Annotated in this window: 53 protein-coding genes, 1 other RNA gene and 2 pseudogenes (2 of these 56 cut by a window edge); 39 read left to right on the forward strand and 17 right to left on the reverse strand. The window is 40.8% G+C overall.

Annotated elements, in window-relative coordinates:
- Positions 1 to 700: the 5' portion of an acyltransferase gene (locus FTU64_RS07185; protein WP_168379082.1), read on the reverse strand. It extends 224 nt beyond the left edge of the window; only the first 700 of its 924 coding nucleotides appear in the window; the start codon lies at positions 698 to 700; its stop codon lies off the left edge, out of view.
- Between the two features lie 247 nt (positions 701 to 947).
- On the opposite strand from FTU64_RS07185, the gene FTU64_RS07190 reads away from it, so the two are divergent.
- From FTU64_RS07190 to FTU64_RS07230, 9 genes are all read left to right on the forward strand, one after another.
- Positions 948 to 1,580 (forward strand): OmpA family protein, encoded by a 633-nt coding sequence (locus FTU64_RS07190; RefSeq protein WP_168379081.1) that lies wholly within the window; start codon positions 948 to 950, stop codon positions 1,578 to 1,580.
- A 137-nt stretch (positions 1,581 to 1,717) separates the two neighbouring features.
- On the forward strand, positions 1,718 to 3,757 hold the full coding sequence (locus FTU64_RS07195) for a UvrD-helicase domain-containing protein (protein ID WP_078193107.1): 2,040 nt from the start codon (positions 1,718 to 1,720) through the stop codon (positions 3,755 to 3,757).
- Between the two features lie 64 nt (positions 3,758 to 3,821).
- The gene (gene dut, locus FTU64_RS07200) at positions 3,822 to 4,274 is read left to right on the forward strand and encodes a dUTP diphosphatase (protein ID WP_111885270.1); all 453 of its coding nucleotides are present in this window, start codon (positions 3,822 to 3,824) and stop codon (positions 4,272 to 4,274) included.
- A gap of 578 nt (positions 4,275 to 4,852) precedes the next feature.
- Positions 4,853 to 6,277, forward strand: a complete 1,425-nt coding sequence (locus FTU64_RS07205; RefSeq protein ID WP_180059483.1) for a phosphomannomutase/phosphoglucomutase — start codon at positions 4,853 to 4,855, stop codon at positions 6,275 to 6,277.
- A gap of 10 nt (positions 6,278 to 6,287) precedes the next feature.
- On the forward strand, positions 6,288 to 7,196 hold the full coding sequence (argB, locus tag FTU64_RS07210) for an acetylglutamate kinase (RefSeq protein WP_078190033.1): 909 nt from the start codon (positions 6,288 to 6,290) through the stop codon (positions 7,194 to 7,196).
- Positions 7,197 to 7,405: 209 nt separating this feature from the next.
- Positions 7,406 to 8,254: a class II glutamine amidotransferase gene (locus tag FTU64_RS07215; RefSeq protein ID WP_111885279.1), complete on the forward strand. Its 849-nt coding sequence runs from the start codon at positions 7,406 to 7,408 to the stop codon at positions 8,252 to 8,254.
- A 263-nt stretch (positions 8,255 to 8,517) separates the two neighbouring features.
- The gene (locus FTU64_RS07220) at positions 8,518 to 8,973 is read left to right on the forward strand and encodes a bacteriohemerythrin (RefSeq protein ID WP_078190032.1); all 456 of its coding nucleotides are present in this window, start codon (positions 8,518 to 8,520) and stop codon (positions 8,971 to 8,973) included.
- A gap of 142 nt (positions 8,974 to 9,115) precedes the next feature.
- Positions 9,116 to 10,198, forward strand: a complete 1,083-nt coding sequence (locus FTU64_RS07225) for a hypothetical protein (RefSeq protein WP_180004250.1) — start codon at positions 9,116 to 9,118, stop codon at positions 10,196 to 10,198.
- Positions 10,198 to 10,524 (forward strand): RnfH family protein, encoded by a 327-nt coding sequence (locus FTU64_RS07230; protein ID WP_180004252.1) that lies wholly within the window; start codon positions 10,198 to 10,200, stop codon positions 10,522 to 10,524. Before FTU64_RS07225 ends, FTU64_RS07230 begins: the two co-directional genes overlap by 1 nt.
- 43 nt (positions 10,525 to 10,567) lie before the next feature.
- Here FTU64_RS07230 and FTU64_RS07235 read toward each other — a convergent pair whose 3' ends face one another.
- A complete protein-coding gene (locus tag FTU64_RS07235) occupies positions 10,568 to 10,966 on the reverse strand; it encodes an outer membrane protein assembly factor BamE (RefSeq protein WP_078193102.1) in 399 nt (132 codons plus the stop codon).
- 112 nt (positions 10,967 to 11,078) lie between these two features.
- Between FTU64_RS07235 and fur the strand changes: the two genes are divergently transcribed.
- Positions 11,079 to 11,516, forward strand: a complete 438-nt coding sequence (gene fur, locus FTU64_RS07240; RefSeq protein WP_078193101.1) for a ferric iron uptake transcriptional regulator — start codon at positions 11,079 to 11,081, stop codon at positions 11,514 to 11,516.
- A gap of 78 nt (positions 11,517 to 11,594) precedes the next feature.
- Here fur and FTU64_RS07245 read toward each other — a convergent pair whose 3' ends face one another.
- Both FTU64_RS07245 and FTU64_RS07250 read right to left on the reverse strand, forming a co-directional pair.
- The gene (locus FTU64_RS07245) at positions 11,595 to 12,716 is read right to left on the reverse strand and encodes a PilT/PilU family type 4a pilus ATPase (protein ID WP_078193100.1); all 1,122 of its coding nucleotides are present in this window, start codon (positions 12,714 to 12,716) and stop codon (positions 11,595 to 11,597) included.
- A 27-nt stretch (positions 12,717 to 12,743) separates the two neighbouring features.
- Entirely contained in the window at positions 12,744 to 13,781 is a 1,038-nt protein-coding gene (locus FTU64_RS07250; RefSeq protein WP_078190026.1) for a type IV pilus twitching motility protein PilT, read from the reverse strand.
- A gap of 125 nt (positions 13,782 to 13,906) precedes the next feature.
- Here FTU64_RS07250 and FTU64_RS07255 point away from each other — a divergent pair, with 125 nt between their 5' ends.
- Both FTU64_RS07255 and FTU64_RS07260 read left to right on the forward strand, forming a co-directional pair.
- A complete protein-coding gene (locus FTU64_RS07255) occupies positions 13,907 to 14,593 on the forward strand; it encodes a YggS family pyridoxal phosphate-dependent enzyme (RefSeq protein WP_180059484.1) in 687 nt (228 codons plus the stop codon).
- A 193-nt stretch (positions 14,594 to 14,786) separates the two neighbouring features.
- Positions 14,787 to 15,587, forward strand: a complete 801-nt coding sequence (locus FTU64_RS07260; RefSeq protein WP_078193098.1) for a thioesterase family protein — start codon at positions 14,787 to 14,789, stop codon at positions 15,585 to 15,587.
- Between the two features lie 48 nt (positions 15,588 to 15,635).
- Here the strand turns inward: FTU64_RS07260 and FTU64_RS07265 are convergent, their stop codons facing one another.
- The 3 genes from FTU64_RS07265 to FTU64_RS07275 form a co-directional block, all read right to left on the reverse strand.
- The gene (locus FTU64_RS07265; RefSeq protein WP_180059485.1) at positions 15,636 to 19,229 is read right to left on the reverse strand and encodes an AAA family ATPase; all 3,594 of its coding nucleotides are present in this window, start codon (positions 19,227 to 19,229) and stop codon (positions 15,636 to 15,638) included.
- Between the two features lie 9 nt (positions 19,230 to 19,238).
- On the reverse strand, positions 19,239 to 20,492 hold the full coding sequence (locus tag FTU64_RS07270) for an exonuclease SbcCD subunit D C-terminal domain-containing protein (protein WP_373683884.1): 1,254 nt from the start codon (positions 20,490 to 20,492) through the stop codon (positions 19,239 to 19,241).
- Positions 20,493 to 20,625: 133 nt separating this feature from the next.
- Positions 20,626 to 21,003, reverse strand: a complete 378-nt coding sequence (locus FTU64_RS07275) for a VOC family protein (RefSeq protein WP_180004259.1) — start codon at positions 21,001 to 21,003, stop codon at positions 20,626 to 20,628.
- A gap of 169 nt (positions 21,004 to 21,172) precedes the next feature.
- On the opposite strand from FTU64_RS07275, the gene FTU64_RS07280 reads away from it, so the two are divergent.
- The 3 genes from FTU64_RS07280 (at position 21,173) to FTU64_RS07290 (ending at position 23,963) form a co-directional block, all read left to right on the forward strand.
- Positions 21,173 to 22,117: a GGDEF domain-containing protein gene (locus FTU64_RS07280; protein ID WP_180004261.1), complete on the forward strand. Its 945-nt coding sequence runs from the start codon at positions 21,173 to 21,175 to the stop codon at positions 22,115 to 22,117.
- A gap of 394 nt (positions 22,118 to 22,511) precedes the next feature.
- Positions 22,512 to 22,961 (forward strand): ABZJ_00895 family protein, encoded by a 450-nt coding sequence (locus tag FTU64_RS07285; RefSeq protein WP_168379056.1) that lies wholly within the window; start codon positions 22,512 to 22,514, stop codon positions 22,959 to 22,961.
- 66 nt (positions 22,962 to 23,027) lie between these two features.
- The gene (locus FTU64_RS07290; protein WP_180055316.1) at positions 23,028 to 23,963 is read left to right on the forward strand and encodes a TIGR01777 family oxidoreductase; all 936 of its coding nucleotides are present in this window, start codon (positions 23,028 to 23,030) and stop codon (positions 23,961 to 23,963) included.
- A gap of 21 nt (positions 23,964 to 23,984) precedes the next feature.
- Here FTU64_RS07290 and thiO read toward each other — a convergent pair whose 3' ends face one another.
- Positions 23,985 to 25,109, reverse strand: a complete 1,125-nt coding sequence (thiO, locus tag FTU64_RS07295) for a glycine oxidase ThiO (RefSeq protein ID WP_180055318.1) — start codon at positions 25,107 to 25,109, stop codon at positions 23,985 to 23,987.
- Positions 25,110 to 25,247: 138 nt separating this feature from the next.
- Positions 25,248 to 26,261, reverse strand: a complete 1,014-nt coding sequence (gene hemB / locus FTU64_RS07300) for a porphobilinogen synthase (protein WP_180059487.1) — start codon at positions 26,259 to 26,261, stop codon at positions 25,248 to 25,250.
- 107 nt (positions 26,262 to 26,368) lie between these two features.
- On the opposite strand from hemB, the gene FTU64_RS07305 reads away from it, so the two are divergent.
- The 3 genes from FTU64_RS07305 to FTU64_RS07315 all read left to right on the forward strand — a co-directional run bounded on the left by FTU64_RS07305 (position 26,369) and on the right by FTU64_RS07315 (position 29,813).
- Positions 26,369 to 26,866, forward strand: a complete 498-nt coding sequence (locus FTU64_RS07305; RefSeq protein WP_180059488.1) for a thioesterase family protein — start codon at positions 26,369 to 26,371, stop codon at positions 26,864 to 26,866.
- A gap of 262 nt (positions 26,867 to 27,128) precedes the next feature.
- Entirely contained in the window at positions 27,129 to 28,280 is a 1,152-nt protein-coding gene (locus tag FTU64_RS07310) for an efflux RND transporter periplasmic adaptor subunit (RefSeq protein ID WP_180059489.1), read from the forward strand.
- A gap of 6 nt (positions 28,281 to 28,286) precedes the next feature.
- Complete coding sequence (locus FTU64_RS07315) at positions 28,287 to 29,813, forward strand: DHA2 family efflux MFS transporter permease subunit (RefSeq protein ID WP_180059490.1); 1,527 nt, start codon at positions 28,287 to 28,289, stop codon at positions 29,811 to 29,813.
- Positions 29,814 to 29,882: 69 nt separating this feature from the next.
- On the opposite strand, the gene glpK is transcribed toward FTU64_RS07315, so the two are convergent.
- Entirely contained in the window at positions 29,883 to 31,367 is a 1,485-nt protein-coding gene (gene glpK, locus FTU64_RS07320) for a glycerol kinase GlpK (protein WP_180022282.1), read from the reverse strand.
- A 128-nt stretch (positions 31,368 to 31,495) separates the two neighbouring features.
- Between glpK and ssrA the strand changes: the two genes are divergently transcribed.
- The 9 genes from ssrA to FTU64_RS07365 all read left to right on the forward strand — a co-directional run bounded on the left by ssrA (position 31,496) and on the right by FTU64_RS07365 (position 41,858).
- Positions 31,496 to 31,855, forward strand: a transfer-messenger RNA (tmRNA) gene (gene ssrA, locus FTU64_RS07325).
- 174 nt (positions 31,856 to 32,029) lie between these two features.
- Positions 32,030 to 33,229, forward strand: a complete 1,200-nt coding sequence (locus tag FTU64_RS07330) for a tyrosine-type recombinase/integrase (protein ID WP_180052720.1) — start codon at positions 32,030 to 32,032, stop codon at positions 33,227 to 33,229.
- Positions 33,230 to 33,303: 74 nt separating this feature from the next.
- A complete protein-coding gene (locus tag FTU64_RS07335; RefSeq protein WP_180052719.1) occupies positions 33,304 to 34,104 on the forward strand; it encodes a hypothetical protein in 801 nt (266 codons plus the stop codon).
- A 122-nt stretch (positions 34,105 to 34,226) separates the two neighbouring features.
- On the forward strand, positions 34,227 to 34,472 hold the full coding sequence (locus tag FTU64_RS07340) for a transcriptional regulator (protein ID WP_180052718.1): 246 nt from the start codon (positions 34,227 to 34,229) through the stop codon (positions 34,470 to 34,472).
- 218 nt (positions 34,473 to 34,690) lie between these two features.
- Positions 34,691 to 35,203: a hypothetical protein gene (locus FTU64_RS07345; RefSeq protein ID WP_180052717.1), complete on the forward strand. Its 513-nt coding sequence runs from the start codon at positions 34,691 to 34,693 to the stop codon at positions 35,201 to 35,203.
- A 23-nt stretch (positions 35,204 to 35,226) separates the two neighbouring features.
- Complete coding sequence (locus FTU64_RS07350; RefSeq protein ID WP_180059491.1) at positions 35,227 to 37,521, forward strand: hypothetical protein; 2,295 nt, start codon at positions 35,227 to 35,229, stop codon at positions 37,519 to 37,521.
- Positions 37,518 to 40,907 carry a tyrosine-type recombinase/integrase gene (locus FTU64_RS07355; RefSeq protein ID WP_180059492.1) on the forward strand — a complete coding sequence of 1,130 codons (3,390 nt, stop codon included), beginning with the start codon at positions 37,518 to 37,520 and terminating at the stop codon, positions 40,905 to 40,907. Before FTU64_RS07350 ends, FTU64_RS07355 begins: the two co-directional genes overlap by 4 nt.
- Positions 40,908 to 41,374: 467 nt before the next feature.
- A complete protein-coding gene (locus FTU64_RS07360; protein WP_180052885.1) occupies positions 41,375 to 41,668 on the forward strand; it encodes a hypothetical protein in 294 nt (97 codons plus the stop codon).
- 10 nt (positions 41,669 to 41,678) lie between these two features.
- Positions 41,679 to 41,858, forward strand: a complete 180-nt coding sequence (locus tag FTU64_RS07365) for a hypothetical protein (protein WP_029574381.1) — start codon at positions 41,679 to 41,681, stop codon at positions 41,856 to 41,858.
- A 49-nt stretch (positions 41,859 to 41,907) separates the two neighbouring features.
- Here FTU64_RS07365 and FTU64_RS07370 read toward each other — a convergent pair.
- Positions 41,908 to 42,168: pseudogene (locus FTU64_RS07370) on the reverse strand (integrase core domain-containing protein); the annotation flags it as partial.
- A gap of 3 nt (positions 42,169 to 42,171) precedes the next feature.
- Here FTU64_RS07370 and FTU64_RS07375 point away from each other — a divergent pair.
- Both FTU64_RS07375 and FTU64_RS07380 read left to right on the forward strand, forming a co-directional pair.
- Positions 42,172 to 42,310, forward strand: a pseudogene (locus FTU64_RS07375) (hydroxyisourate hydrolase); the annotation flags it as partial.
- A gap of 182 nt (positions 42,311 to 42,492) precedes the next feature.
- Positions 42,493 to 42,747 carry a TIGR03643 family protein gene (locus tag FTU64_RS07380; RefSeq protein WP_130114021.1) on the forward strand — a complete coding sequence of 85 codons (255 nt, stop codon included), beginning with the start codon at positions 42,493 to 42,495 and terminating at the stop codon, positions 42,745 to 42,747.
- A gap of 5 nt (positions 42,748 to 42,752) precedes the next feature.
- On the opposite strand, the gene FTU64_RS07385 is transcribed toward FTU64_RS07380, so the two are convergent.
- Positions 42,753 to 42,896, reverse strand: a complete 144-nt coding sequence (locus FTU64_RS07385; RefSeq protein WP_180052886.1) for a DUF2256 domain-containing protein — start codon at positions 42,894 to 42,896, stop codon at positions 42,753 to 42,755.
- A 3-nt stretch (positions 42,897 to 42,899) separates the two neighbouring features.
- Complete coding sequence (locus FTU64_RS07390; RefSeq protein ID WP_180059496.1) at positions 42,900 to 44,423, reverse strand: cryptochrome/photolyase family protein; 1,524 nt, start codon at positions 44,421 to 44,423, stop codon at positions 42,900 to 42,902.
- Positions 44,424 to 44,798: 375 nt separating this feature from the next.
- Between FTU64_RS07390 and nudC the strand changes: the two genes are divergently transcribed.
- The 9 genes from nudC (at position 44,799) to FTU64_RS07435 (ending at position 53,916) form a co-directional block, all read left to right on the forward strand.
- The gene (gene nudC, locus FTU64_RS07395; protein ID WP_180052887.1) at positions 44,799 to 45,572 is read left to right on the forward strand and encodes an NAD(+) diphosphatase; all 774 of its coding nucleotides are present in this window, start codon (positions 44,799 to 44,801) and stop codon (positions 45,570 to 45,572) included.
- 169 nt (positions 45,573 to 45,741) lie between these two features.
- Positions 45,742 to 46,290, forward strand: coding sequence for a lipocalin family protein (locus FTU64_RS07400; RefSeq protein ID WP_180052888.1), 549 nt, complete (start codon positions 45,742 to 45,744; stop codon positions 46,288 to 46,290).
- A gap of 137 nt (positions 46,291 to 46,427) precedes the next feature.
- Positions 46,428 to 47,414, forward strand: a complete 987-nt coding sequence (locus FTU64_RS07405) for an acyl-CoA desaturase (protein WP_180059493.1) — start codon at positions 46,428 to 46,430, stop codon at positions 47,412 to 47,414.
- Positions 47,411 to 48,694, forward strand: coding sequence for an NAD(P)/FAD-dependent oxidoreductase (locus FTU64_RS07410; protein WP_180052890.1), 1,284 nt, complete (start codon positions 47,411 to 47,413; stop codon positions 48,692 to 48,694). The genes FTU64_RS07405 and FTU64_RS07410 overlap by 4 nt, the downstream gene beginning before the upstream one ends.
- A gap of 9 nt (positions 48,695 to 48,703) precedes the next feature.
- Positions 48,704 to 49,498 carry a DUF1365 domain-containing protein gene (locus FTU64_RS07415; RefSeq protein ID WP_180052891.1) on the forward strand — a complete coding sequence of 265 codons (795 nt, stop codon included), beginning with the start codon at positions 48,704 to 48,706 and terminating at the stop codon, positions 49,496 to 49,498.
- Positions 49,495 to 50,691 carry a cyclopropane-fatty-acyl-phospholipid synthase family protein gene (locus FTU64_RS07420; protein WP_180052892.1) on the forward strand — a complete coding sequence of 399 codons (1,197 nt, stop codon included), beginning with the start codon at positions 49,495 to 49,497 and terminating at the stop codon, positions 50,689 to 50,691. Before FTU64_RS07415 ends, FTU64_RS07420 begins: the two co-directional genes overlap by 4 nt.
- A 25-nt stretch (positions 50,692 to 50,716) precedes the next feature.
- Complete coding sequence (locus FTU64_RS07425; protein WP_180052893.1) at positions 50,717 to 51,496, forward strand: DUF1295 domain-containing protein; 780 nt, start codon at positions 50,717 to 50,719, stop codon at positions 51,494 to 51,496.
- 8 nt (positions 51,497 to 51,504) lie between these two features.
- Entirely contained in the window at positions 51,505 to 52,554 is a 1,050-nt protein-coding gene (locus FTU64_RS07430; RefSeq protein WP_180052894.1) for a cyclopropane-fatty-acyl-phospholipid synthase family protein, read from the forward strand.
- Positions 52,555 to 52,593: 39 nt separating this feature from the next.
- Positions 52,594 to 53,916, forward strand: coding sequence for a HAMP domain-containing sensor histidine kinase (locus tag FTU64_RS07435; RefSeq protein WP_180052895.1), 1,323 nt, complete (start codon positions 52,594 to 52,596; stop codon positions 53,914 to 53,916).
- A 21-nt stretch (positions 53,917 to 53,937) separates the two neighbouring features.
- Here FTU64_RS07435 and FTU64_RS07440 read toward each other — a convergent pair whose 3' ends face one another.
- The 4 genes from FTU64_RS07440 to FTU64_RS07455 form a co-directional block, all read right to left on the reverse strand.
- Positions 53,938 to 54,624, reverse strand: a complete 687-nt coding sequence (locus tag FTU64_RS07440) for a response regulator transcription factor (protein ID WP_086209427.1) — start codon at positions 54,622 to 54,624, stop codon at positions 53,938 to 53,940.
- A gap of 11 nt (positions 54,625 to 54,635) precedes the next feature.
- Complete coding sequence (locus FTU64_RS07445) at positions 54,636 to 55,136, reverse strand: chalcone isomerase family protein (protein WP_180052896.1); 501 nt, start codon at positions 55,134 to 55,136, stop codon at positions 54,636 to 54,638.
- The gene (locus FTU64_RS07450) at positions 55,112 to 55,684 is read right to left on the reverse strand and encodes a nuclear transport factor 2 family protein (protein ID WP_180052897.1); all 573 of its coding nucleotides are present in this window, start codon (positions 55,682 to 55,684) and stop codon (positions 55,112 to 55,114) included. Before FTU64_RS07450 ends, FTU64_RS07445 begins: the two co-directional genes overlap by 25 nt.
- Positions 55,685 to 55,797: 113 nt before the next feature.
- On the reverse strand, positions 55,798 to 56,691 hold the full coding sequence (locus FTU64_RS07455; RefSeq protein ID WP_180052898.1) for a LysR substrate-binding domain-containing protein: 894 nt from the start codon (positions 56,689 to 56,691) through the stop codon (positions 55,798 to 55,800).
- A gap of 102 nt (positions 56,692 to 56,793) precedes the next feature.
- Between FTU64_RS07455 and trpB the strand changes: the two genes are divergently transcribed.
- Positions 56,794 to 57,671, forward strand: the 5' portion of a protein-coding gene (trpB, locus tag FTU64_RS07460; RefSeq protein ID WP_180052899.1) for a tryptophan synthase subunit beta. Its footprint extends 334 nt past the window's final position; 878 of the gene's 1,212 nt are visible here — the first part of the coding sequence; the start codon lies at positions 56,794 to 56,796; its stop codon lies beyond the right edge, outside the window.

The raw sequence follows: 57,671 nt of genomic DNA on the forward strand, positions 1-57,671 counted from the left end.
CGATGGTCATATCTACGAGAGCATCAACTTGATCCCCTAAAATATTGAGTGCCAGTGCTAAACCACCCGCTTTCGGCTTAAGAAGGTTTTGATACGGTGATTGCTGCTGCACATGTTTTTCAGGGGTAAAGCGAGTGCCTTCCAAATAGTTCAGCAGGGTAAAAGGCTGGCTCAATAACTGTTCACAAGATTTACGCGCTTCTTCCATATCTCGATATTTAAGTTCAGGATTTTTCGCGATTTGTTCTTTGCTGTGTCGTTTCATCATTGGAAAGCCTAAAATTTTAAAAGCTTGTCCAACAAATGGAATGAAAATGAGTTCCCATTTGGTGAAGAAACGCGTCAGTGGCATACGGGTTAAACCAAAATATTGGTTAACTGTTGTATCGACCCAACTCTGATGGTTACAGGTCATGAGATAGCGACCATGCAAATTTAAGTCGAGGCCTTCATCGATGGTGATATCCCATTTTGTGTTGGGTAAAACGTGATCAATTAACCAGTTATTGACCGTGAGCCAACTGTTGGTAATTTTTATGTTGGTTTCATCAACCTTTTTTGATTTTTTAAAGAGTTTGGTTAGACCCAGTGCTAAAACAGGAGGGCCATGGAAAAAAGTACTGCCTGTCATAATAGAACCGACGGTAAGTCCTTTGCTAATTTTTTTTAGTGTCGGTTGCTTATTTGTTTGAGATGACATATAAAAAGTCCTAGCGGAAATTGTCCAAATAATGATTTATTCTAATAAATATAGTTCGAGTTGATTAAATAAAAAAGGGCATCTGCAGAACTGTGAAGAAATTGTGATGGAATTAACAAATAAATCTCGTATTCATATTACAAATTGTAACTAAACGTTTTATTATTAACAAAAAATCAATGGTTCAGCCATTTGTTTTACTTCATCATTTCAACCATACAACAAAACACAAAGAAGGAGGCATGCAATGCGTGCACTAGTAATTTCGGCAGTAGTTGGGGCAATGGCACTTACTGGTTGTCAAAACATGGAATATGACAAAGCAGCAATCGGTACTGGTCTAGGTGCTCTTTTAGGCGCTGGTATTGCTTATTCTAATGCTGATAAAGACAAAATGGGTCAAGCAGCTGCAATTGGTGCTGTAGTTGGTGGTGGTGCAGGTCTTCTTCTTGATAAGAAAGAAAAACGTCTTAAACAAGAATTGGCTGGTACTGGTGTTGACGTAGGTCGTAATCCAGATGGTTCGATCAACCTTGTTATGCCATCAGTAACTTTCGCAACTAACTCTTCAACTATTCAATCTCAGTTCCAATCTGCGTTGAATGACGTTGCTAAAGTATTGCGTGAAGACGGTACTGCAAACAAACTTGCAATCGTTGTACACGGTCACACAGATAACACAGGTTCTGATGCGATCAACAACCCACTTTCTCAAAACCGTGCAAACTCAGTGAAAAACTACCTAGCGTCTCAAGGTATTTCTTCAACTCGTATTACTGCACGTGGTTACGGTTCAACTTCTCCAGTAGCGGATAACTCAACTGCTGCAGGTCGTGAACAAAACCGTCGCGTAGAAATCTCAGTTTACGAAACTAAATAAGTTTTAGTTCGAAACGAAAGGCCACCCTCGGGTGGCTTTTTTTATGGCATTTTTAATGACCGATAAAATACATTTTGCATTAGGCAAGATCGTTTCAGATGACTATAATCATCCTCGAATTAATAAGAGGAAAGACTATGTCACTGGCAAGTCAGTTGAACGACAAGCAACTTGAAGCAATGAAATACACTCAAGGACCCTTGTTAGTACTTGCAGGGGCAGGTTCAGGCAAAACATCGGTGATTACCCGTAAAATTGCCTATTTGGTGAAGCATTGTGGTATTCCTGCGCACCGTATCACCGCGATGACCTTTACCAACAAAGCTGCGCGTGAAATGAAAGAGCGTGTGACGAAGCTGATGAGCCGTGAAGAGGCAAAAGGGCTGTCGGTTTCTACATTCCATAACTTCGGGCTAAACATGCTCCGTTTGGAATTAAAAAATACACCACTGAAAAATAACTTTTCAATTTTAGATGCAGATGACTGCAAACGCATTTTGATGGACTTAATGCATCGCGACAATTTATCCGGTGCAGAAAGTAAAGAGCTGATTGCCAAAGCCATGAAAATGATTTCAGATTGGAAAAACGATCTGATTCCACCTGAGCAAGCGCATACCACCTGTGAAACAGCAGAAGACGTTCAGTTTGCACATCTGTATCAACTGTATGAGCGTAATTTACGTGCCTACAATGCTGTGGATTTTGATGATTTGATTGTCATGCCGACGCGCTTATTACAAGAAAATGCAGAAGTGCGTGATCGTTGGCAAAATCGAATCCGCTATTTATTGGTCGACGAATATCAAGATACCAACACCGCGCAATATATTTTGGTGAAATTACTCGTGGGTGTCATGGGACAGTTCACCGCAGTAGGTGATGATGACCAATCGATTTATGCATGGCGTGGTGCTAAGCCTGAGAATATGGCTTTATTGAAGGAAGATTTCCGTAATCTGAAAGTGATTAAGCTTGAGCAAAACTATCGCTCGACCAGTCGTATTTTAAAAGCTGCCAATACAGTTATTGGCAATAACCCACATATTTTCGATAAAAAGCTTTGGTCAGATAAAGGCCATGGTGAAGTGATCCGCGTGATTACTTGTCGTAATGACGATGATGAATCAGAACGCGTCGTAAAAGACTTGATTACGCACAAGCTGATGAACGGTAAAAATTGGAAAGACTATGCCATTTTATACCGTGGTAATTTCCAAGCGCGTGCTCTAGAGACACAGCTACGCCAAATGCAGATCCCGTATAAATTATCGGGTGGTCAGTCTTTCTTCGCTCGTGCTGAAATTAAGGACCTGATGAGCTACTTACGTTTGATCATCAACCCTGAAGATGACAGTGCATTCTTACGAATTATCAATACACCAAAACGTGCGATTGGCCCTGTGACTTTGGAAAAGCTTGGTCTATTTGCGCAGGAAAGTAATTTATCCTTACTCAGTGCAGCAGGCGACCAGCGCTTAAGTATGGCGATTCCGAAAAAAGCCACAACCCAATTGGCCGAATTTGCGGACTTTATTTCGACCTTTACTCGTGAATTATTAGAAGATGATGAACCTGTTCCGATCATTCGTCGCATGATGATTGAAGCAGGTTATATCGACTATGTTAAAGAATCTGCAGCTACTCCTGCGCAGGAAAAAACCAAACTGGATAATATTGAAGTGCTATATAGCAGTATTCAAAGTTTGATAAACCGCGCTGAAGATGTAGATGAAAAGAACATTGAAAGTGTGATTCGTAAAATGGTGCTGCTCGATATGTTAGAACAGCAACAAGAAGAAGAAGACACCGATAAAGTCAATTTGTTAACACTTCATGCGTCGAAAGGTCTGGAATTTCCATTCGTTTATTTGATTGGTCTGGAAGAAGAAATTCTACCGCATAAAAACTCCATTGCTGCTGACACGGTCGAGGAAGAACGACGTTTGATGTACGTGGGGATTACTCGTGCACGTCAAGGCTTAACTATGACTCTAGCAGAGCAACGTAAAGCCGGTGGTCAAATGCGACAAATGACACCAAGCCGTTTCTTGGACGAACTGCCACAAGATGAATTGGAGTGGTTAGGCCGCAAGAAAAAGCTGGCAGGGGATATCGATCCTAAACAGCAAGCACAGCATTATTTAGAAAATTTACGCGCGCTGATTAAGCGTTAAAGCTTAAAGCGTAGAATATTTTATTTATTTTTTGAAATTCGTTTTATTGAAACAGGAATGAACCATGAAAGTTCAAGTTAAAGTTCTCGACACACGTTTAGGTACGGAATGGCCAATGCCAACTTATGCCACAGCAGGTTCGGCAGGTCTTGATCTCCGTGCATGTGTAGAAGAAACCACCGTAATTGAACCGGGTCAAACTGTTCTGGTAAAAACAGGCCTATCGATTTATATCGAAGATACTAACTTTGCAGGTTTAATTCTGCCACGTTCAGGCTTAGGTCATAAACACGGAATCGTGTTGGGTAACTTGGTCGGTTTGATTGACTCAGACTACCAAGGTGAATTGATGGTATCTGTTTGGAACCGTAGCCAAACGGCATTTAGCCTAGAGCCGGGTGAGCGTTTAGCACAATATGTTTTAGTGCCAGTTGTACAAGCTCAGTTTGATATTGTGGATGAGTTTGAAGCCACTGAACGAGGAGCAGGCGGTTTTGGTCATACAGGTAAAAACTAATCAGCGCAAGACTTTTGATCCAGTGTGTTGACAAGTAAATGCCTACAATCAAGTAGCTAATAAAAACCATCCTCGTGATGGTTTTTATTTATATCATTTTAATTTATTAAAAATCAAACCTATATTTAGAGTGTTTAGGCTTTTATCAATATCGTTTATAGGCTTATCTCGAAAAATTTAATTCTGATGAAATTACTCGGTTTATATTTTAATAGAGAAGAATAAATTGAGCCTTGTTTGTTGATTTAAATTTAATCAATTTACTATATTTGTACAGAGTGGAAGAGGGGTTTAAAAATGTTTGAAAAGTAAAATAAATATAGATGAACGCGTGGTTTGATATTTTATAAATTGTAAAGTCTTGATTTATTTAAAAAAATAATTTAGAGATAATAGGTGTTTTTGGATTGATTTTAAGTTTTTGATCAGTGTTTAAATATTATTAATTGATTATTAACTAAAATTGTTATAAAAAAGCTACACTTTTTTTCAGGATTTTATCCTTTAATTAAAAGCTTAAATTCTAAATAGAATTTAAGATTTTTTAATTAATAAAGATGTAATTAGAAGAACATAGTATGGGTTCACTGTTTAGTCACTTTCCGCAACATATTTTTCGTGCATATGACATTCGCGGGAAAATATCGCTCTTAAATGCTGATTTAGTTCAGTCAATTGCTTGTGGCTTAGTCAAACAATATTTAGATGTAGGGCAAAAGAGACTTGCCATTGGCTATGATGCGCGTTTAACCAGTCCAACCTATGCAAAAATAATTCAAAAAGTCTGCCATGAGGCTGGCCTTGAAGCGGAAATTATTGGCTGCTGCTCAAGCCCGATGTTGTATTTTATTGCGGGACAATTTCAAGGCAATGGCATTATGGTGACGGCGAGCCATAATCCTAAATCAGATAATGGTATCAAGTGGATTATCAAAGGTGAGCCACCTTGTCCGGAGATGATTCAACACGTTGCAGTCGAAGCACGAAATTGTTTTTCTTCGGAACGTGTGCATTTGATGACTGAACTTGAGCCACACGAAATCAAGCCTGAATATTGTTTGGCCTATCAGAAATTTATTTTAGATGACATTCATTTACAGCAACCGCTTAAAGTTGTGATCGATGGCATGCATGGTTCAGCTGGGCATTGTGCAGCCTTATTATTAAACAAATTAGGCTGTGAAGTTTTGGCATTACGTTGCCAAGCTGATGGACATTTCCCTGATCATGCTCCAGATCCATCACAGCTCAAACATTTAACTCACCTTCGCCAAGCCATACAGTTGCAAAAGGCCGATATTGGCATTGCTTTAGATGGTGATGGTGATCGTTTAGTGTTAATTGATGAAACTGGCAAAGTGGTTTCTGCAGATCGATTATTATGTTTATTTGCTGAAATTTGTTTGACTCAAAAACCACATGCAGAAGTGGTATTTGATGTGAAATGTTCAACGATGATTCGCGATACTGTGAGTGATCTAGATGCGCAGCCTGTCATGATTCGAACAGGCAGTAGTTTCTTGCGAAAATATATTTCCCAATCTAAAGGCAAAGCGGTTTTTGGTGGTGAATACGCAGGACATTATGTTTTTAATGATGGTCGTGGTGGCGGCTATGACGATGGTCTATATGCTGCCTTAAGGGTCTTAGAATATATTCAAGCTCAGGGACTGACATTGTCACAAGCTTTGGCGAAATATCCAGAGCGCTTTAGTACCGAAGATTTATATGTCAGTACGCATCAGCATGATCCAGCGGAAGTTTTAAAGCAGGTTGAAGCCAATTCTGCGCGAATTCCAGCACAAATCAGTAAAATTGATGGAATACGCCTTGATTTTGATGATGGATTTGGCATCATTCGAGCATCGAATACAGGTGAGTATTTCACTTTACGCTTTGATGCCAACTCATCAGCACGCTTAAAAGAAATACGAGATCTGTTTGTTTCCATGTTAGTTGAGCACTATCCAGACATTGCTCATGACATTCCAGATGCTCAATAAGGAGAGGCAAATGCCACATCAACATACTGGCATCGACAAAGCACAAATACTGACGGAAGCTTTGCCGTATATTCAACGTTTTGCGGGTAAGACGCTGGTAGTGAAGTATGGTGGTAATGCCATGACCGATCCTGAGCTTGAGAGCTCATTTGCACGTGATATCGTATTGCTGAAAACGGTTGGTCTAAACCCGATTGTGGTACATGGCGGTGGTCCACAAGTGGATTCATTCCTCAAACAATTAGGCCGTGAGTCTGATCGTATCGACGGTATGCGCGTGACTGATCCTGCAACGATGGAAGTTGTCGAGATGGTCTTGGGCGGCAGCGTGAACAAATCGATTGTGAACTTAATCAATAAACACGGTGGCCGTGCAATTGGTTTAACGGGTAAAGATGGTAATTTGATCCGTGCGCAAAAATTATTGATGGAAAAAACAGCCGAAGATGGTTCAGTAAAACAGATTGATTTAGGTCTAGTTGGCGAAGTGGTTGGTGTGAAAACTGACGTACTTGAAATGTTTACCCAAAGCGATTTTATTCCTGTGATTGCACCATTAGGTGTAGACGAAGACGGCAACACCTATAACATCAATGCTGACTTGGTTGCAGGTAAAGTGGCTGAAGCATTGGGTGCGGAAAAGCTAATTTTATTGACCAATATCACGGGTGTTTTAGACGAAAATAAAAATCTGCTGACTGGGTTAACCACCCAAGAAGTCGATCGTTTGATTGAAACTGGCGTGATCTATGGCGGCATGATTCCGAAAGTTGGCTGTGCATTAGATGCAGTCAAAGGCGGCGTAATCAGCGCACATATTGTTGATGGTCGTGTACCTCATGCAACATTACTTGAAATCTTTACGGATCATGGTGTGGGTACATTAATCACCAATCGAACCAATGTGAAAAAAGCTTAAGATACTTAGCATTTTTTGATATAAAAAAGCCTCTTTTGAGGCTTTTTTATTATTTATCAGTTGGCTAAGTAACTTTTGAAAAGATCAAATAATGTATTTGCCCTGTTGGATTATAAAAACTCTTACAATGGCGCCGATTTTAGATTTACAACAACTAAAACTGTCATGCACAATAGAGAAATCATAGATTTACTGCTGAAATGATCGATATGTGCCAGCTGCTCGGAATGAATTGTGCGACTCCTACCGATATAACTTTTTCGTTTCGGGGATTTTCGCAGCGAGCAGGAATTACCTCAGATCATTGTGATGGCTTTGGTATCGCTTTTTTTGAAGATAAAGCATGTCGTTTATTTGTCGACAATCAATCTGCTGTAGAGTCTCCGATTGCTGAGCTGATCCGAAACTACCCGATTAAATCTCGCAATGTGATTGCACACATTCGTAAAGCGACACAAGGCAAAATTAATCTTGAAAACTCACATCCATTTAGTCGTGAATTGTGGGGCAGACAGTGGATTTTTGCACATAATGGCGACCTACATGGCTTTCAGCCTGAGCTCACAGGGCGCTTCAGCCCCGTCGGCAATACCGACAGTGAATTGGCCTTTTGCTATTTGCTCGAGCAAATGGTGAAACGTTTTGGTTATACCGAACCTACACTCGATCAGGTGTTTGATCTGTTATTAGAAATTTCTCCTAAAATTGCAGAACATGGCACCTTTAATTTTTGTTTGTCGAATGGGCAGGCGCTATTTAGTTATGCGATTACCAAGCTGCATTGGCTGGTTCGAGAGTTTCCATTTCAGCCTGCACAGTTGATTGATATTGATGTTGAAGTCGATTTTAGTGAAGTCACTACGCCTGAAGACCGTGTTGCCGTGATTACCACTGAACCCCTAACGCAAAACGAAGTTTGGACAGCATTTGAGCCGGGTGAAATGATTTTATTTCAACATGGTCGTCCAATTCGTGCTGCAAAGACGGTTGTTGAACGTTTAGAACGTGAGCGGCTGGACCCATCTTTAAAACGTGTCACACGTGCAGATCAGTATTAATTTTGAATGAAAGATATTCATTATAAAAATGAATATCTTACACTTTATTGAATTAAGGGTGTTTTCTAAGATATTGAATTGATTAAAAAATATCTTAGCTTTATACTCGGGATTAAATAAATTAACATAATAAAAACAATTGATTGCAATATAAATGGCAGTATTTCAATTAAAACCAACCTTTTTACTTCATTTTTATTTAAGTTCTTTAATTATATGATGAAATTTACGTGATAAGTCCTTCATATTTATAGGTGGTCGTAATGAAAATGAAATGGGTTCCAGAATACAATACTGGTATCGATGTGATTGACGATCAACACAAACGGATTCTTGACTACATCAATGAAATTGATGGCATTGACGCAAATACAGATCGTGATCGTGTAAAACAAATTCTGGAAAACATTATTGATTACACGCAATCACATTTTACCTTCGAAGAATCTTTACAAGAAGAAGCGGGTTATAAATATCGTGTGCCACATAAACGCGTACATGATTTATTTATTAAAAAAATTGAATCTTACCGTGACCGTTTTGAAATGGGGCATGCGATTGAAAATGAATTACATGAAGTGCTTTCAAAATGGCTGATTAACCATATTCAGCACGATGATGCTGATTATGTCGGTGCGGTTAAAGAAAATATGATGGGTATCATCAAAGAAAAAGAAAAGAAAAAAGGCAAAAATTGGTTTGCACGTTTCTTTTCATAACCTCAAAAAATGAAATAAAAACAATTAAATTCTAATAATATCATTTGCGCAGCAAATCATCTTTAAGGTGATTTGCTTTTTGTTTTTGATTTTCAAGGCACAGCAAGGCAAAATAGCGCTAGAATTTTCAAAGGAATTTGTCATGCAGGACAATGCGATGTCGAAATGGTTATCGCCACTGATGGCGTTCTGTTTATCTTTTATCATTATTGCAACTTTAGCACCGGTAACAGGTATTCAAATTGAACGTCAGCTAGATTTCTGGCTGTTGTGGCTAGGTACAATGCTTATTTTAGCTTTACCGCTATGTTATTTGGAAATTGCTTTAGCAAAACGTTCAAAAATTACAGCAGTTCAAGCACTGTCTTCGCTAACACGTGATGCGGATGCTTCACCCAAATGGCGTATAGTCGGTTGGCTTGCCGTAGTATTTATTCCATTTTTAGCAGGTGCCATGCTTTCAGCCGCGTCGCAATATGTGGCAATTTTTACAGCTAATGGCTTTGCCTATAGCATTATTTTGGCTGTCCTTGCGGTCATTGCATTTGCATTGTCGTTTGTACCACGCCAATTTTTAGTGATTTTGACCGCTATTGGTGTGATTGCTGCAGTAGTTTTAGCGAATGTTATGGGAACTGCCTTACCAGAGTGGAAAATGACTGCGCTCGAATTTAGTGAGTGGGGCAATGCAACTGTCTTGGCGCTCGTAGCAAGTGGTTTGGGGATGGGCTTGTATTGGCAGTCAAGTTTACCAGCCGTGAAGCAACAAGAGATTGCAAGCAAAACGGTATTTCCGATTTGGATCGCTCAACTTTTGGCAGTGGTTGCTTTTGCCTTTTTCGCAGCAAAAGCACAAGTATCTGCTTTAGCACTGGTTGTGGGTTTAGTCGCAGCTTCAGCATTGCTGATTCAAATGGCACGTGAACAATTACAACAACGCCAATTGGCCATAGTGGTGCAATGGGCGATTTTATTGGTTGCGGTTTTTGTATGGGCACTGAGCACTGTTGTTCCAGTATTTAATATTGCCTTGTTGATTTGGGGCTTAATTATTTGTCTGATTTATGCGATTTTCGCAGGTTGGATTATGAAGATTAGTCATCTACGTAAGTCAATGAACTTCAGTCATGAAACCTTTTATAATATTTGGCGTATTGCTGTACGTATCGTAGTGCCCTTGTCAATAATATTGGCATTGGTGGCTGTGATTGGGCAGTTATTCTAATGACAGCTCAGTTACAAGTGTGGGTGGCTTATGCGAGCGTGGAACAGCAGATATTAATTCCTCTAATCTTTAATCCCGGTATGACGGTTGAAGATGCTATTGTGCAAAGTGGCATTCGAAAACAAGTAGATTTACCAGAAGTATTAACACTAGGAATCTTCGGGGCGCGTGTAAGCGATTCATCTCAGTTACTTGAAGCAGGTGATCGTGTCGAAATCTATCGTGCATTAACCATTAATCCGAAAGATATTCGTCGTAATCGCGCCAAGAAAAATCCCGTTGGTCGTTATTGTCGAGGCAATCGTTTCAAACAATTGTACTTATAAAAAAAACCCCTAAATTTAGGGGTTTATTTTTATCTGAAAGCGACTATAGTGGTGGCGCAGTTAAAATCGCTTCTTTAGAACCTGGTAAGCCAGGTTGAGACTCTGGAATGGTTTCTAAGCCTTCAATTTTTTGAACGATACCGTTTTGGTCAAAGAAGATTTTTAAGTGTTGACCATGTGCAGCAGGAATCTTGGCTTTTTTAGCATATGTTCCTGGGGTATACTTATAAATGTAGTCCCAACGTAACGGATTCATTGGATCGGCAACAGTTGGACTACCTAGCAAAAAGCGAACTTGTTGGTGGCTCATTCCCACTTGAATTTTAGCCGCTTGTGCTTGAGTTAAAGGTGTACCTTGTGGAATATCAACTTTATAAACGCCCAAGGTTGAACAGCCTACGAGCAATGAAGTGACAAATAACGTCAGCATGATTTTTTGCATTTTGCTAAACTATCCCAAATTAATTATGATGCATTTGATCCAAGGATAGATCATACTGCATCTAAACTTTGTTGCATATTCCAACTTTAATTTTGTTGAGAGACCTTTTTTCATGCCTATTTCAAATCAAGATTTACGTAAAGCTGGACTTAAAGTTACACTTCCACGAATTAAAATATTGGAATTGCTTGAAAATTCAAGACAACATCACTTAAGCGCAGAAGATATTTATAAGACTTTACTTGAACAGGGTGAAGATGTGGGTTTAGCAACTGTGTATCGCGTGTTAACACAGTTTGAAGCTGCAGGTATTATTCAACGCCATCATTTTGAAAACAATCATTCTGTTTTTGAGATTATGCAAGAAGATCACCATGACCATATTGTGTGTCAAAACTGCAATAAAGTGGTGGAATTTACTAATGATGTGATTGAGCATGAGCAACATCAAGTGGCAGAAAAATTTGGTTTCCAACTTACAGGTCACTCATTAAATCTTTATGGCTATTGTGATGCGCCTGAATGCCAAGAAGCATATCGTAAAAAATAATCCGATACGGATGAGAATGAATAAAAAACAGACTTCATGTGAAGTCTGTTTTTTATTTCCGAAAGCGTTTAAGCAAAATTAATGTTGACCATCAAAGGTAATATTTGAATTTGCACGCAGTAAATGCTCACCGCCTTCTTCAGACAATTTAATTTGTAGACGCAGGTCGTTCGGTGAATCGGCATGTTTGAGCGCATCTTTGTAGCTAATTTGCTTGGCTTTATAAAGGTCATATAAGGCTTGGTCAAAGGTTTGCATACCTAGTTCACGAGAACGCTTCATCAGGTCTTTAATTTCATGCACTTCACCCTTACGGATTAAGTCTGAAATTAAAGGTGAGTTGATCAAAATCTCAATGGCAGCACGACGTGAATTACCATCAATGGTTGGAATCAACTGCTGCGCAACCATTGCTTTTAAGTTCAAAGACAAGTCCATGAATAGCTGACTATGACGATCTGCTTCAAAGAAGTGAATGATACGATCGATGGCCTGGTTGGCGTTGTTGGCATGCAGTGTTGCAAAAACCAAGTGACCGGTTTCAGCAAAGGCAATCGCATAGTCCATAGTTTCTCGTGAACGAATCTCACCAATCAGAATCACGTCAGGTGCCTGACGTAGCGTATTTTTTAAGGCAACTTCGAAAGAGTCGGTATCAATACCCACTTCACGTTGGGTAATGATACAGCCTCGGTGTTGGTGTACAAATTCAATCGGGTCTTCAATGGTAATGATATGACCTTTGCTATTTTCATTACGATAGCCAATCAAAGATGCCAAAGAAGTTGATTTACCTGTACCTGTTGCACCTACGAAAATGATAATGCCACGCTTGGTCATCGCTAATTCTTTTAAAATCGGCGGTAATTTCAACTCATCCATCGTTGGAATGACAGTTTCGATACGACGCAGCACCATACCTGGCTGGTCACGTTGTTGAAATGCACTGACACGAAAACGAGCAGATTTACTGGTATTGCTAATGGCAAAGTTACATTCACGCGTATCGGCAAATTCCTTACGCTGCTTTTCAGACATTATCGAATGTAAGATTTGACCGACAGTCGGGCCCGGTAACTTAGTCGAGCCAATAGGCAAAATTTGCCCATTGATTTTAATCGAGGGTTCAACATCGGCTGTAATGAACAAATCCGATGCTTTTTTCTCCACCATATAATCAAGTAAGCCGTTAAAATCCATAACGATCGCCCCAAAAAAATAAAAAAATTACAAGAAAGATTCGGGTTGTTTCGCTGCAGTCCGTGCAGTTTGCGTACTAATAATGCCTTTTGCGACAAGGTTTTTTAAGCTTTGATCGAGTGTGGTCATACCGTAGTTGGCACCCGTTTGAATCGCTGAATACATTTGCGCAACTTTATTTTCACGAATCAAGTTACGGATCGCAGGAATACCAATCATAATTTCATGGGCAGCCACACGACCACCGCCATTTTTCTTGAGTAGGGTTTGTGAAATTACGGCTTGAAGTGATTCGGATAACATGGCACGAACCATGTCTTTTTCTTCAGCAGGGAATACGTCAATCACACGGTCAATGGTTTTTGCCGCAGAGGTGGTATGTAGAGTACCGAAGACCAAGTGACCTGTTTCAGCGGCTGTCAGTGCCAAACGAATGGTTTCAAGGTCACGCATCTCACCGACTAAGATAATATCCGGGTCTTCACGCAGTGCGGAACGAAGTGCTTCGTTAAAGCCGTGGGTATCACGGTGTACTTCACGTTGGTTGACCAAGCATTTTTTAGATTCGTGTACAAATTCTATCGGGTCTTCGACCGTTAGAATATGGTCATAACGGTTGTCGTTAATGTAATCGACCATCGCAGCAAGCGTGGTTGATTTACCCGAACCTGTTGGACCGGTCACCAGTACGATGCCACGTGGATATTCACAAATATCTTTAAAGATTTGGCCCATGCCAAGATCTTCAATGGTCAATACTTTTGAAGGAATGGTACGGAATACGGCACCAGCACCACGGTTTTGGTTAAATGCGTTCACACGGAAACGAGCCACACCAGGTACTTCAAATGAAAAGTCAGTTTCTAATTTTTCTTCGTAATCACGACGCTGTTTATCGTTCATGATGTCGTAAACCAATTTGTGCACTTCTTTGTGTTCAAGAGCAGGAAGGTTGATACGACGAACTTCACCATCCACACGAATCATTGGTGGCATACCAGAAGATAAATGTAAATCCGAAGCGTTATTTTTGGCAGCAAAGGCCAATAGTTCTGTAATGTCCATAAAATCCCCGAGATAAAAATTAAATCTTAATTATTTTGATAGAATAATAAGGCTTTCCCACAGCTTAACCAACACTTAGTTGCAGGGCAATGCAAAAAAAGATGAATGAAATGAGAACCCCGTCAATGAATATACTTCAAGAAGCACGAAATCAAGTTTTGCAGCAAATTGAGCAGGCTTGCCAACTTGCGGGTCGCCCACAGCAGTCGGTTGAATTATTGGCTGTATCAAAGACGCATCCTGCTGAAATGCTAAGAGAAATGTATACAACGGGGCAACGCTCATTTGGTGAAAATTATCTGCAAGAAGCGCTTCAAAAAATAGAGGCTTTGGCAGATTTAGAGATTGAATGGCATTTTATAGGTCATGTACAGCGTAATAAAACCAAACATTTGGCTTCAAACTTTGCTTGGGTGCATGGGGTAGACCGTTTGATTATTGCGGAGCGTTTATCAGGCCAGCGAGAAGCGACTCAAGCGCCTTTGAATATTTGCCTACAAGTCAATATTGACGCGCAAGATACGAAGGATGGCTGTCAGCCGAATGAAGTAGCAGATTTGGTCGCACAGATTTCTACGCTACCGAATTTACGCTTACGTGGACTGATGGTAATTCCTGCTCCAAACAATCCACAAGCTTTTGTTGATGCTAAAGTGCTCTTTGAGCATGTCAAAGCACAGCATACGAAACCTGAGGATTGGGATACCTTAAGCATGGGGATGTCAGGTGATATGACAGATGCGATTGCTGCCGGATCCACCATGGTTCGCGTGGGGACAGCATTGTTTGGCGCACGTGATTATTCAAAATAGGACAGAAGATTCAGCCTGCTTTCAAAAACTAGGCTTATAAAGTGTAAGCACAGCAGATAAATTTTCACAATAGATGAAACCTATGGGTTCAAAGTGAGCCTTTTAATTTGAACATTCCATTAAAGTTGAGTACAAAATAATCAGGATGTTTTTGATATTGAAGTAATTCACACTTGGACAAATAGGGAAGTTCATGACGGCATATTATCAGTTGATTCAACGCGACGTAGATGCGCAAGGCTGTGTCACGGCACATTACCATTCGACCAATTTAGCACAAGGTGCATGGAATGCACATGAGCAACACATGGCACCAGCTACAGGCATTATTTGTGCTGAATTAGACCGTTTTTCACCACGTCATGATATGCGTATCGGGCGCATTAGCCTCGATATTTTGGGCTTAATTCCTGCTGGCGAGTTTGAAATAATCACGCAAGTGATTCGTCCGGGAAAAACCATTGAACTGATTGAATCTGAAATGCGGGCTCAGGGAAAAACCTGCATTGTGGCACGCACTTGGCGCATGATGACGCAAAATAGCCAGTCCGTGAAAGGTTTGGAGGATGCTGATGTGACTGGGCCAGAAACTGCGCCGATTTGGGACGGTATCCGTCAGTGGCCGGGGGGATATATTCAGTCGATTGAAGCAAGAAGCCATGGGCGCCGTGCAGGTCAAGGCATTGTGTGGCTGAGAACACAGCATGACATGGTTGAAGGTGAGCCGACTGCTGATTTTGTCCGTTTAATGGGCATGGTTGATACCGCCAATGGTATTGTTCCGCGTCAGGATTGGCCATTTGGCTGGGGCTTTCCAAATCTGGATCTACAAATCCATTTGCACCGTTTACCACAGGGACAGTGGTTAGGTCTGGAAACCGTGCAGCAGTATGGAGCGGATGGTGTTGGTTTGAGTAGTTCTGTATTGCATGATGTCCATGGCCCATTTGGGCGTAGTGAACAGATTTTAACGCTACGTCCACTCGGGACGTAATGATCTAGAGAATCAAAAATTATAAAGCCTGCTTTAAGCAGGCTTTTTTTAAGATACGATTTGGATGGTGCTTGCACCTGCTCCGACAGGATTGACTTGAATTTGCACAGGGATTCGTTCGTGCATTTCTTGAATGTGAGAAATTAGCACGACTTTACGCCCTTGGTTTTGTAGCTGATCCAGAGCATTCATCACCATGTGCAGACTTGAAGCGTCTAGCGTACCAAATCCTTCGTCAATAAATAGGCTTTCAATTTTTGTTGTACCTGATGCCATGCTCGCAATGGCTAAGGATAAAGCGAGCGCGGTTAAGAAAGACTCACCGCCTGAAAGCGAAGAGACCGAGCGGGTTTCACCATCCATATCATGATCGACAATGGCTAGGCTTAATGAGTTTTCAAGGCGCTTTAAGGTATAGCGCTGTGAAAGCATCGCCAATTGCTGATTGGCATATTCAATTAAAATATCAAGGTTATATTGCTGCGCCAAATCACGGAACTTCTTGCCCGTTGCATCGCCCATTAAGCTCGAAATTTTATTCCAACGATGTTCTTCAGATTGGATCTGTTGAATCTGATCGGCAAATTGTTTTTGTTTGCTGAGGTTAGAAAAATGAACATCTAACTTACTTTTAAGTTGATCTCTAAGTTCTTGCTGTTCTGCAAGGGCTTTAAGATTTAGTGCAATGACACGCTCGATTTGTAAAATTTGTATTTCAGGCTGTGTTTTTAAATGCTGTTTCAACGTTTCTTGAATAGCCTGAATACCTGCTTGAGCATCTGAATAGGCACGTTCTGCATTTAAAACACGCTGTTTAAGCTGCTGTTCTTGTTCATATGAAATTGCACTAAGTTGCGCTAACAGCGTTTCACTAAATTCTGAATTTTGGCTCATCCATTGTTGAAGCGTATTTTCAACATGCCTCATTTGAGTGACTAATTGTGTTTGCTGGGTGAGGTATTCTTTTAAGCGACTTTGACTGGTTTCAAAGGCTTGACGTACTTGATCGAATGTTTGACGAGCCTGATTGAATCTCGTCTGTAACAGTTGTCTGTTTTGGTCAAAATCATTTAACCAATCATGTGGTTTTTCAACTTGTGTTTGGGTCATCTCAAAAATAGTTTGAATCGCAATATCACTATTTTTTTTGCCCTCAATTGTTAAATTTTCAATTAGATTTTGAGCCGTTTGAATTTTTTCCTGACTAAATTTAATTTGTTGCTGATAGTGCTCAAGCTGTTGTGAAGTTTGATTATATTGAGTATTTAACTCGTGGCGTTGCTTTAAGTAATTTTGACGTTGTTGTAGTGTGTGATAAATCTGTTCAGCCGCGCTTAAAGTCGACTGTTCCCATAATTTTTTTTCTACGTCATTCAACACAATGAGAATATGCTGAATATTGATTTCAGCTTGTTGCACACTGGATAAGTGCTGTGTGGTTTGTTGAATTGAAGTTATGAGTGCATGACTTTGTTTTTGAGCATTTTCATGTGAAATTAAGGCATCTTCAGTTTGTTTTTGCGCTTGTTGTGATTCATTGATTCTTGTCTGAATCAGTTGCGCCAAGGCTTCATGCTGATGTGAAAAATCAAAAGAAATATTTAGAATATTTAATTGTTGTTGAAGCGCATTTTTTGCCTGATCAAGTTGTATTTTTAAGGTCGCTAGCTGTTGCGCATTGGCATCCATTAACGCGGTTTGCTGAGTGGAGGTGGTTTGTAATTTTTGCCAAGCTTCGAAAGCCACTTTTTCCAATGCAAGTGCTTGTTGTTCTTGTTGCGTTTGTAGTTTCAGTAATTCATCAGAAAAAGCTTCTTTTTCTGAATAAGGATGATGGGTACTTCCACAGACTAAACACGCTTCGCCATCGACCAAATCTGCACGCAATTTTTCAATATTTTCCGTATTCAGTAAGCGCTGTTGTTGCAACATGTGTTGCAGTTTTTCACGCTCATTTTTCTGCGTTTGATAGGTAAGTTCGGCCGTTTTTAGCTGCGTATGACTTTGTTTAATTTGCTGAGCTAGTGTACGTTTCACCGTCATGAGATTGTTGTTTTCAGCATCAATATTTTGGAAGCTTTGCCATTGTTGCTGAACAACATTGAGCTGATTTAATTTTTGTAAAAGCTGGTCACGTTCGTAACGTAGTGATGAAATTTTCTGATTGAGCGCATCTTCTTGCCCAAATGTTTGCGTTAATTTTTCAAGTTGTTTTTGTTGTGTCTGTAATTGTGTATTGGCTTGTTGCACATTGCCATAATTTTTTTCAAATTGTGCATAACTTTGAATAAATCGTTGAGTCTGTGTGATATGCGCTGAAAGTGCATCATCGAGTGAGGCAAAGTGATTTGAACTTTCTAGCTGTGCCGTGTGTTGAGCAATATTGGTTTGCAGTTGCTCAAGCTGTTCCTTCATCTGTTTTTCATTGTTGATATGCGGAACAAGTTGGTTTTCAATCTCTTTAAAATCACCTTGCGCTTTGCGTAATTGATCTACCAATACAAGACGTTCAGCAATCCGGTCACGCACCAGTTTAATTTTGTCTTGATGTTGAATCTCAAATTGATGCTGTTGTTTTTGTTCTGTATCTATTTTTTCAAAGATGGTTTTTTCAGCATTGAATTGTTGTTCAATCTCTGAAAAATGCTGTTGTGCATGTGTCAATTGCGGCTGTAATTGTGCAATTTCAAGCTTGATATTTTTTTGTTGAATTACACTTGGGCGTATAGATGAAAAGCGTTCAAGTTGTTGCAGTTGTAGCTTTTCAGGCGCAAGTGCATCAAGTTGTTGTTGCTGATTTTGTAGTTGTTGCTGACGTGCTTGCACATCAGTTTCGTATTTTTGCTTTTGTTCATACCACTGTTGATTTTTTTCGAACGCTGATTTTTCTATTTCCAGCTTTTTATATTCTGTAGAAACCGTATTGAATTGATTCGTGGTTGTTATTAGATCTTCATCAGACAATATTTCAATATGTCCTAAAACATTTTCCAGCTCTTTACGCTGATTGGCAATTTGTTTAGTTTTTTCAAAGGCCAATTGACCAATTTTTCCGAAAATACTGGAATTGGTCAGATATTCCAATAGCTCGCCACGTTCATTATCACGCGCTTTTAAAAAAGCGGTCACTTCTGACTGAGCCAGTAAAACAGCACGAGTAAATTGCTCAAAACTGAGTTGAGTAATGCGTAAAATTTGGCTCTCAACCGCTTTAGTTTTATCTGCAACGACACTGCCATCCGTTAAGCATTTCAGTGAACGCTGTACGCTTTGCAATTTGCCATTTGGGTTTTCACGGGCACGTTTAATTTCCCAACGCGCTGAATAGACTTTTTGGTCTTGGGCAACAAAGCTGAGCTCGGCAAAGCCTTGACCTGTGCCACGGCGTAATACGGTTTGCGGTGAGTTGGTTGGCAACTCTGAACCATCGATATCGATCAGTTTACCATCGCTGTCTTTTAAACGTGGCACACGATTAAACAGCGCCAAACACATGGCATCTAAAATGGTTGATTTACCTGCACCAGTTTTGCCAATAATTGCTACTAAGCCTGCACTGGCTAAAGGCTCAGATTCAAAATCAATAAAATGTTCACCCGCTAAAGATGCCAAGTTTTTAATACGTATAGATAAAATTTTCATGGCAATTCCTTAAGCGTTCACATCATCTTCAAGTGATTTTTGTGCTTCATCGACCAAACTTAAAAAATCTTTCATTACGGTGTCATCAGCACCATAGCCTTGTTTTTCCCAAAGGTTTTGGAATAATTTTTCAGGCGTAGGTGGATCAAGGTTGATTGCGGCTTGTTGCTGATTATTTTGATCTGAGTTTAAATAACGGCGGCTGATGCGCACCAACCGATAACGGTTCGGCGCTAAAGCCTCTTCAAACTGCTGTCTTAAATTAGGTGCAGGCGGGGTGTCGGTATGGTATTCAATTTCGACATATTCACGCTGATCAATATCTTCAATTTCACCGTTCGCCAAAGCAGATAATTGTGCCAAAACTTCTGGAATTGTGCCTTTGATGCGATGCAATTGCACACTGCGCGGAATTGCTAAGGACCCCATTTGAAAGCGTGATTCATCTGTTTGAGTTGGATCAATACTGATCTCAAGCACTTGGTGCTTATAATTAATTTCACTAAATGACAGGGGAATCGGTGAGCCGCTATAACGGATATGGGTCTGTGCGACTTTTTGCGGTTTATGCAAATGCCCAAGTGCGACATAGTCAATTACATCATCAAATAGGGCAGTCGAAAGCGCTTCTTCATTGCCAATAATAATCGGGCGCTCTGAGTCCGACGTTTCACCGCCTTGCATGTGGGCATGTGACATTAAAATTAAGGCTTGATCTGAAGTTTTACGTGCTTTGGCTTCCGCAATTAATTGCTGATGCACATAGGTAATAGCGTTTTGGCTATTGGTGGTTTGATCATTGAATCCGGTGATCTCGGCAGCCCGTAAAAAAGGTAAGGTTAGACACCATGCCACAATATTTTTGTGTTCATCATAAATAGGCACGAGTAATCGGTCTAAATCGAGCTGACCTTCAGTATTTTTATGGACCACGCCAACAGCTTTGGCATGGTATTTTTCTAATAATGGCTCAACTTGTTCAATACGGTAACCTGAGTCATGATTGCCTGCGATCATCAGGGTTTGCATGTGCGGGGCACGCACATGCGCATCGGCTAAAAATTGATAGAGCTGTTTTTGCGCTTTGGAAGCTGGGTTGATGACATCAAAAATATCGCCAGCTATCAGCAGGGCATGCGGCTGCTTTTGTTCTATTTGTTCGAGTAACCAATGAAGAAACTGTTCGTGTTCGTAGTCACGTGAGTGGTTATAGAAGAATTGTCCTAAATGCCAATCAGAAGTATGAAAAAAACGAACAGTCATGCAAGCCCCCAAAAATCAAAAAAATTGATTGGGGTCTAAAGTATCACAGATGTTCACATTTTCGAGGGTGATTAATCATTCATACGTCAAACTAAGTCGTTCTCGACAGTTACAAGGTCATCAATCTAAGCTGTTACTGTGCATTTGAATCGACTTGTACGAGGCCAAAGGTATTGTGGTCTGGGTCTAAGAAATAGCCTTGCCAACATTGACCAGGAATCGCAAATTTTTCCATGGCAATTTGACCACCCTGCGCCAAAATTTTCTCAGCGATATGGTCGAAATCTTCAACTTCAAAACTACAGGTAAATGCATTGGTGCCGCAGTGCGTTGGTGGAGTCTGAGCAGGGCGCTCTAAGAGGCCACCATGAATGCCTTGAGTTTCAATACGGAAGTATTGAATCGGTAGCCCTTCAACTGGGATAAATGACCAACCGAAAACCGCAGAATAAAAGGCAACTTCACGCTTTGGATCGGAGCTTTGAATTTCAAAATAGCAGAGCTGGTTCATTGTTATTACTCTTTGTTTGATGGATTGCACATTTCAAATAGCAGAGATTTGAAATTAGGCTAAAAAATACCAAGAACTAGGAATATAAAATGTTGTTCTAATCCTGTATATAGATCAATTGTTGTACAGCAGGTGTATTACCTGCATTTGGGGTAGCAGGAGATGCAACATGCCAAATAATCCTTTTGATGAAGAAAAACTTGCAAATAGTATGGTGTATAAGACTTTATTAGAGTCTACATTAGCCATTCCTTGGTGTATTGATTGGGACAGTAAAACATTCAGCTATATTGGACCGCAAATTGAAAAGTTGCTCGGTTGGAAGCAAAATACTTGGCGCACCGTTCAGGACTGGGCATCACGTATGCATGAGGAAGACCGTGATTTTGTGCTGAATTATTGTGTTTCGCAGTCGATGGCTGGTATAGATCATGAGGCAGATTATCGCGCACTTAAAGAGGATGGTTCATATCTTTGGATACGTGATGTTGTGCATGTCGTGCGTAAACCAAATGGTGATGTAGATTGCCTCGTAGGATTTATGTTTGATATTTCCGAACGTAAAAAACAAGAAGAACAGTTACAAAAATTGCAACGTCAGCTCGAAGAATATTCATATAAAGATGGCTTAACCGGTATTGCCAATCGACGTTTGTTTGATGACTTTTATCAACGCGAATGGTTGAACGCGATACGCACACAAAAGCCACTGAGTTTAATTCTGATCGATTTGGATTATTTTAAACAATACAACGACTTGAATGGTCATGTGATTGGGGATACATGTCTGCGTCAAATTGCGAAAAGTTTGGAATCTTGTTGTACACGACCTCGTGATTTAGTCGCGCGTTTTGGTGGTGAGGAATTTGCTTGGATTTTACCAGAAACCAATGAGGCAGCAGCAGCAGTGATGGCCGATAGAATTATGGAGGCCGTGCGTGCTGCACGATTACCGCATAAAGCTTCAGCGGTGTCTGAACTCGTCACACTCAGCATGGGGGTAAAAACCATTATTCCATCAGATCTAGATAATCGAATGCAATTTTTGGATCAGGTCGATAAAAACCTCTATGTAGCGAAAAGACAGGGGCGTAATCGCTATTGTGCTGCATAACATGGCTTTGCTGTTGTGACTTATTTTAAAGTTGCAGCAAGTTTTTAGTCAGTCGATATTTTATCGGCTGATTTTTTTGGGTGTAGAATATAAAAATTAAATGCTGAATACATAAGGCACAAAATAAAAGACCGACGATTCGAGTGATGATGAAATCGTCGGTCAAAAAATCGATTTCAAATTTAAGTGATGGCTGCTGTTCATACTTAAATTCAAAATGAAACTTATTGCTTTTAAAAAGGTCACCGAAACATTGTGGATGCCGTCCAAATCATCGGTTGCTACAGACCTTGTACCCTATATAACGTAGCTGATTACAGATTGGTTGACATGAAAATGAAAAAAAATGCATTTTTTTTTATACTAGGTGTCAACTTCTTCTTGGGTTAGGGTCATGGTGTCTTTAACACGTTATTTTTTCTTGTTTTTTTTCATTTGTTTAATCATGACCTGTATTTGCGGTGTGATCGCAGCATTATTGCCACAGGGTGTGGGTGGTATTTTAACGGTCGTACCCTATCTGATTGCCATGATCGTGGTGTTATTTCGGTTTTTAAATAAAAATCAGAGAGCACCGACACAGGCAGAACGTAAAAAATTTACCCTAGGTTTTAGCCTGATTTTTTGGTTATATAATTTTGGTTTTGTACTTTTGGGTATCGCAATTTTTTCAAGAAAAGATCCTGAAATTTGGCAAAATTTAATGCTCTATGTTCAACATCCTCAGTTTATGAGTTTAATGGTGATCATGTTATTACTGATGGCTATCCCTTTGTATTTAATCACCTATTGGTTTTATGGTCCGCAAGCACAGCGGATGGCTTCTCAAAAGTTTGGCGCATAAAGCTTGATCATCTGGTGATCTTGTTCTATAGATAACAGTATTATTTCATATAGATAAGAACAAATTATGCATCAGCCCACAGTACTGCTGACGGGTGGCAGCGGTTTTATTGGCACACATCTCATCAAGGCACTTTTAGCTGCGGATTATAAAGTGATTGGGCTCAGTCGTAAGGCTGGGCGTATTTCTAAATCACCACATTTAACTTGGGTACAGCAGCTCGATCAAATTCCTCATGACAGAATTGATTATGTGATTAATCTTGCAGGTGAAAGTATCGGCAAAGGTCGCTGGACAGAGACGCGTAAACAGCAATTATTAGAAAGTCGGGTCAAAACCACAGAAGCGCTGTATCAATATTTACGTAAACGTAAAATTTTTCCGAAATGCATTATTTTAGGTTCGGCTGTTGGCTATTATGGTATTGATATTGAAGAACAATGGACAAAAGTGTGCGATGAAAATGCTGCACCACAAGCCATTTTTATGTCAGAGCTATGCCAAAGTTGGGAGCAAGTCACACGCCAATTTCCTGAACAAAATACCATTATCACACGACTAGGTGTGGTCTTGGCTGAAGGTGGCGGAATCTTACCGCAAATGCTGCGACCGATTCAGCTCAATTTGGTCAACAAAATAGGTTCCGGTCGGCAGCCTTTTGTGTGGATACATATACAAGATGTGATCCGAAGTATGCTGTTTTTAATGAAACAAGCAGAGAAAAAACATGCATTGCTTGAACCCACGCCAATCGATCCGCATATTTTTAATTTAGTTGCGCCTGAAAAATCGACACAGGCTCAATTTGCGCAGATTGCAGCACGTCAATTAGCGAAAAAGCCGTGGCTCAATGTGCCTGCAATTGTTTTTAAAATTTTATTGGGTGAGCAATCGCAATTAATTTTAAATGGTCAACTGGTTCAGCCAGCTGCTTTATTACAGCAAGGCTTTGAGTTTAAATTTCCGACGTTAAAAGAAGCCTTGCAGGATTTATTGGCTTAGTTGAATTTGACCTATTGACCATTATTCGACGCTTAACAATGCATCTTGAAACAGGCGAGTTGGACTATAGTTGTCTGCATTGAATGAAGGCGTTTCCCCAGTCATCAGTTCAGCCAATAACTGAGCTGAAGCAGGTCCCATACATAAACCATTTCTAAAATGCCCAAAATTTGCCCATAGATTGTCGAAATTTGGCATCTGCCCAATATACGGAATCCCTTCAGGGGAAGATGGACGCAGGCCAGCCCAAGATTTCACAATCGGAAAGTTGGCAAGCTCTGGCACCATGTCAAAGCACGATTCTTGAATATGCTGTAAGGTTGCATCTGTGGTCTGAGTATCAAAACCACATTGGCGCATACTTGAGCCGCAAACCACATGACCATCTTGGCGTGGAATCAAGTACATGACTTTATTCATGCACATGGTCGGCAACCAGTTCTGCGGGGTTTTAAAAAGAAGCATTTGTCCCTGCACAGGTTGTACGGGTATCTCAATGTCCAGTTGTTCACTCCACTCGGCTGACCAAGCGCCCGTGGCAATAACGAATTGATCTGCTGTATGTTGCGTACCATCTGCGGTGGTGATGGACTGGATACGATTATCCGAACGGTTTAATTGGTGGATCGGGCAATGTTCATAAATCTGAACTTTAGGATGCTGCTGTAAATAAGCCGTTAATGACTGCAAAAGTCGTGGATTACGGATGTTGGCTAATTGCGAAAAATAAATTCCATGTGCAAAGCGTGCTGAAATGTGAGGATTAATCTGCTCAATTTGATCGGATTGTAAATAATCAGCGTGTTGCATTGGGTCTTGGTGCAAACGGGCATAATCTAAGCCAATTTCAAAATCATCTTCATCAAAAATCAGCATGCCAGTTTCATGAATTTCAAAATCAATCCCAGTCATAGGTTTTAATTTTTCATTCCATTTTTGGTAGCTCTGCTTGCCATAACGTGCGAGCGCATTGACTTCATTGGGATATCGCCAAGGATACATCGGGGAGAGGATGCCACCACCAGCCCATGATGCGGCAGAACCTGTGCGTTGTTGGTCGAAAATCGTCACCGTACAACCGCGTTCAACGAGTTCCAATGCGCTGAGTAAACCACTAATACCCGCCCCAATAATGGCAATATTCATGTTCTTTTAACCGATGAATGTATGAGTTTGATCTTAACTTCAGCAACGCCGAAGTTTTTCTTCCAAGACTGTTTTTTAAATTTTACAGATATAAAAAAAGCCTTTCTGAACGTTACCATTTCAGGAAGGCTTTGCAGGTTATTTCATGTCTTTCAACATGAGTGCTGCATCTTCAGCAAAGTAAGTCCAGATCCCATCTGCACCTGCACGGCGGCAGCTCATAAGCGATTCGATAATCACGTTTTCAGACAGCCAACCATTTTGAATGGCACCTGCCAACATGGCGTATTCGCCACTCACTTGATAGACAAATGTTGGAACACCGAAATTATCTTTGACTTCACGGACGATATCTAAATACGGCATACCCGGTTTTACAATCACCATGTCGGCGCCTTCTTGGATATCCAGTGCGATTTCATGTAAAGCTTCAGCACGGTTACCGATGTCCATTTGATAGTTATATTTATTGCCACCTTTGAGGTTGCTTGAAGAACCTACCGCATCACGGAATGGCCCGTAAAAGCTAGACGCATATTTTGCAGAATAAGCCATGATGTTGGTATAGATATGGCCATTGGCTTCAAGCGCTTGGCGAATCGCACCGATACGACCATCCATCATGTCACTTGGTGCAACCACATCTGCACCCGCTTCGGCATGGCTGAGTGCTTGTTTAATTAAGCATTCAACGGTTTCATCATTCAGTACATAGCCGGTATCATCAATGATACCGTCTTGACCATGTGTGGTGTATGGGTCGAGCGCACCATCAGTGATGAGAACCATTTCTGGTAGTTCTTTTTTTAATAAGCGGATGGTGCTTTGGACTAAGCCATCTTCATGCCAAGCTGCTTCAGCCGTTAAACTTTTATCTTCCTGTGGTGTAACTGGGAACAAAGCTAATTTTGAAACACCCAATTCGAGTAAACGTTCTGCCTTTTTTAGTAACAAGTCAGCAGATAGACGCTGTACGTTTGGCATGCTTGGAATATCTTGAGTTTGTTTCTGGCCTGGCAACACAAATACTGGATAAATGAGATGATCAGTCGTCAGTTGAGTTTCACGCACCATGGCACGAAGCTGGTCATTTTTACGAATGCGACGCATGCGAGTGGCAGGAAAAGCTGGACGATTGAACGTATAGGTCATAACAATCTCATTGATCAGTATTAAACTTTGACTATTGTAGACGCATAATGAGGGTTTGGCGCACCCCGTATTATTTTTTTATTCAATGACAGCGATTCGAGTAGGCTATGACAGATGTAAATAAGAGTTGGACCGGTAATATTGACCTAAACTCGAAGATTGAAATCGATACTTTATTAAATAACATTGCTCAAGCATTTAACAGCTCCCCATTTTTTGTACACAATGCCATGAAAATGACGGTGATTGATGGTCAGATCGAAGCACGTGTCGACATGGCCAGTAATTTAATTGGAAATGTCGCATTCCAAATTTTACATGGTGGTGTAGCGGCAACCTTACTCGACAGTATCGGTGGTATCTCTGCAATGGCAGAATTGTATAAAAAGGCCACAGCTGAAGATCTAGCAGAAACGAGTAAAAAGGTATCTCGCTTAGCTACTGTCGATATGCGTGTAGATTATTTGGCGCCAGGACGTGGACAGTATTTCCTTGCACGAGCTGAAACCTTACGTTTAGGCCGTAAGGGTTGCACTATGCGTATGACCATGGTCAATGATGAAGGTAAAGCGATTGCAACGGCGATTGCATCGTATGCTTATTAAGCCATTTTTAAGTTAACACATTCAAAATGATGAAAAAATAAAGTCCAGTATTGGCAGCAGGGCATGATTTTATCCTGTTGCCGACGAAAAAAAGACTGACGAGTTACATTTTCTATTCTCAGGATATGATTTTTTAGCTTTAAAATGCCGGAAAATTGAAGAAGATAGACTTTCTCACGACACCATTATCTGACAGCAAAGTTGACATGCTTTGCAAAGCTCATGATGCCATGACCAAGTCTGCTAGATTTAGGACAAATCTATGACAGATACCGTTAGTAACCTGCCAGAAACCCCATCTACAAAGCAGCCCACCGATCAGGAATTAAAAGCACGCAGAAAAAAAGGCCTTGGTATAGTGGCTGTATTGATCGTGATTGCTTTGGTGATGTATTTGATTTGGTCAATATTTCTAAATCATTCCGTCAGTACCGATAATGCCTATGTCGGTGCAGAAACAGCGTCGATTACCTCGATGGTCACGGGGCAAGTGGCAGATGTTTTGGTGAGTGATACGCAGCAAGTGAAAAAAGGCGATGTGCTTGTTCGCATTGATGCGCGCGATGCTGAAATTGCCTTAGCTCAGGCACAGGCTGAATTACTTAAAGCAAAACGCCAATACAAACAAACTGCGGCGAATAGCAGCTCTTTAAACTCACAAATTTTTGTCAGTGATGATGCAATTCATAGTGCAAGCGCACAAGTCGCCAAGGCACAAGCCGATCTGAATAAAGCTCAAGATGAATTACAACGTCGTCAACAATTGGCTGCTTCAGGTGCGATTTCTAAAGAAGAATTAAGCACAGCGCAAAGTGCTGTGAATACAGCTAAAGCTAGTTTTGATGTGGCTCAAGCAGGACTTGCTCAAGCCAAATCTAGTCAAAAAGCGGCACAAAGTAATAAAGCTGCGAATGATGCATTAATTCAAGACAGCAATGAAAACTCAACCCCAGATGTTTTAGTTGCACAAGCACGTCTACAACAAGCTCAGTTGAACTTAGAACGTACACAAATCAAAGCACCCTTTGATGGTGTGGTGACACGTCGTAATATTCAAGTTGGACAACGCATTGCACCGGGAACGTCATTAATGATGGTAGTGCCAGTCTCTCAGTTATATGTCGATGCTAACTTTAAAGAAAGTCAATTGGCAGGGGTGCAAGCGGGTCAAAAAGTTGAACTGACGTCTGATCTGTATGGTGACAAAGTTAAATTTAATGGCATAGTCACTGGTTTTTCTGGTGGCACAGGTTCAGCATTTGCCTTGATTCCGGCACAAAATGCCACAGGAAACTGGATTAAAGTGGTTCAGCGTTTACCTGTGAGGATTCGTTTAGATCCAAAAGAGTTGGCAGAACACCCACTACGTGTGGGGCTGTCTATGGAAGCGACGATTGACCTGAAATCGAAGTAATTGCCTATGAATCAGCAAATGCAAATGACTGACCTGAAAGGTGGTCGTCTGATTCTCGCTGCCTTGGTCTTGGCATTGGCGAACTTTATGGTTGTGCTCGACATGACCATTGCCAATGTATCTGTGCCGCATATTACTGGTAGCCTTGCAGTATCGGCATCCCAAGGGACATGGGTCATTACCTCTTATGCTGTGGCAGAAGCGATTTGTGTGCCATTAACCGGTTGGCTCGCTGGGCGCTTTGGTTCTGTACGGGTTTTTGTGATCAGCCTGTTTGGCTTTACTGTATTTTCGATACTGTGTGGTTTATCGACCAGTTTGGAAATGTTGGTGTTTTGCCGAATTGGGCAAGGTTTGTTTGGTGGCCCGATTATGCCACTGAGCCAAACGTTGTTAATGCGTATTTTCCCTCCTGAAAAGCAATCCCAAGCCATGGGCATGTGGGCAATGACCACTGTAGTTGGCCCCATTTTAGGTCCAATTTTGGGTGGTACGATCAGTGATAATTTATCTTGGCATTGGATTTTCTTTATCAATATTCCTGTCGGGATCGGTTGTGCAATCGCAGCGATGCGCTTACTGAAAACGGCTGAAACTCCAACACAGAAATTGAAAATTGACCGCGGTGGTTTACTGCTGTTGGTGTTGTGGATCGGTGCCTTGCAATTGATGTTGGACTTGGGTCATGAACGAGATTGGTTTAATCATCCATTTATCGTGGTACTGGCACTGACGGCATTTGTCGGGTTGATCGTTTTTACGATTTGGGAGCTGACTGAGCGGCATCCTGTGGTGAATATACTGCTGTTTAAGTACCGAAGCTTTACCATTTCGGTCTTGGCTTTGGCCTTTGGTTTTGGTGCCTTTTTTGGCAGTATTGTCCTGATTCCGCAGTGGTTACAGATCAACTTGGGCTATACCGCAACGTGGGCAGGTTATCTCACGGCAACGATGGGCGTCGGTAGTCTGACCATGTCGCCAATTGTTGCGAAGCTTGCAACCAAGTACGATCAACGTGCTTTGTCGAGTTTTGGTTTAAGTATTTTGGGCGGTGTAACCCTTATGCGCGCCTTTTGGACCACGGATGCGGACTTTATGGCTTTGGCTTTACCGCAAATATTACAAGGTTTTGCCGTTCCATTTTTCTTTATTCCCTTGTCAAATATGGCCTTAGCATCTGTACTGCCACAAGACATGGCATCTGCAGCAGGTTTGATGAACTTCTTAAGAACCATGGCAGGGGCAATTGGAGCCTCGATTGCAGTAACCATTTGGGATGATCACACCAAAGTCGCACGCAGTGAAATGGTCAGTAATTTACATGTTACTGAGGTACAAAACACCTTGGTGAATCATGGAATGAGTTCAGAAGCTGCTTTGGGATATATCTCCAGTTTGGTGGATAAAGAAGCCTTAACGCTTTCAGCCAATCATGTGTTTTTAGTCTTGGCGGGTGTCTTTATATTCGCCGCACTGATCATTTGGCTCTGTCCGCGACCTAAAGCAGGTGTGGGTGGCGGTCATGCACACTAAATAACATCAAGTATAAAAAACCGCTCATTCGAGCGGTTTTATATTGCATACGGCGTTGATTGAAAAAAATCAAAGATCCGAGCGCGCCCGTTTGAGTGCAGATTGCCACTGAGCCAAATGAAATTCACGTTGATCTGCATTCATTTTTGGTTCAAAAGCACGTTCTAATTGCCATGATGCAGCAATTTCATCAAGATTTGAAAACACACCCGCTTTGAGTCCAGCCATTGCGGCAGCACCCCATGCAGTTGATTCTAAAAGTTTAGGACGCAGTACAGGCACATTTAAGATATCGGCCTGAAATTGCATCAGCATATCATTGCTACTGGCACCGCCATCGACCCGGAGTTCTTTAAGTGGACTAGACAGGTCTGACTGCATGGCGGTCAATACATCCGACACTTGAAAGGCAATGGCCTCTAAGGCGGCACGAGCTATGTGGGATTTATTTGTACCACGTGACATTCCACAGAGGAGGGCACGGGCATCACTATCCCAATGCGGAGCGCCTAGCCCAGTAAAGGCAGGAACCAAAACCACGCCATCGGTATGCTCCACTTGGCACGCGAGTTTTTCAACATCACTGCTTTTTTGAATAATCCCTAAACCGTCTCTTAGCCATTGCACAATGGCACCCGCCATAAAGACACTGCCTTCGAGTGCATAATGGGTTTGGTTTTGTGCTTTCCACGCCAATGTCGAGAGTAGTTTATTTTGACTATATTGAACTTCAGTGCCGGTATTAAACAACATGAAACAGCCTGTACCGTAGGTATTTTTGGCTGTACCGGCTTCAAAACAAGATTGACCAAATAGCGCAGATTGTTGATCACCTAAAATGCCGGTAATGGGAATGTTTGCGCCAAGTAAACCTGTAGCGGTATCTGCAATATATTCATCTGAACTGATGATTTTAGGAAGGACCGAAAGGGGAATATCAAATAATTCTAAGAGTTCTTCATCCCAAGCTTGTTGCTGCAAGTTCATTAGCATGGTTCGTGAGGCATTGCTTGCTTCAATCACATGCTCTGCACCTTGTGTCAGGTTCCACACCAACCAACTGTCAATCGTGCCGAAAGCCACATGACCTTGCTCTGCGAGTTCACGTAGACCTTGGGTGTGTTCTAATAACCAGACCAATTTCCCAGCACTAAAATAGGGGTCGATACGTAAACCGGTCTTTTTGTGAATGAGGTCATTGAGGTTTTGTTGAGTTAGTTGCCCACACCACTCGGTTGCACGGCGGTCTTGCCAGACAATTGCAGGAGCGAGCGGTTGACCTGTGCGTTTATCCCAAACCACAGTGGTTTCACGCTGATTGGTCAGGCCAATGGCTTTAATGTCTTTGGCGAGGATACGGGCAGAAGCGAGCGCTTGCTGTACGACGGCAATTTGGGTACTCCAAATTTCCTGAGCATCTTGCTCCACCCAACCCGAATGTGGGGTTTGAATATGGGTTTCCCGTTGAGCTGTAGCTTGAACTTGTCCATGTTCGTTAAAAATGATCGCACGACTTGAAGTCGTTCCTTGATCGAGTGCCAATAAATAGCTCATATATTTTTCTTTTGCGGTCTTGAAAAATAAAATATTAACGCAATTATGTAATTAAGCGCAGATCAATGTGTAATTGTTTCAAAATTGCATCGCAATTTTTTGCAGTTATGCTATGATGACGCTACTTTGGGGATGTTTCTGGCTTCGACGCTGGTGATGAAACTCATAGATGCATGTCGAGAGCGCATTTTCTCTCGTAAATCAAATTTGCATATTTTAGTCGCAAACGACGAAACTTACGCTCTAGCTGCCTAAGGGCAGCTTGTCCGCATCCCTGAATACTTGTGGTTAGGGGTCCCGACTGAAGCGAACGCACACAAGTCCGTATAAGATCAAGCCTTGGGGTCTTATACTAAATCTTAAAGGATCGCGATTTGTACCCTGTTCGTCGGGTCACAAAGAGCTAAATCAATAGACGATATCTAAGCATGTAGTATTCTCGAGCGTAGTGCTGGCGGACGCGGGTTCAACTCCCGCCATCTCCACCAAAATTCAAAAGTAAATCCGAAGATCTTCAAAGATCTTCGGCTAAAGGCTTGAATCCTAAGGGTTCAAGCCTTTTTTGTTTTAAGATCATTGCATATCATTTAAGAACATTTTGAAGTGAAGCTGTACACGTAGGGTGTACACAGCGGAAAAATTGAACTGGATGTGTACAAATCATGAAGCGGACACAAATAAAGCGTTTTCCGATCGCTGATACAGCATTGGAAAATCTAGAACCTGAGGCAAGTGAGTACCGAATTAAAGACAGCGAAAATCTTTATTTTAGGGTTGCTCCAAGTGGGAAAAAATCTTGGGTTTTTCGGTATAAAAAAGAAGATGGAAAATGGTCTTGGATTAGTTTGGGCTCTTATCCGCTAATATCAGGTGCTAAGGCAAGAAAAAAAGCTCGGGAATTACTTAATGATATTGTTGATGGTAAAAATCCAGTTTTTACTAAGAAACAATTTCAAGAAAAAGAGTTGAATGAGCGCAAAGATTTATTTAAGGCTCTCGCACAAGAATGGTTGGAAATCCGTAAAGGAAGTTGGGTCGAAGGGACTTTTGTAAGAAATAAAGGTGCTTTGGAAAAACATATTTTTCCTAAGTTTGGTCATAGGCCTTTTGATACGATTTTGGCCGTTGAATGGTTCAATCATTTAAGAAGTATCCAAGCTGAGCAAGGTATTAACGAACAGGTTAAGAGAATTTTAACAATGTGTCGGGATATTTATAATTTAGCAAAGGTTACAGGGCGCATAGAATATAATCCGCTTGAAGGTATACATAAATATCTAGAACCAGCTACTCCCAAAAGTATGCCCCATGTACGAACAGAAGACGTTCCTGAATTGCTTAGAACAATTCGTAGATATCCGACAGAAGACACTAGAATAGGCCTAATGCTTTTAAGCTATCTATTCTGCAGACCTTCTGAACTTAGAGAAGCGACCTGGAGTGAATTTAATTTAGAAAAGAAGTTATGGTCTATTCCAGCTGAGCGAATGAAAAAAAGACGTGAGCACATAGTCCCATTGTCAAAGCAAGTCTGTAAATTATTACTACGGTTGAAAGAGCTTAATCCTAAAAGTGAATATTTGTTTCCGAGTAGATTGAATCCAAGCGAACCTGCTTCAGAAACTGTATTCATAATGGCTTTACGTCGTTTGGGATATCAAGGTCGTCAAACACCGCATGGATTTAGGCATATCGCATCAACGATTCTTAATGAACATGATTATGATGAACGACATGTTGAATTTTCACTTGCACATGTAAAAGGCGGTGTTGAGGGTAAATATAATAAAGCGAAGTATTTGCCTCAACGTGTAGTGATAATGCAGGAATATGCTGATCATTTGGATAAAATTTCAGCATAAAAAACTCAATAATTTTCACAAAATGTCTAATAGGCATTATAAAGGTAAGGTTATCAACAAACCTTACCTTTTTTATGACTTTATTACCAATAATTGAAAAGTTAGAAGAACTAAAAGCAAATGATATTTATGGAGCAGAAATTGTAGATGCTATTAAGAGCTCTAATCTAAGCTTATATTTTTATTATGATGGATTTGTTGGCCTAACAGATAATCAAGTTGATTGTAAGGATTTAGATAAAAATATTTTTGAAGTTGTTAGGTATGAAGGATATCTAAAACTAGATAACAAGGCTTTTAACATAAAAAATATCTATAATATTGTTAGGAGTTTAGATTTAAAGAGTGAATTTATAGTAAACACTGCTATTAATGGTGATGAATTGGTCTGCTTGTTAAATGGGCCAAGTAATATTAATTTACCTGCAAAATTTGGAGAATTTTTTTCTAAAAAAATAAATTTAGATCTTAATTTAAAAATGAATAATTTATTTGTTGAAAGAAAATGTTTATTAAATCTTCTTGGTGGGTTGGAGAATGAAAAGGCTATAAATAATAATTTTTCTATTGAAAATGATGAAGATATTGGCGGGTTTACTAATGTGGAGGAATATCTGAGAAAATTATCTGAATTTAATAAAAGTAATTTAAATGGAGATTTTCCCAAAAAAATAATGGTTATAATTGATGCTTATTGTTCTATGTATGTTGAAAAAAAATATTATAAAACTGAGAAAAACTTAAAGCATACAGATTTATTTCAATTATGCGCTATGGATTTAGATAGAAAATATGATATCAACCAGACTTTTATAAAAGAAATTGAAAAAATAACAAATCCAAAACCCCAATATGTTGTCACTGATAAAAAATAAATACATTATAAAACAAGTGTTTACACTGAGGTGTCACCTAAATATCAAATCGGTGTGTTCACTCCTACCTTGAATGATTTGTATAAATCTTCGCAGATCTTAGAGAAGTTAGGAGTGATCTCATGAAGAAAGATAAAGTGGAGGTCAAAGTGAGTACTGGTAAAGTATTCCTTGACGAAAGACTTCGTATTAAGCAGTCAACATTATGTAAGATGCTTGATGTTACCCCACAGACCATTAGAGAGTTAAGGGAAACTGACCCCAACTTTCCAGTAGCAATAAAGCAAAATGATAAACGTCAAGCCGCAATTTATTTTGATTATAACGAAATTGTTGAATGGCATGAGAATCTAAAAAAGTCTCGTTAATCAATTAAATTGAGATAGTTTTTCCTGTTCTTAAAGCTCATTATATTTAGGTATAAAAAAGCAGGCAATAACAAGAAATACTATCTCAACCCGAAAATAAATTTTAATAATCTCTAAATATAACATCAGTTTAAATTCTTTTTGAATTTATGCTCTAGGCTTTGCTACGCCTAAAAAAGCCAAACTGAATTTTTAGAGCATTATTTTTGGAGTTCATAATGTCCAAAAAATATTCAAAATCAAAGCAAAAAGTCAAACATCGTAGTACGAGTCACTCGAAGATTGTGGTTGAAAAAACTCAATTGGACATACTTAAGACTGTACTTAATCAAACTGGCTCTAGTGTAACCCTGCAAAAGAAGGTCCAAGGCCAAATACTTACTTCAATTGCTAAACGAATCAGTGACGATCTTGAATGTTTTAAAACAGCATGTGCTTATTTACCGGATTCGATCAAGCAAGATCAGAAGGTTTGGGTTGAGGCTCAAACAAGTTATGTTTTTTGGTTCGAGCTTTTTGATTATTTAAAAAGTGCTTCAATTAAGAAGGAATCAAGAAATTATTTGTTTAACAGGATTTTTGAATATTTAAACCAAAAAGATAAGACGGAAATAAGGTTTTATATTAATAAGGAGGTGTTTAAAAAACGTGGATATTCTAATCATGAAAAATTATATAAGAGTGATTTTGTGAAATTTTTTAAATTGCCTAAGAATTTTAATGAATATTAAGAGTTATTTTGGAGTTAATTAAAATGGGTGAAATTTTAAATCAGGAAGATCTTGAAAATCATTGTAATGATTTTGAGAAAAAAATTTCTGGATATGGTGAAAGAATTGCGGTTTTAAATTTTGAATATGTTCAAGATTTTCATTTGAATTTTATAGATAAAGATAGTTTTGAAATTCTAATAGATCGCTGTGAGATGTTGTATTTTAATATTTGCAAATATCAGCAAAGAACTAAATATAAGCATATATTGGGGTTTTTGAGTATCTCGATACTATGCAATAATTCTAAAAAATTAAATAATGGTACTAGAATTGAGATAAATAATAAAACTTTTGAAATTTTAAATTATGTAATGTTTTTGTCTGGATTGCTTTTGAAGCTTGATGACTCAGAATTAAAAGTCCAAAGAATAAACTATACATTGTACTTATTACTTAGAGTGGTGGGTAAAAACTTTGATAAATGTGTAGATGATGTATTAACCAATCTTGTTTTCTATTTTAGAGCAATTATAGATGTTGATCCATTAAAGCTTTCGAAAAAAGAATTTAGTAATTATGCTAAACATCACAAAGACCGAACAATTGCTACTTGTCTAGTTTTCAATGCACAGAAAAATAATCAGATTGAAAAATCATTAAATCGCTATTTAGATGAATATAGGGTGGCTGTTGAAAATCTCTACTATGATGAAAAAGTACAGGTGAATAGAAAAAAAGCTCAACCCTCACTTGAGGACACAGAGGTTTCTATTTTAAGTTTTATCGATCCACCTTTGGTAGTAGACAGCTACTCTGACTATTCTGATGCTCATGCAAAGGATGACGATGAAGAAAATGAAGATGTAAAAAGTCATCAATATGATTTTAGTCAAGATGAGAATACACGCAGATTATCAACTCTTGTTGATCAGCAAGTATTGCGTAGATACCTGGATCATGTACACGAACCTACTGTGAGTAATGTTTACTATATCGACCCACCTTTTTTGAAAGTTATTTATCAGGTCTTACGTGACGAACTACAGGACAATAAAGACATAGAAGAATCTGCCATGGCGGCTTGTTTCTTGATGTCCTTATCTACAGGATTGAGTCCTGTTGTCTTTCAATATGTCGATTACCTATTTGAAATTAAGAAATTAAGACGTTCTTCTAGTAATGATTATTATTTATGGACGGTTGATGCAGATGTTAATAAAAGGTTAGATGGTGAAATTGCAAAAAAAGGGAATAGGCTGAATCAACATTCTAGTTGGGCATTCCAAATCCCTGCAATGTGGATTAATCGTATCAAAGAGGCTCAGCTAAATAACTACACAAATACTGATTTTAATCAGTATTTGAAAGAGTGTTTCTTTGGTTATTGTATTGGAAATCTATCGATTACCCATATCAGCTCACAACTCTCATTGCATTTACATCGAATTTGTAAAGATGATTTACAGAAAAGCTTTCAGATCGGTAAACAAGTTTCACATCAACCCGATCTGGCATACGGTGGTTTTTCTTATAAACAGTTAAATGATTCGTATGAGAAATACGTATGGCTTTGGTTCCAGAATAAATATGATAGTCATGCACTAGATTGTCCTCAATTTATTCAAGCTAAAAATGATGAACGTGTAGGAAGTCAGCGCGCTTGGTCATTTAATCAGGCGAAAAAATTCTTAAATTCACTGAACAAGCATGTTATTGAGATATTAAGGGATAAGAAATCAATTGAAGAACGATTTAATGCTTTCAGTGTTTGGATTTGGATTTGTTGTCTATTATCTTCAGGAGCACGCCCAGTAGTTGGCGCATCGAGTATCAAGGATAACTATGACTTCATTACAGGCATAGTTTACATTCATGACAAACAAAGCCAATCACGACCTCATGGTCGCTTTTCACCACTGACCGAATTTGTTGTTGATGAATTAAAGCTTTATGAAAAATTCATTACATCCCTTATGGATTCAGGGATATTAACTCAAAGTGAGGATAACTATTATCTTCATTATTGGAAGAAAAATGCAGGATTCATGAATATAAAAATAAGTCCTTTAACTCAGAAAGATATGGCTTCTTACCTCGCATTTAATTTCCCTGAAATTGAGCCGTTATACCCCAATTGGATTCGACATTTTGTAAGGAATACCCTTGATTTGCCAGATGCAGTCTTTAAGTCATGGTATGCGCATGATCAACAAGGTGAAATTGGATTTTCTAAATTATCATCTTTACAGCCATATGCTTATAAAACACAAATCCAGGATGCTTTGAGCAAGCTTTTTAAAAAGCTTGAATTAATATCTGTGGGGATTTCTTTGTGAATAATGAAAAATTAGAGAAATTAAATAAAGAGTTGGAGTCTATGGCTAAGAGCTTGTTTGAGAGTATTTCAAATATGCTCGTTGAAGAGGTTGTGGAGCATAATTTAAAGCTTAAGCTTAACGATAAAATTATTAATAAGATGTATAAGGCGAGAGCTCAAGTTAATAAATATTTCAAATCACAAAAATTGGATGCTAATGACTTAAAAGCTGGATGGCAATATTGGACAGATTTATGTGTACAAAATAAACAGGAGGTTGAATCAAAGATACAATGGCTAGCTGGTAATTATGAAATACCACTGATCACAATCAGTTCTTTTCCATCTAATATTAAAGATATTGAATCTACCCAAATTAAATTACAGTTTGGAAGGGAATTACGTGATTTTAAGCTAAAGCTGGATGGTTTTTGGCAGAAGCAGTTACCGCATAAGCTTAAGACAAGTAAATTCAATCCATCTACGACATTCGAACAAAAACAATTTCTGTTTCGACAGTTCTTATTAGCTCTCATATTTGACTGTGGATGTCGGACACGAGCTGATTTGATCGCAATTCTAAAATCAGTGAGGGATACATACTCGAATGATAGAGTTTCACCATTTGAGTTATCAGGTGGTCTTGTATCGGCATACGGTAAAAACATTTCAAAATTTGCTTGTTTATATAGCTATCCTCTAGAAAATTCGTCTTATGCGAATTTAATCTACGATGAAAAATCATATCAAGTTAAACAAATATATCTGACTCCAATAAGTTTATTGATGTTAATTCGACTGATAAATGAAATTGAAATAGAAACGCAACCAGAAAAAAGACAAGTAGATCAAGAATTATTGCAACTGATTGATTCTATAATTAATTTAAAGGGAGAAATTTTAGATGAAAAAATCTTATCGGGCTTACAAGATGTAGATCAAGAACATGCTGTTATTAAGATTTTTTCAAAGAATAGATATAAGATTTTTGATCATTTAGATTACGTACAGTATTTTGGAGCGAAAAATACATTAGATGGTTTTCTTATTGCTTTATCTAAGGGAGTTTTTAATTACTCGGCGCTTTCTTATTCATCCTTAAAAGCAATGGAAGGAATTGATAAACATGACAGTACTCAGACGTCTAAAAAAAAGAGCATCAATCAAGCTGTTGTAGATAATTTTTACTATACGGAATTGAAGAAGGCTAAGTTGGAGCAGATTCGAAATTTGAATACAGATTATCACTGTGCCGCAGATATTAAAAAGAGCTTAGTGAGAACCTTAGGGGGTAGTAACCTAAGTGTGAGTGAAGTTATAGCTGAATTTTCAAAGGATCTTAGCTTACTTCAAAACAGTTATTCTTCCCGGCAATATAGTTCATCAAAAGATATTGCTCTTGTTAGTGTTCAGATTGTTGTGATTACTTGGTATTTGGAATGCCTGAAAAATATAAAATCGATTGACTCTGGTAAAAATAAAAAAGGTATTAAACTTAGTTCTTTAGATACTTATAAATCATCATTTATTGACGAACTTTTTTTATATGTTGTGAGCAATGATTTAGACCTGCAAGCCATAGATGAAGAAGAGTTTGAAGATATCTACACTCATATTTTGGCTGTCAAATCCATTGGGGACCGTAGCAAGAAAAACAGAAAACATTCACAAAATGGAAGGGAGATTAAACATAATAGTTATGGGCATGCGGTAAGTAATCTAAAAAAATTTCACAATAGTTTAATACGTAATTTTGATGCGCCTCGCGTTAATTATTTAGATCAACTGCAATCAACTGATTTGCAAGTGTGTAGAACGTCCTATGTTACTCCAGTAATGTTTAATCAATTTAAAAATTTAATTGCTGTCCAAACTCAGTTGACTAAAGACCAGAAGAACATACTTAAAGTCATTTGTATACTTGCGTATAGAACAGGGCTAAGACTCAATGAAATTTTGGGATTAAAGCTAAGTGATTTGGCGATGTTGAATCTACGCTACAAAAATATTGGTTATGATCCCCATTACTATTTTATCAATAAAAAATATGAAATTTGCAAAATTTTTATCCACAATAATTATACTCGGCAACTTAAAACCAGTAATGCAAAACGAGGGATGTGTCTGGATCAATTACTGACTAGAGATGAATTAATGTCGGTTATTCATTTGATTAACAAAAAAATGAATGTGCCCATTCATCAAAAGACATTAGGTGCCAAAGATGGTTTAATTTTCTCCGAAGAGGGGGGAGTTATTTCTCCTCGATCTGTGAGTCATCTGATCAAGGAGATATTTGATCAGTTATTTTCGAACCAAGCACACGATTATTCATTTCATAGCTTTAGGCACACTGCTGCGACCAATCTAGCTTTAGTTTTGAAAGGAACAGATTCACTGATCAAATCTTGGACTGATTATTCACCAGAGCAAGTTCGCAAAATTAAAACTTATCTACTTTCGAGCTTAGATAATACTGGTGTTCGTACTGATGTATGGAGGAAACTGGCTCATCTTATAGGACATTCTTCTATTGAAATGACAGTAAATCATTATTTGCATTTTGGACCATTATTGGTGGTTGATGCGCTATGTATAGAAGAGAGTAAAGTATCTGCAAAAATAGTCAGAGCCTTATTGCCCGTTAAATTATTTAATAAACAGTTCAATACATCGCAAGTGACAGAAAAAATTACTCTAAAAAGTATTGTAGAAAAATTGAATTCAAGCTCGAGAATAATTCAAGAAATGATATTTCCAGATCGTTTTATTACTTATGTCGCAGAGCAAGAGGTGATCGAAGAAGATCAAGACATGATGGTAAGACGTCAGCTTATGGCAAGCTTCAATCATATTTTGAACGCTCTATCAGGTAGAGAGGTGGATACTTTAATCAGTACAATAGGGAGTGATGTAGCTGTAAAACTCTATGCAAATCGTCACTTTCAACATGATGAAAACTGTAGTCCAAATAACACTTTGGACAAGCTCTTAAAGTATATTGATAAAAATCGAACAGGTAATTTACTAGTTGAAAATAATTATAAAATTTTCAATATATTAATGAGAAATCATTTCATCCTTGACTATTTTGAGTACCGTGTACATCTTATAGATGCACGTATGGAAGTGTATATTCAAAGCAAACAAGAGCATCAGGATTTTGGTAAATTCTGTCGCGAGTTAAAGGTCATTTATAAGCAAGTTTTTCATGAAAAAATAAAAATATCTAAACTTTCATGGAAGGAGATTGAAACTGAGTTGAAATTGGCTAAAAAGAAAAAAGAGATAAGTCTGAAAATTAGTAATAACAATTTTAAAGATAATACCTGCCAGAAAATTTTGAGTGATTTATTTTTAGCAGTCGTCTATCGGAGATGGAAGATAAATCAAACTAAGACTTAATTGCAGCGTTAAATAATTTAACGATTATGGAAATTGGATGCCTAGTTAAAAAAATGGAGGAATGCTCAATGAAATGTTTCTATATAGATGCTGATCGTTGTATCCGAGAAGCCTCAAAAGGACATGTTGTACATCTAAAAGATAATTTATATCTTATCAGTACTGAAACAGCTTCACAGCAAAAACTTATACCTGAGAATATTTGTAGTACAGCGCCATTTGGATTATTGGATATGCAGAACCTGAACCTATTCAAAATGCAGAAACAATAAATTTTCTTTTTTTTTTGGAATAATTTTTTTGCTAAATTTTCTGATAATGCTCATGAGTATAAAGATTTTAACCTAAGAGATGAGTGACGGTTTTTGTGTTGAGCTATAAGCTGTAAGTATTTATTGTTTTTTTTTGAATTAATCACAATAATTTCATCTAAATTTCGGTTGAAAAGTTAAGTTTAAGGACGTTTTGTGAGCAGAGGTATCAAGAAGCAACTCAGTTTCTTTTTAATCGTAATTTGCGGCGTTGGTATCTATAACTATATAGCTACTCGTCAAAAGCAAAATAATGAAGTGAATGTTGATGTCCAGCAACGTGAGTGGGACTTTATGGAAAAAAGAGCTGAATATATACATAAACATGGCGATACAAGTACCGCAGATCAAGAAATACAAAAAGAACTGGCTTTAAGACGAGGGCATTCTTTAATTGATAGTTCGTCTTCGATTAAGAATGCTCAAGACACTAAGCAATCGGTAGAGTGAGGTATATATTATGTTAGATCATTTTTTTTCTAATGATAGTGCAAAAATAGCCACTGAATCCTCAAAAAAAGATCAGCAAGATGAAATAAGAAGGGATGAACATATTATGAAGATACTAAAAGCAGCAAATAAACTTCCCATGAAGAAAGTGAGAACTGAGAAAGATATCAATGAGTTTTTTGAGGATTGAGTTTTTAAAACTGAACCGTACCGGGTTTGTCGGAGCCTTTTTATTTAAGTTAGGCTACCTGACCTAACGGATTAATTTTATCATAGTACATTGCTTCAAAATCAAAAGGTGACACATAACCAATTGCACTATGTACACGCTCTTTATTGAACCAATCTACCCATTTTAATGTCGCAAGTTGTACATCTGCTAAACCTTGCCAATCTGCTTTTAAATATTCAATCACCTCTGTTTTGTATAAGCCATTCACCGTTTCAGCCAGAGCATTATCGTATGAATCACCAGTTTTACCGACTGATGCTCGTAAATTTTGCAGGACTGGTTTAAAAAATAATCAAGATACTTTCTTTCCTGAAGTTCCTATCATTTTTAAAGTGGATGGAAGTGTCAGCCATTATCATATTCATCTACTTTTAAGTCCTTATGGATATTCGACTTATAGAGGTAACTAAAACTTAAAAGGGCTGGTCTAACTAGCCCTTTTATTTGTGCTGAGTCCGTAAAACTAGAGAAAAATCACAAAAAATTCATGATCGTATTGTTATGCTTTTAGTCATATTAAAGTTAAATCAAGTTATGTAAATGAGTTTATAAGGCTTATTGAAGTTTCATGGTGATTAAAAATGAGAATGGCATGAATCAATTTTCTGAAGAAGACTTATCCAGAATTATCGAAATGGCTTGGGAAGATCGAACCCCATTTGAAGCCATTCAACGTGAATTCGGTTTGAATGAAGCGGCGGTAATCCGCTTGATGCGGCAAAATATGAAATCCAGTAGCTTTAAAATGTGGCGTGAACGCGTGACCGGTCGAAAAACCAAGCATCTGCAGCTGCGTTCACCCGATGTAATACGGGCCTATTGTTCACGGCAATACAAGCGTTTCTAAACGTTTTATTTTGACCGCTGTCTGGACTCACTTTTACATCGTTCAGAACAGTATCGTACTTCCTCCCAGCAGCGGTGCCATTTCTTGCGCCAAGTAAAAGGGCGCAAACAGTGTATACAGATTTTTTCAGGGAGATGCTGTTTTTTCATCGTTTATAACTCATTGATCTGGCTAAGAAGTTGCTGGGCATGGCTGATAATCTGATGCCGATCTTTAAGTTTATCCAGTTGTCGATAGATCATGCCCATACGTGGATGAGTACGAAATTTCGCCTCATTCCGGATCATGAAATACCAGTACAGGCTATTGAACGGACAGCTATCTAGCTCGGTGCGAGTTTTGACATTGTAGCTACAGTGCTTACAGTAATCGGACATCTTATGGATGTAATTGCCTGAGGACGCATAGGGTTTGCTGGCCATCAAGCCGCTGTCGGCATGCATCACCATACCCAGCGTGTTCGGTAGTTCTACCCATTCATAGGCATCGGCATAGACTGCCAGATACCACTCGCTGATCTGCTGCGGGTCTACACCAGTTAATAAGGCAAAATTTCCAGTCACCATCAAACGCTGGATATGATGCGCATAGGCATGCTGAAAAGTATTACGGAAACACTCAGCCATACAGTTCATCCGAGTGCGGCCAGTCCAGTAAAATTGTGGCAATGGTGCTGAGTGCTGCAGTGCATTGCGGCTGGCATATTCTGGCATGTACAGCCAGTAAATTCCGCGAACATATTCGCGCCAGCCGAGAATCTGTCGGATAAAACCTTCCACTGCATTCAGTGGTGCATGACCGGCATGGTATGCAGCTTCTGCCGCATCACAGACTTCTTTAGGTAGTAGCAGACCACAGTTCAGATAAGGTGAGAGCAGGCTGTGAAACAGAATGTCTGAGTCTTGAACCATGGCATCTTGATAATCGCCAAAATGTGGCAAACTGTGGGTAATGAAATGCTCCAGTGCAAGAAGAGCATTGCTACGTGTGGTGCCCCAGCGGAAGTTGTCAAGGCTGCCAGAGTGGCGGGAAAATTCACGTTCAACCAATTCAAGCACATCCAGATCAATCTGATCGTGTTCAAAGTGAAGTGGTGCAGGCAAAGGGGGATTGCCAGCCCAGGCCTTACGATTGGCGCTGTCATAGTTCCACTGTTCTCCAAACGGCTGCTGTCCTTGCATCAAGTAACCGGTCTGCTTGCGCATTTCCCGGTAAAAATATTCCATACGCAGTGTCTGGTAGCGACTGGCCCAGTGCCGAAACTGCTCCGGACTACAGAAAAAACGTTCATCATTGAGGCATTGTACTGGCAATTGCAGCTGCTGGCTCCAATCCTGTTCAATCTGGTGCTGTAAACGATATTCCCCGCAGTGCGTAATGACCAGTTCTGTGACTGGTAAGAGTTGCTGCTGTGACTCTACGAAATCCAGCAGGCTACGAATCGGACTATCAGATTTAAAAGCATGGTAACGTACACGCCAGCCTTCTGCTTTGAGTTCTTTGGCAAAATGACGCATGGCGCTAAAAATCAGGGCAATTTTCTGCGGATGATGGGCGACATAAGTGGCTTCCTCAACAACTTCGGCCATCAGGATCACATCCCTGCTACGATCTAGCGCTTTGAGCGTAGCAAGCTGATGATGAAGCTGGTCACCCAGAATTAAACCGAAACGCATAGCCATTCCAGACCCTATGAAAGATAGCGCAGTGTAAGTCAAGACAGTTCAATTTTTTGTGAAAATAAAGATCATCCTGCGTGTTGAATCAATCCAACTCGACCAGATGACATCGCACAGAAATCATGAGTACTGCTATAACAAAATATTCATCCCTTCAATGCTAAAGCCAGTTGATGAAACTCGCTTTACATGATTTCTTAATACATGAGTAGTGTGAAAATTATGTGATTTTAATCAAAAAGATACAAATTATTATGGTTGTAATTCAAGTAGCTCACGCCTAGTATCTGGCTTGAAGTTACTCCATGTGAACTTCCTTAGTTTTGTCCCATACACCCCTCTGTATGGGATTTTTTTAATCAAGGAATTGTCATGAGCATGCATTCAAAAGCGTATATTTTTAGACAGCAGCAATTACTGGTGGATGAGCATTTTCAGTTGCCGCAGGTAGAAAAACTGCAGCACGACCTGAACCTGTCGGAAAATGGCGAGATCATTGCCCGTGATCTGAAAGAAGATGAACTGGTGCCGGAAGGTTATCAGCTGGTGCCGATCAGACAATTGGTGCAAGTCTGGAGCAGACCACAGTTTGAACAGGCCAGCCGTGCGGTACAGTTACTGGAATGGCGCCGTAATCATCGCTTTTGCAGTAAATGCGGACACGCCACCCAGCAGCATGCCACCCAGTATGCCATGGTCTGTCCATCCTGTAGCTATAACCAATATCCGCGGGTGAATCCCTGTGTCATTACTATCATTACCCGAGGTACAGATGAAATTCTGCTGGCAAAAAATGCCCGCAATAAAACCCAGATGTACAGCCTGATTGCAGGCTTTGTTGAAGTTGGAGAAACCCTAGAAGAGGCAGTGCGCCGTGAAACGCTGGAAGAAGTGGGGCTGCAAATCAAAAATATTCAATATCTAGCCAGTCAGCCGTGGCCGTTTCCTAGCAATCTGATGATGGCCTTCAAGGCAGAATATCACGGAGGGGAAATTCAGATTCAAGAAAATGAACTCAGCGATGCGCAATTTTTCAAATTTGATCAGTTACCCGAGATTCCGTTCAAGGGCAGTATCGCCTATGCCATGATTCAGCATGTGATGCATGGAACACCTGTTGCAGATGACAGCAAAGAATGGCTTTGAAAAAGTAATTCTGTTTGGGTCTCTCAAATAAGCTGCAATAACGCCCTAGGTAGTGAATATTCAGGTGGCATTTCCTGATCTGGAAAAACTGAATCGTATCATTTGATCTTCACGCTTTGTTCACATCTAACTGGGTTATCTTAATCCTGAGACCCAACAAGGCTAAAAAATGAAGATGCGATTTAAGTCTGCTTTTGCAGCGATAGCACTGTCTATCATCAGCTTAAGTACAACGACTCAAGCAGAAACTGCTGCGCCTCAGGCAGTTGATCGGGTAGATATCCAGAAGTATGCGGGTAAATGGTATGAAATTGCGCATTTACCGATGTATTTTCAGCGTAAATGTATAGCCAATATCACGGCACAATATAGTGTCAATGCCGATCAAACTATCGGGGTATTGAATAGCTGCCGAATTGCCAATGGCGAAATAATTAGCTCTGAAGGTGTTGCGTATTCGCAAAATCAGGGGAACAGCAAACTGAAGGTCAGCTTTTTGCCTACAGGTTTAAGATGGATACCATTTAGCAAAGGTGATTACTGGGTATTACGCGTAGATCCGGAATATAAAGTAGCACTGGTAGGTGGACCGAGTAATAAATATCTGTGGATTTTATCGCGCGAACCGCAACTGGATGAGGCCACCTATCAGTCCTATCTGGAGACTGCAAAACATTATGGTTATGACGTGACAAAACTGATCAAATTGCCGCATTAATCTGTTACCCTTTTGCCGAACTGCCTAGTCTCTCTACAGTTCGGCTTTTTTATTTTCACTTCACATAAAATTCATATCTGACTGATTAAACTCATCAAATAGAATAAAGACAGTCGCTTAAAATTTAGGATGAGTCCATGTTGAAAAGTCTGATGCGATGGATAGACAGCTGGTCTACAACCACACAGTCCGAAACGCTGAATGCTGAAAATAGCAAGATTCAGTGGTTGAGAATTTTGCCCTTTATTCTGTTGCATCTGGCCTGTTTCGCTGTGTTCTGGGTGGGTGTGTCATGGTTTGCGATTGGCTTTATGCTCGCGTTCTACCTGATCCGGATGTTTTCCATCACCGCTTTTTTTCATCGCTATCTGTCGCATAAAACTTTTCAGACCTCGCGTCCGGTGCAGTTCATGTTTGTATTACTGGGTACTATGAGTGCACAGCGTGGCCCGCTATGGTGGGCGTCACATCACCGTTATCACCACCGCTATACCGATACCTTGCAAGACCCACATTCCTCGACGCATGGTTTTTGGTACAGCCACGTCGGCTGGTTTTTAAATGAATATAATTTTGCCACACGTAAAGAAGTCATTAAGGACTGGCTGAAATATCCGGAACTGATCTGGCTGGATCGCTTCAGTTTAATTGTGGTACTGCTGACCGCGGGAGGAATTTATGCATTAGGGGAATGGCTGGCCATTACCTGGCCACAACTCGGTACGTCCGGCCTGCAATTGCTGGTCTGGGGCTTTGTCATCTCTACCGTGTTACTGATCCATGCCACCTTGTGTATCAATTCACTGGCGCATCATTACGGCAGCCGGGATTTTGACACTGAAGATCACAGCCGCAACAACTTATTCCTGTCCATCATTACCTTGGGCGAAGGCTGGCATAACAACCATCATTATTATTCTGGCAGTACCCGGCAAGGCTTTTACTGGTGGCAGATTGATGTGACCTATTACCTGCTGAAACTCATGGCCTTGCTCGGGCTGGTCTGGGGACTCAAGCCAATTCCAGCACGGGTCTATGAAGCCAGTAAAATTAGCCAAGCTCGAAAACAGAAAAAAGCCGCTACGGCAGGCACTCACAAAATTCAATCGAAGGAATCACCATGAAAATTGCGATTATTGGTTCAGGTATTTCCGGTTTGTATGCCGCCTGGAAACTCAGCAAAGTGCATGAGGTCACGCTGTTTGAAAAAAATAATTACTTTGGCGGCCATACCGATACTCATCAGCTCAATATAGATGGCGAACAGATTGCAGTGGACAGTGGCTTTATTGTGTTTAACGAGCATAACTATCCGCTGTTTTGCGCGATGCTAAAAGAACTCGGGATCCAATCGCAAAGCAGTGACATGGGCTTTTCTGTGAATAATCAGGTCAGCGGCTTACAGTACAATCCTTCAAAAAAATTCTCCCTGCTTTTCCGCCCACAAAATTTTCTGAATGCTGATTTTCGCGCGATGTTGTCGGATCTGTTCCGTTTCTATACGGCCAATAAAGATCTGGATGTCGAGCAGGTTGATGCACAACTCAGTATTGATGAGTATCTGAATCAGCATGGCTATTCCGATGCCTTCCGTCAGGAACATCTTTATCCGATGTGTGGGGCGCTGTGGTCCTGTCCGGTGGAACAAGCCGGACAGATTCCTTATAAGTTTGTGGTGAGCTTTTTTCAGCATCATCGCATGTTACAACTGAAAGACCGACCGTTATGGCTTACGGTCAAGGGTGGATCGGCTTGCTACGTTGGTGCGATTCAGTCCCAGGCCAATATTAGCTTCCGCAAAACGGGTGTTCTCCATGTATCCCGTAGTGCCAATGATGTGCTGGTTGAAACGACACAGGGCAGCGAACGTTTTGACTGGGTTGTATTTGCCAGCCATGCTGACGACAGCCTGAAGTTACTGAAAGACCCGTCCGTGCAGGAGTTGGACGTACTGAGCAAGTTCCGCTATCAGGATAACCGCATGGTGGTGCATTCTGATACCCGCATCATGCCAAAATCCAGACGCCAATGGGCCAGCTGGCATGTGCATGTGACCCCGAGTCAGGCCACCGAACAGACTCCATTCCAGCACAGTGGTATGCACTATGGTTTCAGTTACTGGATGAACCAGCTGCAAAACCTGCAATGCAAAACCCAGGTCTTTGCCACCCTGAATCCTAATTTTGCCTTGGATCCTAAAAAAGTCTGGGTAGAACGGCATTACCGTCATCCGGTATTTGATGTGCCAGCCATTGAAGCTCAACAACGCTGGAGCGAAGTCAATGCTCAGAACCGCACCTCATACTGTGGCGCTTACTGGGGCTGGGGCTTTCATGAGGATGGGGCACGTAGCGCTGCATGGGTGGTTGATCAACTATTGAAGCAGACCGAGCAGGCAGCTTAGGAGAACATGATGCAGATGTATCCACTGGCGATTGCCTCTGCCGAAATCCGGCATCGCCGTTTCTTGCCCAAAGCACATGCTTTTGAGACCCAGCTGACCTATCTATGGTTTGATCCGGATCAACTCTCAAGCTTTACCCAAAAATCATGGCTATGGTCTTCCAGTCGCTGGAATTTCTTGACCCTGGAAGAGCGGGATTTTCTGACCATGGAATGTGGCTCGATTCGGCAGAAGGTCGCACGTCTGCTGATCAAGCGGGAAAACTATCTGTTACCACATGCGGCTTCCATCCGTGTACTGGCTTTGCCACGCACCCTCGGCTTTCGCTTTAATTCTGTGGTGTTTTATCTGGTCTTTGATGCCACCGACCAACTGATCTTTGTACTGAGTGAAATTACCAATACCCCTTGGAATGAACGTCAGGTCTATATCCACGACTGCCGGCACAATGCAACTGAATATGCGCCGTACCAGAGTCACCAGTTTGACTTCAAGAAGGCCTTTCATGTGTCGCCATTCATGCCGATGGCACTGGATTACCGCTGGCGCTTCAGCTTCTCCGATCAAAACAATGTGATTCATATGCAGTTGTTTCAGCAGGGGATATTGCAATTTGATGCCACCATGCAATTTTCACTGGAAGCCATCACAGTTCCTTCACAGCAGCACCGTTATGCTGTGTTGAAAGTTCTTGAACCCTTCAGGATGGTCAGCGGAATTTATCTAAATGCCTGGCGTTTATGGAAAAAGAAAATTCCGTTTTACCGGCATCCTAAAAAAGAAAAAGGAAACACATTGCGATGAAAACACTATTCATGGGAGAACAAAGCACACTGCCGGTGGTATTACGGCATTTGCTGAAATTACGGCATGGTCAGCTGATTTTTAAAGGCATCTGGAATGGGGCAGTCGGCGAAAACAGCGATCTGCAGGCCGTGATTCAGGTGCATGATACCCGTCTGATGGAACTGTTGTTCCGTAATGGTGTGCTCGGTGCGGCAGAAGGTTTTATCCGCGGTTACTGGAGCAGTGAAGATCTGGTGGATGTGATCCGCATTTTGGCACGTAACCGCGATGTACTGGACCGGATGAATCAGAATACAGTGGCCAAGGCCAGCCAGTTGCTGCTAAAGGCCTGGTACAAATCGCGCAAGAATTCGATTGATGGCAGCCGCAAAAATATTGCCGAGCATTATGACCTGAGTAATGAATTTTTCAAGCTGTTCCTCGATAGCAGCATGATGTATTCCAGTGCGGTGTTTAAAGAGCCGGGTATGAGTCTGGAACAGGCTTCGGATTATAAAAAAGAGCTGATCTGCCAGAAACTCAAGCTGAAACCGATGGATCATTTAGTCGAAATTGGCAGTGGCTGGGGCGGTTTTGCCATTTATGCCGCGCAGCAGTATGGCTGTAAAGTCACCACTATCACCATTTCCAAGGCACAGTATGATGAAGCAGTGGCCCGGGTCGCTGCAGCCGGACTATCACATCGCGTCACTGTCCAGTTGAAAGATTACCGACTACTGGAAGGCAAATACGACAAGCTGGTGTCGATTGAAATGATCGAGGCCGTAGGTGAACAGTATTTGCCGACCTATTTCCGCAAATGCCGTGAGCTGCTGAAACCGAACGGTCTGGCCCTGATTCAGGCCATCACCATTGAAGATGCACGCTATGCCAAAGCCCTGAATACCGTGGACTACATCAAGCGCTATATTTTCCCGGGCAGTTTTATTCCGTGTATCAGCGTCATGACCCAGGCCGCGTCCGAACAAAAACTGCGTCTCAAGCATCTGGAAGATATCGGTCTGAGCTATGCCCAAACCTTAAACTGCTGGCGTCAGCGTTTTCTGGGGCAGCGTGATCAGGTACGGGCGCTTGGCTTTGATGAGCGCTTTATCCGCATGTGGGATTTTTATTTGTGTTATTGCGAAGGTGGCTTCCGCGAAGGCGTAATCAGTGATGTGCATCTGCTGTTCGAAGCGAGTGCTTATTAAGCTGAGATAAAACAGGAGGGCTGACATGCTGCTGAATTTACTGGTTCTGAATGTCTTTATCATGTTCTGTAGCTGGCTGCTGGTGACCTATAACCAGCGTGCCGGACTGGTCGATGTGGCCTGGAGCTTTAGTATTGCACTTAACGTCATTATCGCGGCCTGGGTCATGGAAACTGCACCGCTGCTAGTTCGGGTATTTCTGGGCGTGTTTAGCGGCATCTGGTTTTTACGCCTGACCTGGCATCTACTGCGCCGTTATGCAAATGAAACTGCAGAAGATACCCGTTATGCCAATATGCGCCGGGCCATGGGCGATTATCAGCATCTCGGTTTTCTGGCCTTTTTTATGTTTCAGGCCGGTCTGGTGGTGCTGTTTTCCTATCCGATGCTGGAGTTGCTCAATATTCCGGCCCAGCAGTGGAATAACTGGACACAGGCTACGGTATTCATGGCAGGTATGATCATGCTGCTGGCGCTGATTGGTGAGAGCACCGCTGACCAGCAACTCTACCGTTTCAAACTAAATCCACAAAACCAGGGCAAAACCCTAGACCAAGGATTATGGAAATATTCACGTCATCCGAATTATTTTTTTGAATGGCTGCACTGGTTTGCCTATCCAATCCTTGGCCTGGCAGCAGGTGTATATGGATTATGGCTGTACCCGCTGCTGATGTGGTTATTTCTGTACTACATCACCGGGATTCCCTTTAGTGAACAACAGGCGCTGGCACATCGCGGCGACAACTATAAAGACTATCAACGACGAACTTCAATGTTTATTCCGTGGCCACCCAAAGCGTAGGTAAATACATGGACTTTATGATTCAACAATCTTTAAAACTGATCGAAAGCGGCAAAGTGCCTGACCCGTTGATTCGGGCCGGTATTCGTACTTTAAGCAAAAAACGCCTGGCACAGGAAGGACGCTTCGACCCGGCACTCGCAGCCCAGCGCTATATGTATGTGCTGCATATGCTGAAAAACAGCGAGATTGCCATCGAGACTGACAAAGCCAATGAACAGCACTATGAACTACCGACCGCATTTTTCCAGGCAGTGTTGGGCAAGCGTCTGAAATACAGCGCCAGCCTGTTTGAACAGGCTGATACCACACTGGATCAGGCTGAAGAAGCGGCACTGGCCAGCTATTGCCAGCGTGCACAGTTGCAGGATGGACAGGATATTCTGGAAATAGGCTGTGGCTGGGGCTCTTTCAGTCTGTATATGGCCGAGCATTATCCCAAAGCCCGCATTACCGTGGTGTCGAATTCCTCAACCCAGCGCCACTATATCCAGGAACAGGCCCGCCTGAAAAAACTGGAAAACCTGACGGTGATCACCTGCGATGTCAATGTACTGCAATTGGAACCAGCTACTTTCGACCGTGTGGTTTCGGTGGAAATGTTTGAGCATGTCCGCAACTACCAGAAACTGTTTGAAAATATCAGCAGCTGGTTGAAAGCGGATGGCCTGTTGTGGTGCCATATTTTCTGTCACCGTTTCCTGCATTATCCGTTTGAAGTCAAAAATGAATTTGACTGGATGTCGAAATATTTCTTTAGTGGCGGTCTGATGCCGGCAGCTTCAACCTTCCTACATTTTCAGCAGCATTTGCAGCTGGAACAGCACTGGCAATGGGCTGGCACCCAATATGAACGCACCGCAAATGCCTGGCTGGAGAATATGGACCAAAAGCAGACTGAGTTACAGCCCCTATTTGAACAGACCTATGGCGCAGATGCTGCCATCTGGTGGCAACGCTGGCGGATTTTCTTTATGGCCTGTGCCGAACTTTTTGGTTATGACCATGGACGCGAGTGGGTGATCGGCCACTTTCTGTTTAAAAAGAAAGTCGTATAATTGAACGGCGAATCGGATGGGACAGTGGGGAATGCATCAATGTTAAAGCTGTTTAAGGACAAGCGCGATCATCCTCTAGGTGAGGTGTTTAACCGCTACTACTGGCTGCAAATCGGATTCATTGCCCTGTCCGTAGTGATTGGCATTGGCTGCAGTGCCTGGGTAATCAAGGGTTCCTTGCTCAGAACAGCGCTGGAACAGGAAATGTCGCATTACTGGCAGCGGCTGGAACGCAATCCGGCGGCTGAACTGCCGGATACCAAAAACCTGTATGGTTACCGCTGGAACGATGTGCCGCCGGTCCAATTTCAGCACATGCAGCTTGAGCAAGGCGTGAACCGGCATTTTGTCGATGGCAAGGAACGCATGACTGTGTATGGCGAAAAACATGGGCAGCATGTGCTGCTGGTGTTTGGCGAAAGCAACGTCAACAAGCTGGTCTGGCTGTTTGGTCTGGCACCGCTGATGGTCAGCCTATTTGTACTGTATAGCGTGCTGTGGTGGTGGAATCGCCGCGCCCGGCGCTATTTTTCCCCGATTACCCGTTTGGCGAATGCGCTGGAGCATATTGACTGGGAACACCAGAAAAATCAGGTTTCACCGTTTCAGGACATCCGTACCGACTCCAATCTGGAAGCGGAATACCTGAAGCAGGCATTAGAAAAATACCATCAGGTGCTCAGCGAGTTTATTCAGCGTGAACGCGAGTTTACTGGGGATGTCAGCCATGAACTGCGCACTCCACTGACCATTTTAAAAGGCAATGTGCAGTTATGTCAGGCCCGTTATGGTGACAACAAATCGTTTACCCGCCTGCATAACACCATTGAAGACATGCAGCTGCTGGTCGACACTCTGCTGGCTATCGCCCGCAATACCACCAATACTTTAACCGCGGAACCGACCATGCTTTCAGAATGTTTGGAAAATCTGGTGCAGGATCTGGAAAGTGTCAGCCACACCAAAGGCATGCAGATTGATCTGCAAAAAGACCTCGATGAACAGCTACGTAAACTGTATCCGTCAATGACCAAAATGGTGTTTGGCAATATTCTGCGTAATGCGCTGAACTATTCACAAGGCACAGAAATTGATGTGATTCTGCAAAAAAATAAAGTACTGATTGCTGACAATGGAGTCGGTATTCCTTTGCCAAATAATGCCAAAGTCCAGGAGCTATCTGGACAGCAGCTGCAACTGGAAATCAAAGGGCACGGGATTGGCCTGCAACTGGTACAGAAGTTGTGCAAGCAGCTGGGCTGGCGGGTCGAGCTGTTTGACCGGCAGTATTATCTCAGCACCCATCAGGATGTTGATCTGGAGATGACGACCGGCTTAATCGTGGTAGTGTATTTAAACTAGATCTCTGTCTGCCTAAAAAGATTAGGTTTCTAAAGCAATCTTTAAACCGACACCAGATATGGTATGAATCAGTTTTTGCTCAAAAGGCTTGTCGACCATTTTACGCAGATTGTAGATGTGACTACGCAGGGCATCACTTTCCGGCTCTTCATCACCCCAGAGTTCCATCATGATTTCCTGTTTGGTCAGGACTTTAGGCGAATGACGCATCAACAATTTTAACAATTTAAACTGAATCGGAGGCAGTTCAATGCTCTGCCCAGCCCGGGTCAGCTGCTGTCTTGCCGGGTCCAAAATCAGGTCGTGAATTTGCAGACGGCTACTGGACACTTCACCCAGCGAACGCTTGATCAGAGCTTTGACCCGCACCACTAGCTCGTTAAAGTCAAACGGCTTAACCAGATAATCATCCGTGCCGGAATTGAAGCCTTTGAGTTTGTCGTCCAAGGTATCCCGAGCGGTCAGCATCAGCACTGGCAGGTCCAGACCTTCTTCATGACGCAGCCATTCACACAGTTCATAACCGGAACCGTCTGGCAAGTTAATATCCAACAGCAAGATATGATAGCGTTGCTGTTTCAGTAGCTGGCGCGCAGCATTCAGATTGCGGGCATGATCCACCACAAAATCATGCTCTTCCAGAAACTCGCATAAGGTAGAGGCCAGTTCATAATGGTCTTCAACCATGAGGATAAAATGTTTGGACATAGCGGCAGAGACTAATTCAATAATTGCTGTTTTAATTTAGCACTAAATGGCTGCGAACCCAGCCAGATATTAAAATATTGCTGGGCCAGCGGATGCTGCAGCTGCCCTAAATTTTTCCGGTTGAGGGATAAACTCAGGGTTTGCGTGGCATGGCTGTATTTCAAGCGGTACAGATCACCTGATCTGACCGGACGATACAAATCACTGATCGGATTGAAAATGGCCTGGATGTTGGGGTCTTTGACATTACGCTTGAGCAGATGTGTAGCTGCACGCTTAAATGCCCATTCAGGAATATTATGTGTATAGGAAAAGTCCATCTGGATCGTCTGCTCTTTCCAGGATTGGCTACAGTTTTGGGCAAAATAACTGGCCATACCGACCTGTTTTTGGCCCACCATCAGCGGGCCATTGCCACATTGATTCAAGCTTTGCGCTTGCGCCCATGAACTGAAGCTACATCCCATCAGTAACGTGGTACTGATGGCTATTTTTTGAAAGGCAGTAGCCATGAATAGGCCCCTCCGACATAAGGTAGGGAACGGTACAGACCATTCGCCGGGTCCCAGAAATCTTGCTGGAAAATAATCTGATGGTTTGGGTTGACCTTTATTTCACTGATTCCAAATGAATCCATTGTTCGTGTCTTGCCGAACATTTTAAAATCATAAACCATATGCCAATGCACATAGGCAGAGTCTTGATGATATGAAGTATTTAATAGACTGACAGTTACATTACTTACCCGCTGGTTCATACCTTGAAAATGTTCAAGCAGTTTTTTACGCGATGAAAATTGCGACAGAGTATCGTTAATAAAAAGCTGATCTGCATACAGTGCTCCAGCATTTTCAACGAATTTAGGTGTGCCCAAGGTATTAAATGCCGAAGTGAAGCGGGTACCGATTTCTAGTGCTTTTGTATCATCTAAGGGTATTCCCTGAATACTCGCTCTGGCATTTGCATAATCAGAGGAATAACGAGGAACACTTTTACATCCTGACAGGAAAAGCACTGGTAAGGATAAGGCAATTGCCATTAACGTTTTGACTTGATTCATATTGACTGTCCATCTTCACAGTTTATCCCCCCAATTTAGAGAGGCTAAAGTGAACAGAATGTGAAGATAGATACTAAAGACAGTACATTGAATAGAATTTTGATGATTAAGGATTAGATTTCACTTTCTCTTTTTTTTTCAGTCATTAGCCAATGAATGATATTCATGACATCAGGATTCTCATTATTTTTTCTGACTATGGCATAAAAATTATAGTCACAATAGATAAAACCAAAAGGGGCAAAGACTCTTCCATTTAGTATTTCTTTTTCTACTAAAATTTGAGGTGCTATCGCAATTCCTAAGCCTGAAACAGCCGCCTCTATCATTAAATTGAGACTATCAAAATAACGATCATTCGCTTTTGGGGAAAAGTGAATCTTGGACTGATCAAACCATGTATGCCATGCACTTTTATTTGAGTGGGTATGAAGTAATGGATAATTTAAAAGATCATTTTTTGTATGAAGAGGATTTATTTCACGATTACAAACAGGCCCCATGTTATCGGGAAATAAAAGATATTTATTCAAAAAGTTGGGAAGTATATGATTTTCACTGATGCTATTGATAAATATGTCAACTTTCTCTTTTTCTAACAATTTTAAGTCATTACATGTCATTAATTTGATATGGATATTGGGGTAAATGACTTCGAGTTTTTCTAATCGGGGAATCAGCCAATTTGCCATAAAACTATGAGAAGCGCCTATTACCACTTCTACTTCTGACGTTTTATTTGTTAACTCAAAGATACATTCTTCTAAACGATTAAAAAGATGCGTACAAACTCGAGATAATTCTTCTGCATCCGTTGTCTGAGAAATGGTAGAGGAATGCCGAATAAACAATTTTTTATCTAACCATTCTTCTAACTGCTTTATTTGGTGGCTAATCGCACTATGGGTGACACACAATTCTTCCGCAGCTAAGCTAAAGCTTTTATTTCTGGCAACTGCTTCAAATGCTTTTAAAGCATTAAGGGGAGGTAATGTTCTACGTTTCATGTTGTAAAATTTTCTAACACCATAAACTCAAAATATATCAATTATCAGAAAAATGAAAATATTTTAAGATCAAACAAGTTTTGATAGTAAAAGAGATATGAGATGACAACCCCTTATACAGGTAATGGTCCTGATGACTTGGGATTTTTTGGTAAATTTGGCGGATGCTACATGCCAGAGAGCTTAATGCCAGCACTTCAAGAATTAGAGCAAGCCTTTAATACTGTTCGGCATAAACCTGAATTTTGGGCTGAATATCAACATATTTTAACGGACTTCGTTGGTCGTCCTAGTCCTCTTTTTTATGCAAAAAACCTAACAGCTTATACAGGAGGTGCTCGAATATATCTCAAGCGGGAAGATTTGAACCATACGGGTGCACATAAGATCAATAATTGTGTTGGGCAAATCTTATTAGCCAAATTTATGGGGAAAACCAGAATCATTGCAGAAACTGGTGCTGGACAACATGGTGTTGCAACAGCAACGGTTTGCGCACTGTTTAAGATGAAATGTACCATTTTTATGGGAGAAACAGATATTCAGCGCCAACAAATGAATGTTGAACGCATGAAATTACTCGGTGCTGAAGTCAGAAGTGTTCAAAAAGGTCGTGGGACTTTAAAAGATGCGATGAACGAAGCATTACGTGACTGGATTAGTCATGTTGATACAACCTATTATCTGTTGGGTACTGGTGCAGGCCCTCATCCATATCCCGTAATGGTCAGAGAATTTCAAAAAATTATTGGTTTAGAAGCCAGAAACCAAATACTCCTCAAAGAAAATAAATTGCCTGATGCCTTAGTTGCTTGTGTTGGTGGTGGATCAAATGCATTAGGGTTGATGCATCCCTTTCTAGAAGACCTGAATGTCAAAATGTTTGGCGTTGAGGCGGGTGGAAAAGGAACACATACTGGTGAACATGCCGCCTCTATTTGCAAAGGTCAAGTCGGTGTGCTGCATGGCAATTTAACCTA

It is taken from the genome of Acinetobacter sp. YH12128, from assembly GCF_013418655.1.
GTDB lineage: Bacteria > Pseudomonadota > Gammaproteobacteria > Pseudomonadales > Moraxellaceae > Acinetobacter > Acinetobacter amyesii.

Excerpts from the sequence above, each read along its gene's own strand:
- FTU64_RS07190 (WP_168379081.1), top strand. The coding sequence starts at position 948 with ATGCGTGCACTAGTAATTTCGGCAGTAGTTGGGGCAATGGCACTTACT.
- FTU64_RS07195 (WP_078193107.1), top strand. The coding sequence starts at position 1,718 with ATGTCACTGGCAAGTCAGTTGAACGACAAGCAACTTGAAGCAATGAAA.
- dut (WP_111885270.1), top strand. The coding sequence starts at position 3,822 with ATGAAAGTTCAAGTTAAAGTTCTCGACACACGTTTAGGTACGGAATGG.
- FTU64_RS07205 (WP_180059483.1), top strand. The coding sequence starts at position 4,853 with ATGGGTTCACTGTTTAGTCACTTTCCGCAACATATTTTTCGTGCATAT.
- argB (WP_078190033.1), top strand. The coding sequence starts at position 6,288 with ATGCCACATCAACATACTGGCATCGACAAAGCACAAATACTGACGGAA.
- FTU64_RS07215 (WP_111885279.1), top strand. The coding sequence starts at position 7,406 with ATGTGCCAGCTGCTCGGAATGAATTGTGCGACTCCTACCGATATAACT.
- FTU64_RS07220 (WP_078190032.1), top strand. The coding sequence starts at position 8,518 with ATGAAAATGAAATGGGTTCCAGAATACAATACTGGTATCGATGTGATT.
- FTU64_RS07225 (WP_180004250.1), top strand. The coding sequence starts at position 9,116 with ATGCAGGACAATGCGATGTCGAAATGGTTATCGCCACTGATGGCGTTC.
- FTU64_RS07230 (WP_180004252.1), top strand. The coding sequence starts at position 10,198 with ATGACAGCTCAGTTACAAGTGTGGGTGGCTTATGCGAGCGTGGAACAG.
- FTU64_RS07235 (WP_078193102.1), bottom strand. The coding sequence starts at position 10,966 with ATGCAAAAAATCATGCTGACGTTATTTGTCACTTCATTGCTCGTAGGC.
- fur (WP_078193101.1), top strand. The coding sequence starts at position 11,079 with ATGCCTATTTCAAATCAAGATTTACGTAAAGCTGGACTTAAAGTTACA.
- FTU64_RS07245 (WP_078193100.1), bottom strand. The coding sequence starts at position 12,716 with ATGGATTTTAACGGCTTACTTGATTATATGGTGGAGAAAAAAGCATCG.
- FTU64_RS07250 (WP_078190026.1), bottom strand. The coding sequence starts at position 13,781 with ATGGACATTACAGAACTATTGGCCTTTGCTGCCAAAAATAACGCTTCG.
- FTU64_RS07255 (WP_180059484.1), top strand. The coding sequence starts at position 13,907 with ATGAATATACTTCAAGAAGCACGAAATCAAGTTTTGCAGCAAATTGAG.
- FTU64_RS07260 (WP_078193098.1), top strand. The coding sequence starts at position 14,787 with ATGACGGCATATTATCAGTTGATTCAACGCGACGTAGATGCGCAAGGC.
- FTU64_RS07265 (WP_180059485.1), bottom strand. The coding sequence starts at position 19,229 with ATGAAAATTTTATCTATACGTATTAAAAACTTGGCATCTTTAGCGGGT.
- FTU64_RS07270 (WP_373683884.1), bottom strand. The coding sequence starts at position 20,492 with ATGACTGTTCGTTTTTTTCATACTTCTGATTGGCATTTAGGACAATTC.
- FTU64_RS07275 (WP_180004259.1), bottom strand. The coding sequence starts at position 21,003 with ATGAACCAGCTCTGCTATTTTGAAATTCAAAGCTCCGATCCAAAGCGT.
- FTU64_RS07280 (WP_180004261.1), top strand. The coding sequence starts at position 21,173 with ATGCCAAATAATCCTTTTGATGAAGAAAAACTTGCAAATAGTATGGTG.
- FTU64_RS07285 (WP_168379056.1), top strand. The coding sequence starts at position 22,512 with ATGGTGTCTTTAACACGTTATTTTTTCTTGTTTTTTTTCATTTGTTTA.
- FTU64_RS07290 (WP_180055316.1), top strand. The coding sequence starts at position 23,028 with ATGCATCAGCCCACAGTACTGCTGACGGGTGGCAGCGGTTTTATTGGC.
- thiO (WP_180055318.1), bottom strand. The coding sequence starts at position 25,109 with ATGAATATTGCCATTATTGGGGCGGGTATTAGTGGTTTACTCAGCGCA.
- hemB (WP_180059487.1), bottom strand. The coding sequence starts at position 26,261 with ATGACCTATACGTTCAATCGTCCAGCTTTTCCTGCCACTCGCATGCGT.
- FTU64_RS07305 (WP_180059488.1), top strand. The coding sequence starts at position 26,369 with ATGACAGATGTAAATAAGAGTTGGACCGGTAATATTGACCTAAACTCG.
- FTU64_RS07310 (WP_180059489.1), top strand. The coding sequence starts at position 27,129 with ATGACAGATACCGTTAGTAACCTGCCAGAAACCCCATCTACAAAGCAG.
- FTU64_RS07315 (WP_180059490.1), top strand. The coding sequence starts at position 28,287 with ATGAATCAGCAAATGCAAATGACTGACCTGAAAGGTGGTCGTCTGATT.
- glpK (WP_180022282.1), bottom strand. The coding sequence starts at position 31,367 with ATGAGCTATTTATTGGCACTCGATCAAGGAACGACTTCAAGTCGTGCG.
- FTU64_RS07330 (WP_180052720.1), top strand. The coding sequence starts at position 32,030 with ATGAAGCGGACACAAATAAAGCGTTTTCCGATCGCTGATACAGCATTG.
- FTU64_RS07335 (WP_180052719.1), top strand. The coding sequence starts at position 33,304 with ATGACTTTATTACCAATAATTGAAAAGTTAGAAGAACTAAAAGCAAAT.
- FTU64_RS07340 (WP_180052718.1), top strand. The coding sequence starts at position 34,227 with ATGAAGAAAGATAAAGTGGAGGTCAAAGTGAGTACTGGTAAAGTATTC.
- FTU64_RS07345 (WP_180052717.1), top strand. The coding sequence starts at position 34,691 with ATGTCCAAAAAATATTCAAAATCAAAGCAAAAAGTCAAACATCGTAGT.
- FTU64_RS07350 (WP_180059491.1), top strand. The coding sequence starts at position 35,227 with ATGGGTGAAATTTTAAATCAGGAAGATCTTGAAAATCATTGTAATGAT.
- FTU64_RS07365 (WP_029574381.1), top strand. The coding sequence starts at position 41,679 with ATGTTAGATCATTTTTTTTCTAATGATAGTGCAAAAATAGCCACTGAA.
- FTU64_RS07380 (WP_130114021.1), top strand. The coding sequence starts at position 42,493 with ATGAATCAATTTTCTGAAGAAGACTTATCCAGAATTATCGAAATGGCT.
- FTU64_RS07385 (WP_180052886.1), bottom strand. The coding sequence starts at position 42,896 with ATGAAAAAACAGCATCTCCCTGAAAAAATCTGTATACACTGTTTGCGC.
- FTU64_RS07390 (WP_180059496.1), bottom strand. The coding sequence starts at position 44,423 with ATGCGTTTCGGTTTAATTCTGGGTGACCAGCTTCATCATCAGCTTGCT.
- nudC (WP_180052887.1), top strand. The coding sequence starts at position 44,799 with ATGAGCATGCATTCAAAAGCGTATATTTTTAGACAGCAGCAATTACTG.
- FTU64_RS07400 (WP_180052888.1), top strand. The coding sequence starts at position 45,742 with ATGAAGATGCGATTTAAGTCTGCTTTTGCAGCGATAGCACTGTCTATC.
- FTU64_RS07405 (WP_180059493.1), top strand. The coding sequence starts at position 46,428 with ATGTTGAAAAGTCTGATGCGATGGATAGACAGCTGGTCTACAACCACA.
- FTU64_RS07410 (WP_180052890.1), top strand. The coding sequence starts at position 47,411 with ATGAAAATTGCGATTATTGGTTCAGGTATTTCCGGTTTGTATGCCGCC.
- FTU64_RS07415 (WP_180052891.1), top strand. The coding sequence starts at position 48,704 with ATGCAGATGTATCCACTGGCGATTGCCTCTGCCGAAATCCGGCATCGC.
- FTU64_RS07420 (WP_180052892.1), top strand. The coding sequence starts at position 49,495 with ATGAAAACACTATTCATGGGAGAACAAAGCACACTGCCGGTGGTATTA.
- FTU64_RS07425 (WP_180052893.1), top strand. The coding sequence starts at position 50,717 with ATGCTGCTGAATTTACTGGTTCTGAATGTCTTTATCATGTTCTGTAGC.
- FTU64_RS07430 (WP_180052894.1), top strand. The coding sequence starts at position 51,505 with ATGGACTTTATGATTCAACAATCTTTAAAACTGATCGAAAGCGGCAAA.
- FTU64_RS07435 (WP_180052895.1), top strand. The coding sequence starts at position 52,594 with ATGTTAAAGCTGTTTAAGGACAAGCGCGATCATCCTCTAGGTGAGGTG.
- FTU64_RS07440 (WP_086209427.1), bottom strand. The coding sequence starts at position 54,624 with ATGTCCAAACATTTTATCCTCATGGTTGAAGACCATTATGAACTGGCC.
- FTU64_RS07445 (WP_180052896.1), bottom strand. The coding sequence starts at position 55,136 with ATGGCTACTGCCTTTCAAAAAATAGCCATCAGTACCACGTTACTGATG.
- FTU64_RS07450 (WP_180052897.1), bottom strand. The coding sequence starts at position 55,684 with ATGAATCAAGTCAAAACGTTAATGGCAATTGCCTTATCCTTACCAGTG.
- FTU64_RS07455 (WP_180052898.1), bottom strand. The coding sequence starts at position 56,691 with ATGAAACGTAGAACATTACCTCCCCTTAATGCTTTAAAAGCATTTGAA.